Origin of the sequence: uncultured Slackia sp. (assembly GCF_959608125.1) — a bacterium.
Classification (GTDB): Bacteria; Actinomycetota; Coriobacteriia; order Coriobacteriales; family Eggerthellaceae; genus Slackia.
This window is the reverse complement of record NZ_CAUHPG010000005.1, coordinates 1-57,218: the sequence shown is the minus strand read 5'-3', so window position 1 is coordinate 57,218 and position 57,218 is coordinate 1. Positions and strand designations below refer to the sequence as shown.

Annotated in this window: 53 protein-coding genes, 2 tRNA genes and 1 pseudogene (1 of these 56 running past the window's edge); 49 read left to right on the top strand and 7 right to left on the bottom strand. The window is 62.8% G+C overall.

Translation table 11 applies throughout. The annotated features are described in order from the left end of the window. The 3 genes in view from Q6E04_RS02770 to Q6E04_RS02760 are tightly spaced (each overlapping or abutting the next) and all read left to right on the top strand, a layout consistent with a single transcriptional unit that may run on beyond the window. A protein-coding gene (locus Q6E04_RS02770; protein ID WP_303249281.1) for an ABC transporter substrate-binding protein crosses the window boundary here: on the top strand, window positions 1-974 show its 3' portion. 109 nt of this gene lie to the left of the window's left edge; 974 of the gene's 1,083 nt are visible here — the last part of the coding sequence; the start codon falls outside the window, past its left edge; its stop codon occupies window positions 972-974. Then, window positions 974-2,002, top strand: coding sequence for an iron ABC transporter permease (locus Q6E04_RS02765; RefSeq protein ID WP_123197151.1), 1,029 nt, complete (start codon window positions 974-976; stop codon window positions 2,000-2,002). The genes Q6E04_RS02770 and Q6E04_RS02765 overlap by 1 nt, the downstream gene beginning before the upstream one ends. Next, window positions 1,995-2,816: an ABC transporter ATP-binding protein gene (locus Q6E04_RS02760; RefSeq protein WP_303249280.1), complete on the top strand. Its 822-nt coding sequence runs from the start codon at window positions 1,995-1,997 to the stop codon at window positions 2,814-2,816. Before Q6E04_RS02765 ends, Q6E04_RS02760 begins: the two co-directional genes overlap by 8 nt. 15 nt (window positions 2,817-2,831) lie before the next feature. Here the strand turns inward: Q6E04_RS02760 and Q6E04_RS02755 are convergent, their stop codons facing one another. After that, window positions 2,832-3,467, bottom strand: coding sequence for a YigZ family protein (locus tag Q6E04_RS02755; protein ID WP_303249279.1), 636 nt, complete (start codon window positions 3,465-3,467; stop codon window positions 2,832-2,834). 133 nt (window positions 3,468-3,600) lie between these two features. Here Q6E04_RS02755 and trpS point away from each other — a divergent pair, with 133 nt between their 5' ends. Further along, on the top strand, window positions 3,601-4,650 hold the full coding sequence (gene trpS, locus Q6E04_RS02750; RefSeq protein ID WP_303249278.1) for a tryptophan--tRNA ligase: 1,050 nt from the start codon (window positions 3,601-3,603) through the stop codon (window positions 4,648-4,650). Between the two features lie 183 nt (window positions 4,651-4,833). Further along, entirely contained in the window at window positions 4,834-5,256 is a 423-nt protein-coding gene (locus tag Q6E04_RS02745; RefSeq protein WP_303249277.1) for a DUF2871 domain-containing protein, read from the top strand. Window positions 5,257-5,337: 81 nt separating this feature from the next. Here the strand turns inward: Q6E04_RS02745 and Q6E04_RS02740 are convergent, their stop codons facing one another. From Q6E04_RS02740 to dtd, 3 genes are all read right to left on the bottom strand, one after another. Then, the gene (locus Q6E04_RS02740) at window positions 5,338-5,661 is read right to left on the bottom strand and encodes a heavy metal-binding domain-containing protein (RefSeq protein WP_303249276.1); all 324 of its coding nucleotides are present in this window, start codon (window positions 5,659-5,661) and stop codon (window positions 5,338-5,340) included. 59 nt (window positions 5,662-5,720) lie between these two features. Further along, the gene (locus Q6E04_RS02735) at window positions 5,721-6,329 is read right to left on the bottom strand and encodes a DUF4230 domain-containing protein (RefSeq protein ID WP_303249275.1); all 609 of its coding nucleotides are present in this window, start codon (window positions 6,327-6,329) and stop codon (window positions 5,721-5,723) included. Window positions 6,330-6,499: 170 nt separating this feature from the next. Further along, entirely contained in the window at window positions 6,500-6,946 is a 447-nt protein-coding gene (dtd, locus tag Q6E04_RS02730; RefSeq protein WP_303249274.1) for a D-aminoacyl-tRNA deacylase, read from the bottom strand. Between the two features lie 120 nt (window positions 6,947-7,066). Between dtd and Q6E04_RS02725 the strand changes: the two genes are divergently transcribed. The 12 genes from Q6E04_RS02725 to Q6E04_RS02670 all read left to right on the top strand — a co-directional run bounded on the left by Q6E04_RS02725 (window position 7,067) and on the right by Q6E04_RS02670 (window position 19,567). Beyond that, window positions 7,067-7,723, top strand: a complete 657-nt coding sequence (locus Q6E04_RS02725; protein WP_303249273.1) for an HAD family hydrolase — start codon at window positions 7,067-7,069, stop codon at window positions 7,721-7,723. A 224-nt stretch (window positions 7,724-7,947) separates the two neighbouring features. Next, window positions 7,948-8,427: a ribosome maturation factor RimP gene (gene rimP / locus Q6E04_RS02720; protein ID WP_303249272.1), complete on the top strand. Its 480-nt coding sequence runs from the start codon at window positions 7,948-7,950 to the stop codon at window positions 8,425-8,427. Between the two features lie 48 nt (window positions 8,428-8,475). After that, window positions 8,476-9,678: a transcription termination factor NusA gene (nusA, locus tag Q6E04_RS02715; RefSeq protein ID WP_303249271.1), complete on the top strand. Its 1,203-nt coding sequence runs from the start codon at window positions 8,476-8,478 to the stop codon at window positions 9,676-9,678. Between the two features lie 34 nt (window positions 9,679-9,712). Further along, entirely contained in the window at window positions 9,713-12,460 is a 2,748-nt protein-coding gene (infB, locus tag Q6E04_RS02710; RefSeq protein WP_303249270.1) for a translation initiation factor IF-2, read from the top strand. 205 nt (window positions 12,461-12,665) lie between these two features. Continuing rightward, window positions 12,666-13,058 carry a 30S ribosome-binding factor RbfA gene (gene rbfA, locus Q6E04_RS02705; protein ID WP_303249269.1) on the top strand — a complete coding sequence of 131 codons (393 nt, stop codon included), beginning with the start codon at window positions 12,666-12,668 and terminating at the stop codon, window positions 13,056-13,058. A gap of 4 nt (window positions 13,059-13,062) precedes the next feature. Further along, window positions 13,063-14,070, top strand: coding sequence for a bifunctional oligoribonuclease/PAP phosphatase NrnA (locus Q6E04_RS02700; RefSeq protein ID WP_303249268.1), 1,008 nt, complete (start codon window positions 13,063-13,065; stop codon window positions 14,068-14,070). Continuing rightward, window positions 14,067-15,077, top strand: coding sequence for a tRNA pseudouridine(55) synthase TruB (gene truB, locus Q6E04_RS02695; RefSeq protein WP_303249267.1), 1,011 nt, complete (start codon window positions 14,067-14,069; stop codon window positions 15,075-15,077). Before Q6E04_RS02700 ends, truB begins: the two co-directional genes overlap by 4 nt. Next, complete coding sequence (gene ribF, locus Q6E04_RS02690) at window positions 15,061-15,981, top strand: riboflavin biosynthesis protein RibF (RefSeq protein WP_303249266.1); 921 nt, start codon at window positions 15,061-15,063, stop codon at window positions 15,979-15,981. Before truB ends, ribF begins: the two co-directional genes overlap by 17 nt. A 63-nt stretch (window positions 15,982-16,044) precedes the next feature. Next, complete coding sequence (locus tag Q6E04_RS02685) at window positions 16,045-16,221, top strand: preprotein translocase subunit SecE (protein ID WP_303249265.1); 177 nt, start codon at window positions 16,045-16,047, stop codon at window positions 16,219-16,221. Continuing rightward, window positions 16,222-18,084, top strand: coding sequence for a DNA primase (gene dnaG, locus Q6E04_RS02680; RefSeq protein ID WP_303249264.1), 1,863 nt, complete (start codon window positions 16,222-16,224; stop codon window positions 18,082-18,084). It begins immediately after the preceding gene. A 128-nt stretch (window positions 18,085-18,212) separates the two neighbouring features. Further along, window positions 18,213-19,391: an RNA polymerase sigma factor RpoD gene (gene rpoD, locus Q6E04_RS02675; RefSeq protein WP_303249263.1), complete on the top strand. Its 1,179-nt coding sequence runs from the start codon at window positions 18,213-18,215 to the stop codon at window positions 19,389-19,391. 101 nt (window positions 19,392-19,492) lie between these two features. Then, window positions 19,493-19,567, top strand: a tRNA-Ile gene (locus Q6E04_RS02670). A 118-nt stretch (window positions 19,568-19,685) separates the two neighbouring features. Here Q6E04_RS02670 and Q6E04_RS02665 read toward each other — a convergent pair. Then, a complete protein-coding gene (locus tag Q6E04_RS02665) occupies window positions 19,686-21,623 on the bottom strand; it encodes an LTA synthase family protein (RefSeq protein WP_303249262.1) in 1,938 nt (645 codons plus the stop codon). An 81-nt stretch (window positions 21,624-21,704) separates the two neighbouring features. On the opposite strand from Q6E04_RS02665, the gene polA reads away from it, so the two are divergent. The 3 genes from polA (at window position 21,705) to rpmA (ending at window position 25,226) form a co-directional block, all read left to right on the top strand. After that, entirely contained in the window at window positions 21,705-24,350 is a 2,646-nt protein-coding gene (gene polA / locus Q6E04_RS02660; protein ID WP_303249261.1) for a DNA polymerase I, read from the top strand. A gap of 288 nt (window positions 24,351-24,638) precedes the next feature. Continuing rightward, on the top strand, window positions 24,639-24,935 hold the full coding sequence (gene rplU, locus Q6E04_RS02655) for a 50S ribosomal protein L21 (RefSeq protein ID WP_303249260.1): 297 nt from the start codon (window positions 24,639-24,641) through the stop codon (window positions 24,933-24,935). A gap of 33 nt (window positions 24,936-24,968) precedes the next feature. Beyond that, entirely contained in the window at window positions 24,969-25,226 is a 258-nt protein-coding gene (rpmA, locus tag Q6E04_RS02650) for a 50S ribosomal protein L27 (protein ID WP_123197171.1), read from the top strand. Window positions 25,227-25,387: 161 nt separating this feature from the next. Here rpmA and Q6E04_RS02645 read toward each other — a convergent pair whose 3' ends face one another. Beyond that, the gene (locus Q6E04_RS02645; protein ID WP_303249259.1) at window positions 25,388-26,830 is read right to left on the bottom strand and encodes a DUF2252 domain-containing protein; all 1,443 of its coding nucleotides are present in this window, start codon (window positions 26,828-26,830) and stop codon (window positions 25,388-25,390) included. A 267-nt stretch (window positions 26,831-27,097) separates the two neighbouring features. Between Q6E04_RS02645 and obgE the strand changes: the two genes are divergently transcribed. From obgE to Q6E04_RS02550, 19 genes are all read left to right on the top strand, one after another. Then, complete coding sequence (gene obgE, locus Q6E04_RS02640; RefSeq protein WP_303249258.1) at window positions 27,098-28,495, top strand: GTPase ObgE; 1,398 nt, start codon at window positions 27,098-27,100, stop codon at window positions 28,493-28,495. Further along, window positions 28,495-29,574, top strand: coding sequence for a glutamate 5-kinase (gene proB / locus Q6E04_RS02635; protein ID WP_303249257.1), 1,080 nt, complete (start codon window positions 28,495-28,497; stop codon window positions 29,572-29,574). The genes obgE and proB overlap by 1 nt, the downstream gene beginning before the upstream one ends. Window positions 29,575-29,624: 50 nt before the next feature. Next, window positions 29,625-30,911 carry a glutamate-5-semialdehyde dehydrogenase gene (locus tag Q6E04_RS02630; RefSeq protein ID WP_303249256.1) on the top strand — a complete coding sequence of 429 codons (1,287 nt, stop codon included), beginning with the start codon at window positions 29,625-29,627 and terminating at the stop codon, window positions 30,909-30,911. Between the two features lie 5 nt (window positions 30,912-30,916). After that, window positions 30,917-31,618 carry a nicotinate-nucleotide adenylyltransferase gene (gene nadD / locus Q6E04_RS02625; RefSeq protein ID WP_303249314.1) on the top strand — a complete coding sequence of 234 codons (702 nt, stop codon included), beginning with the start codon at window positions 30,917-30,919 and terminating at the stop codon, window positions 31,616-31,618. Window positions 31,619-31,703: 85 nt separating this feature from the next. Further along, a complete protein-coding gene (gene yqeK, locus Q6E04_RS02620; RefSeq protein ID WP_303249255.1) occupies window positions 31,704-32,375 on the top strand; it encodes a bis(5'-nucleosyl)-tetraphosphatase (symmetrical) YqeK in 672 nt (223 codons plus the stop codon). Window positions 32,376-32,430: 55 nt separating this feature from the next. Continuing rightward, the gene (gene rsfS, locus Q6E04_RS02615) at window positions 32,431-32,820 is read left to right on the top strand and encodes a ribosome silencing factor (RefSeq protein WP_303249254.1); all 390 of its coding nucleotides are present in this window, start codon (window positions 32,431-32,433) and stop codon (window positions 32,818-32,820) included. 3 nt (window positions 32,821-32,823) lie between these two features. Beyond that, a complete protein-coding gene (mtnN, locus tag Q6E04_RS02610) occupies window positions 32,824-33,516 on the top strand; it encodes a 5'-methylthioadenosine/S-adenosylhomocysteine nucleosidase (RefSeq protein ID WP_303249253.1) in 693 nt (230 codons plus the stop codon). Window positions 33,517-33,705: 189 nt separating this feature from the next. Continuing rightward, window positions 33,706-34,635 (top strand): diacylglycerol kinase family protein, encoded by a 930-nt coding sequence (locus Q6E04_RS02605; protein ID WP_303249252.1) that lies wholly within the window; start codon window positions 33,706-33,708, stop codon window positions 34,633-34,635. A gap of 3 nt (window positions 34,636-34,638) precedes the next feature. Further along, window positions 34,639-36,720: a sodium:proton antiporter gene (locus Q6E04_RS02600; RefSeq protein ID WP_303249251.1), complete on the top strand. Its 2,082-nt coding sequence runs from the start codon at window positions 34,639-34,641 to the stop codon at window positions 36,718-36,720. A gap of 128 nt (window positions 36,721-36,848) precedes the next feature. Then, window positions 36,849-36,934: transfer RNA gene (locus Q6E04_RS02595), tRNA-Leu, on the top strand. A gap of 82 nt (window positions 36,935-37,016) precedes the next feature. After that, window positions 37,017-38,435 (top strand): trigger factor, encoded by a 1,419-nt coding sequence (tig, locus tag Q6E04_RS02590; RefSeq protein WP_303249250.1) that lies wholly within the window; start codon window positions 37,017-37,019, stop codon window positions 38,433-38,435. 151 nt (window positions 38,436-38,586) lie between these two features. Then, complete coding sequence (locus Q6E04_RS02585; RefSeq protein WP_303249249.1) at window positions 38,587-39,210, top strand: ATP-dependent Clp protease proteolytic subunit; 624 nt, start codon at window positions 38,587-38,589, stop codon at window positions 39,208-39,210. A gap of 3 nt (window positions 39,211-39,213) precedes the next feature. Beyond that, window positions 39,214-40,587 carry an ATP-dependent Clp protease ATP-binding subunit ClpX gene (clpX, locus tag Q6E04_RS02580; RefSeq protein ID WP_303249248.1) on the top strand — a complete coding sequence of 458 codons (1,374 nt, stop codon included), beginning with the start codon at window positions 39,214-39,216 and terminating at the stop codon, window positions 40,585-40,587. Window positions 40,588-40,592: 5 nt separating this feature from the next. After that, window positions 40,593-43,265 (top strand): valine--tRNA ligase, encoded by a 2,673-nt coding sequence (locus Q6E04_RS02575; protein ID WP_303249247.1) that lies wholly within the window; start codon window positions 40,593-40,595, stop codon window positions 43,263-43,265. A gap of 267 nt (window positions 43,266-43,532) precedes the next feature. Then, a complete protein-coding gene (locus Q6E04_RS02570; protein WP_303249246.1) occupies window positions 43,533-44,078 on the top strand; it encodes a zinc ribbon domain-containing protein in 546 nt (181 codons plus the stop codon). Window positions 44,079-44,246: 168 nt separating this feature from the next. Further along, the gene (thrS, locus tag Q6E04_RS02565; protein WP_303249245.1) at window positions 44,247-46,007 is read left to right on the top strand and encodes a threonine--tRNA ligase; all 1,761 of its coding nucleotides are present in this window, start codon (window positions 44,247-44,249) and stop codon (window positions 46,005-46,007) included. Window positions 46,008-46,150: 143 nt separating this feature from the next. Beyond that, window positions 46,151-46,930 (top strand): DNA repair protein RecO, encoded by a 780-nt coding sequence (gene recO, locus Q6E04_RS02560; protein WP_303249244.1) that lies wholly within the window; start codon window positions 46,151-46,153, stop codon window positions 46,928-46,930. A gap of 103 nt (window positions 46,931-47,033) precedes the next feature. Further along, on the top strand, window positions 47,034-47,624 hold the full coding sequence (locus Q6E04_RS02555) for a hydrogenase maturation protease (RefSeq protein ID WP_303249243.1): 591 nt from the start codon (window positions 47,034-47,036) through the stop codon (window positions 47,622-47,624). A 116-nt stretch (window positions 47,625-47,740) separates the two neighbouring features. Then, window positions 47,741-48,208: a viscotoxin-A3 gene (locus tag Q6E04_RS02550; RefSeq protein WP_303249242.1), complete on the top strand. Its 468-nt coding sequence runs from the start codon at window positions 47,741-47,743 to the stop codon at window positions 48,206-48,208. A 107-nt stretch (window positions 48,209-48,315) separates the two neighbouring features. Here Q6E04_RS02550 and Q6E04_RS02545 read toward each other — a convergent pair whose 3' ends face one another. Continuing rightward, entirely contained in the window at window positions 48,316-49,503 is a 1,188-nt protein-coding gene (locus Q6E04_RS02545; RefSeq protein ID WP_303249241.1) for a putative ABC transporter permease, read from the bottom strand. A gap of 408 nt (window positions 49,504-49,911) precedes the next feature. Between Q6E04_RS02545 and pyrR the strand changes: the two genes are divergently transcribed. The 10 genes and pseudogenes from pyrR to Q6E04_RS02495 form a co-directional block, all read left to right on the top strand. After that, complete coding sequence (pyrR, locus tag Q6E04_RS02540) at window positions 49,912-50,499, top strand: bifunctional pyr operon transcriptional regulator/uracil phosphoribosyltransferase PyrR (RefSeq protein ID WP_303249240.1); 588 nt, start codon at window positions 49,912-49,914, stop codon at window positions 50,497-50,499. A 4-nt stretch (window positions 50,500-50,503) separates the two neighbouring features. Beyond that, a complete protein-coding gene (locus Q6E04_RS02535) occupies window positions 50,504-51,448 on the top strand; it encodes an aspartate carbamoyltransferase catalytic subunit (RefSeq protein WP_303249239.1) in 945 nt (314 codons plus the stop codon). After that, window positions 51,432-52,724 carry a dihydroorotase gene (locus Q6E04_RS02530; protein WP_303249238.1) on the top strand — a complete coding sequence of 431 codons (1,293 nt, stop codon included), beginning with the start codon at window positions 51,432-51,434 and terminating at the stop codon, window positions 52,722-52,724. The genes Q6E04_RS02535 and Q6E04_RS02530 overlap by 17 nt, the downstream gene beginning before the upstream one ends. Window positions 52,725-52,947: 223 nt before the next feature. Next, window positions 52,948-53,664, top strand: a complete 717-nt coding sequence (locus tag Q6E04_RS02525; RefSeq protein WP_368656397.1) for a dihydroorotate dehydrogenase electron transfer subunit — start codon at window positions 52,948-52,950, stop codon at window positions 53,662-53,664. Continuing rightward, entirely contained in the window at window positions 53,664-54,578 is a 915-nt protein-coding gene (locus Q6E04_RS02520) for a dihydroorotate dehydrogenase (protein ID WP_303249236.1), read from the top strand. Before Q6E04_RS02525 ends, Q6E04_RS02520 begins: the two co-directional genes overlap by 1 nt. Beyond that, on the top strand, window positions 54,572-55,282 hold the full coding sequence (gene pyrF, locus Q6E04_RS02515; protein ID WP_303249235.1) for an orotidine-5'-phosphate decarboxylase: 711 nt from the start codon (window positions 54,572-54,574) through the stop codon (window positions 55,280-55,282). Before Q6E04_RS02520 ends, pyrF begins: the two co-directional genes overlap by 7 nt. 365 nt (window positions 55,283-55,647) lie before the next feature. Further along, complete coding sequence (gene mihF, locus Q6E04_RS02510; RefSeq protein ID WP_303249234.1) at window positions 55,648-55,956, top strand: integration host factor, actinobacterial type; 309 nt, start codon at window positions 55,648-55,650, stop codon at window positions 55,954-55,956. Window positions 55,957-55,986: 30 nt separating this feature from the next. Then, window positions 55,987-56,550, top strand: coding sequence for a guanylate kinase (gene gmk, locus Q6E04_RS02505; protein ID WP_303249233.1), 564 nt, complete (start codon window positions 55,987-55,989; stop codon window positions 56,548-56,550). A gap of 17 nt (window positions 56,551-56,567) precedes the next feature. Next, window positions 56,568-56,828, top strand: a complete 261-nt coding sequence (locus Q6E04_RS02500) for a DNA-directed RNA polymerase subunit omega (protein ID WP_123197198.1) — start codon at window positions 56,568-56,570, stop codon at window positions 56,826-56,828. Window positions 56,829-56,953: 125 nt separating this feature from the next. Further along, window positions 56,954-57,218, top strand: a pseudogene (locus Q6E04_RS02495) (tRNA 4-thiouridine(8) synthase ThiI); the annotation flags it as partial.

The following is a 57,218-nucleotide window of genomic DNA, read 5'->3' as shown; positions in this document are numbered from 1 at the left end:
CGCTCGCGCTTTCGGCATCGATGCTCGTAGGATGCGCCGGCGACGGCGCGTCGTCGGCAGAGGGCGAGGGGGCGTCTGCCATCGAAGCGGAACGTCCGCAGGCCTATACTTTCACTGACGATATGGGCAACGAGGTCACGGTGGAAAATCCCCAGCGCGTCGTTGCGTGCATGGGAAGCTTCGCGAACACGTGGGAGCTTGCCGGCGGCACCTTGGTCGGCGCTTCTGACGACGCTTTCACGTTCGATGCATTCGATATCGAGTCTTCCGACGTCGCGAAGGTGGGCGACTTCTCGAACATCAACCTCGAGGCGGTCATCGCCCTCGAGCCTGATTTCGTAATCATGACCTGCGGCACAGGCGGCCGCGGCGGCGATTCGAGCCAGGCCGATTTCAAGGCGGCTCTTGATGCTTCGGGCATCCCCGTGGCGTATTTCGAGGTCACGGTTTTCGAGGACTACTTGCGCATGCTGCGCGTGTTCTGCGACATCACCGGCCGCGACGACCTGTATAGCCGAAACGGCGAATCGGTGCAGCAGGCGATCGAGCAGGCGATTTCGGACATGCCCGAGGCGAGCGAGCCTTCCACGGCTCTGCTCATGACCACGTATTCGCGGGGGACTCGTGTGTTGACGTCCTCGTCGATGGCGGGCGATATGCTTGCCGATTTGGGCGTCGTCAATCTTGCCGACGAGAATCGCAGCCTTCTGTCCGACTTCAGTCTCGAGTCGGTAATCGAGCTCGACCCCGATTACATTTTCGTGATTCCTATGGGCAACGACACCGAGACCGCTATGCGCAATCTCGAGGCGCAGACCGCAGAAAATCCTGCATGGGCGACGCTTTCGGCAGTGCAGGAGGGTCGCTACATCATGCTCGATCCCGATTTGTTCCTGTACAAGCCCAATGCGAAATGGGCCCAGAGTTATGAGACGCTTGCGGGGCATCTCGTGTCCGGGCAGAACGAGGCGTGATGCGGCGCGTTCGTGAAGAATCGGGGCACGCCGCCGGGCGAGGTCGTCGGGCGGCGGCCTTCGCCATTGCCTGCGCGGCTCTTGCGGCGCTGAGCATCGCGGCTTTCTTGTGCGGAGCATCTTCTGTGAGTTTCGGCGAGCTCGCGGCATGGGTCTGCGGCGGAGAAGTGAGCGATGCCGCGAAAAGCATCTTGGTAAACGTCAGGCTTCCGCGCGTCCTGGCCGCGCTGCTTGCAGGCGCGGCCCTTGCAGTGGCGGGGGCCGTCATTCAATCGGTGCTTGACAACCCGCTCGCAAGTCCGAATGTGATCGGCGTCAACTCGGGGGCAGGGCTGTTCGTGCTCGCGGTCGCGGCGCTGTTTCCCCATGCGCCTTGGGCTGCTCCGTTCGCGGCGTTCGCCGGCGCTTTGGCTACGGCGGCCGTCATTTTCGGCATATCGCTGCATGCGGGCGCGTCGCGTCTGACCGTCGTGCTGTCGGGCATAGCGATAACCACCGTGTTCGGCGCAGGTATGAATACGGTCATGATCGTGGCGCCCGACGCCTATGTGGGCTCGTCGGTCTTTCTGACGGGCGGTCTCTCGGGCGTGCTGCTGTCGGATCTTGCATGGCCTGCGGTTCTGATTGCGGCGGGCCTTGTGGCGGCGATGTGTGGGGCGCACCGGCTCAACGTGGTCGCGCTCGGCGACGATATGGCGCATGCGCTCGGATTGAACGTACGCGCCGTCAGGCTCGCCATGCTGGCCGTCGCGTCGTTGCTTGCCGGGGCGGCCGTGAGCTTCGCGGGCCTTCTGGGCTTCGTAGGGTTGATCGTTCCTCATATCGTGCGTTTCGCGGTCGGAAACGACAACCGCGCGGTGCTCCCTCTGTCTGCGGTAGCCGGCGCCGCGTTCGTGGTCGGCTGCGACCTCATTGCCCGTGTCGCCTTTGCGCCCTACGAGGTGCCGGTGGGCATTCTTATGGCGTTCGTCGGGGGGCCGTTTTTCATCTATCTGATTTTCAAGAACAGGAGGGGAGGCCTTGAATAGAGCTGCTCGCGATTCGGCCCGTCCTTCGCTCGAACGCGAATTCGCGCTCGAGCTGCGCGGCGTCGGCTTTTCGTACGATCGCTCCCGTCCGTTCATCGAGGATGTTTCGATCGGATTCGAACGAGGCGCGGTGACGAGCATCGTCGGACCGAACGGCTGCGGTAAATCGACGTTGTTGAAGGTGGCGTGCGGTATCGTCCGGCCCTGCAGGGGCGATGTTTTGCTCGACGGGCGAAATGTTCGGTCGTATGCCGCCCGCGAGCGTGCCCGTCGTCTTGCGTTGCTGGCGCAGGGGCCGCGACCGCCTGCCATGACCGTCGAATCGCTCGTCGCGTGCGGGCGCTTTCCGTATTCGTCGTCTCAGGGCCGTCTTTCTCGCGCCGACCGTGCCGCCGTCGAGTATGCGATGGAGCTCGCCGATGTCGCTTGTTTGCGCTCGTGCGACCTGCGCAGGCTTTCGGGCGGTCAGCGGCAGCGCGCGTTCGTCGCCATGACGCTGGCCCAGGATGCCGACACCGTCGTGCTCGACGAGCCGACGACGTATCTCGACATCGGGGCCTGCCACGATGTGATGAGGCTCGTGCGCAGGTTGAACGAAGAATGCGGCAAGACGGTCGTCCTGGTCATTCACGATCTCGACTTGGCGTTGCGCTATTCGGACCGTATGGCGGTCATGGACGCCGGGGCGGTCACGGCCGCAGGCACGGTGGACGAGGTCTATGCGTCGCGCGCGATAGACGAGGCGTTCGGAGTCGACCTTCATAGGTGCGGCGTCGGCAGCGACGAGGCGTACGTCGCGCTGCCTCGCTCCTAGGCGCTTGCGGCGGATTTAGAACATGGCATCGAAGGGGTCGGAGACTTCGATTTCTTCCTTGCCGCGGAACAGCTCGGTGAGCTTCGCGAGCAGAGGCTCTTGGGTTCCGTCGAGCATGCGCAGCACCATGGTGACGCGGTCGGTGTACTGCACGTCGATCGTCTTGGCTTCGCAATCGGCGGCGAGACGTACCATCTGGTCGTAGAGCGGGTAGTCCATGCGCACGGATATGTCGACGCATTGCGAGACCACCACGAGATTCGCGGCCTCGATGCCCGCCTGGGCGGCCTGCGTGTAGGCGCGCACCAGGCCTCCCGTTCCCAGCAGCATGCCGCCGAAATAGCGCGTGGTCACGATGGCGATATCGGTCAGGCCCGCATGCTGGATGACTTCGAGGGTGGGAAGCCCTGCGGTTTTCTGGGGCTCGCCGTCGTCGGAGTAGCGCACGCGGCCGTCGGCCCCCGCGCCGCCTTCGCGCAGAATGTAGGCGTAGACGTTGTGTCGCGCCATGCGATTGGCCGCCCGCACCTCTTCGAGGAAGGCAAGGGCCTCCTCTTCGGTTTCGACGTGGGCGACGCTTGCGATGAAGCGGCTCTTCTTCTCTTCGATTTCGGCCGTCGCGCGGCCTTCTATGGTGGTGTAGGAATTCATGCCGCCTACTATAGCACGCGCATCGCGAGACGGCCTTCGCGCGTCGGTCGTGTTACCATAGTCTGCCGACAACGCCGAACCTGCCGCATCCGCCGCACGCGGGCGGCATGACTATTCGAAGGAGCGCCCAACCATGGCAAACGAAGGAAGCTTTGAGGCGAGCCAGAAGCGCAGCGACGAGATTCGCGCCGACCTGACGGCTCATCCTGAGAAATACACGATGCTGACGGGCGACCGCCCGACGGGCAGGCTGCATCTCGGCCACTACTTCGGCACGCTGAAGGGTCGCGTCGAGCTTCAGAACATGGGCGCGCGCACCAACGTGCTCATCGCCGACTACCAGGTGATCACCGACCGCGACACCACCGAGCACATCCAGGACAACGTGTACAACATGGTGATGGATTATTTGGCGTGCGGCATCGACCCCGAGAAGACGATGATTTACACGCACTCCGCCGTTCCCGCCTGCAACCAGCTCATGCTGCCGTTCTTGAGCCTGGTCACCGAAGCGGAGCTGCAGCGCAACCCCACCGTGAAGGCCGAGATGGAGGCGTCGGGCCACGAGCTCACGGGTCTTCTTCTGACCTATCCCGTGCATCAGGCGTGCGACATCCTGTTCTGCAAGGGCAACGTGGTCCCCGTCGGCCGCGACCAGCTGCCTCACATCGAGCTGACCCGCACGATCGCCCGCCGTTTCAACAACCGCTACGGCCAGGTGTTCCCCGAAGTCGACGCCCTTCTGTCCGACACCCCGCTTCTCCCCGGCCTTGACGGCCGCAAGATGAGCAAGTCCTACGGCAACGCCATCAGCATCTCCATGACCGCCGAAGAGACCGCCAAGCGCATCAAGAAGAGCCAGACCGACTCCGAACGCATGATCACGTTCGATCCCGAGAATCGTCCCGGCGTTTCGGGCCTCATCTCCACGGCCGCCATCTGCACCGGCCGCGACGAGGTTGAAATCGCCGAGGAAATCGGCATGGGCGGATCGGGCGCGCTGAAGAAATACGTGACCGAGGCGGTCAACGAGTACTTTGCTCCCATTCGCGAGCGCCGTGCCGCCTTCGAGAAAGACCTCGATTACGTCAAGGACGTGCTGCACGAGGGTAATAAGCGCGCCAACGAGATCGCGAACCAGACGCTTGCCGAAGTGCAGGAAGCCATGGGAATGGTCTATTAGCGCATTCTTTAAAACCGATGCCGAAACCGCCCGAATCCGGGCGGTTTTTTCGTATGGGGGATAGCGGGGCAGACCCGATTGTCGGGAGGTTATGCAAAAAATCTGAACGATGTTCACTAATTGTTATACTGAGCGAAGAAAGCGGCAGGCGTGCAGGAGCGCCTGCGAAAGAAGGGAGCCCCCATGAAGAAATATATGAATTGCGCGATCGTCTATGCCGTGCTGGCGCTTGCAGGCGGCGTGTTCTTCCGCGAGTTCACCAAGCTCAACGGATTCGACGGCGCCACGGCCCTCGGCGTCATCCATCCGCACTACATGATCCTCGGCGTGCTGTTCTTCCTGGCGCTGACGATCTTCGTCCGCGTGTTCGGCGGCGAGAAGAAGGGCCTGAACAAGGTCCTCATCGGCTATCAGGTCGGTCTGAATGCCGCCGTCGTCATGATGCTCGTGCGCGGCGTGTTCGAGGTTCTGGGCGCGGCCTTGCCTTCCGGCGCCGACGCCGCTATCTCCGGCATCGCAGGCCTGAGCCACATCGTGCTCGGCGTATGCTTGGTGTGGACGCTCGTCATTCTGAAGAAGTCCGTCGCCGCCGCCGGCCAGGCGTAGCGCGATTCGCTCGAGCTTGCGACGCAACGGCGCTCGAATCGAAAGAGGGGTGGAAGCCTGAGCTTCCACCCCTCTTCGCGTTTACAGGGCCTCGACGGTGACGGCGGTGCCGCTTGCCGTGACCATCAGCATGTCGCCTTCGCCGAGCACCTCGTAGTCGAGGTCGACGCCTACGACGGCGTGCGCCCCCATGCGGGCTGCGCGCTCTTCCATTTCGCGCAACGCCTTGGTGCGTGCCTGCTCGAGCTCGTTTTCGTATCCGCTCGAACGGCCGCCGAACACGTTGCGCAGCCCTGCGCCGATGTCGCGCAGGAAGTTGACGCCGGTGACGACTTCGCCGAAGACGATGCCGTAGTAGCCGGTGATGCGATATCCCTCGACGGATTGGGTGGTGGTGACGATCATGGATACTCCTTTCCCACGGATGCGCCAGCGCGCTCAGGCGGCGGACGCCTCGTTTTTCGCTATGCCGCGTCCGCCTGCTCGGCCGGTTCGCGGAAGCTTACTTCGATGGTGTAGTCGCCGTCTTCGGTGAAGGGCAGAAGCATGGTTTCGACGATGGTCTCGGCCTGCTTCTGCGCGTCGCCGATCATGGCCGTGCGGTCGACTTTCGCCTCGGCGTCATCTTGCGCCATCTGGAGCGCCTTGGCGGTGTCGTCGCGGTCCTGCCAGTTCAGCAGCGCGTATCGCTGGTCGTAGAATTGCAGGGAATCGGGGTCGATCGCGATGCTTTGGACGGTGGCCGCGGGAAGCGACACCTTCACGGAAGAGCCTGCGACCTCGACCGTCGCCTGGGACAGGTCGACGCCCGCGCGCACGTCGGCGTCGTAGATCATGGTGAAGGCTTTCTTCGTCAGAAGGGGAAGCTCGCCTTCCTCGTAGGTGACGAGTCCTCGGTACTCGAGCTTCATCGTGGCCAGCTCGCTGCATTCGACGAGCTGCTCGGCCACCGTGTCGGCGCTCATCGTGACCGAAGGTTCGGCCGCGCGGTCGAGCAGCTTGGCTCCGAGGAAGCCGACGGCGACAAGAGCAGCGGCTCCGATGACCACGCCCCAGAAACGGATGCTTTTCATGGTATTCCTCTCGGGTGGGGGCCGGCGCCGGGCGGCGCGCGGGGAGGGCTTGCACCTTCCGGGCGCCATCGTGACAGAACGGCGCGGCCGGGCGAAGGGTTTGTTTCCCTCCCGTTGCGCAGCGCGCCTATCCGTTGCCGGCGCGTTATGAAACGCGCTGCCGGCCGGGCTTACAGGGTGTCGGTGTCGAGCCAGATGGTGAAGGGGCCGTCGTTGACGAGCTCGACTTTCATGTCGGCGCCGAACAATCCGGTGCCGACATGCCCCACGTCTTCGCGCACGAGGCCGACGAAGTACTCGTAGAGGCGGTTCGCCTCGTCGGGCGCGCCGGCGTTCACGAACGACGGGCGGTTCCCGCGCTTGCAGTCGGCGTAGAGGGTGAACTGGCTGACCACCAGCACGTCGCCGCCGACGTCCGCCAGGCCGATGTTGGTCTTGCCGTTCTCGTCCTCGAAGATGCGCATCTTCGAGATCTTGGCCCACAGCTTGTCGGCCTGCTCCTCGCTATCGTCATGACCGACGCCCAAGAGGATGACGAACCCCTTGCCGATGCTTGAAACCGTTTCGCCGTTGATATCGACGTGGGCGCGGGTCACGCGTTGCACCAAAGCTCTCATATATGTTCCTTTCCTCGGCCGTCTGCGGCCTTCTTTTCGCGTTGCGCGCCTATGATACGCTAAAGTGCGAACGTCATATCCGGGTGCATTTCGGGACCCGGTCTTCACGAAAGGTTTTCCATGTCCGCTTTGCAAGCCGTCCTCTTTGATAACGACGGAACGCTCGTCGACACGCACGACCTGCTTCTCGACAGCTTCCGTCATGCCACCCGGTCCGTGCTCGGCGAGACCATTTCCGACGCGCGCCTTATGGCGAAGGTCGGGCAGCCCCTCGCGGTGCAGATGTGGGACTTCACCGACGATGCCGACGTCCATGACGAGCTGTTGCGCGTATATCGCGCTTATAACGAAAGCGTCCACGACGATCGCATCTCGCTTTTTCCCGGCACGCGCGAGGCGCTCGAGCGGATGCGCGATGCGGGCATGGTGCTCGGCGTGGTCACGTCGAAGATGCATCGCCTGGCGGCGCATGGTCTGGACGTGCTGGGCATCGCAGAGTTCTTCGACTGCGTGGTGGGCGCCGATGATTGCGAACGCCATAAGCCCGATCCCGATCCGGTGGCGCTCGGCGCGCGCCTGGTAGGCGCCGATCCCGCGCGCTGCGCCTACGTGGGCGATAGCCCCTTCGACATTCAGGCGGGCAATGCCGCGGGCATGCTGACGGCTGCGGTCACGTGGGGCATGTTCGACGAAGGAGTGCTGCGTGCCGAAAACCCTGGCTTGATGTGCGGAGATTTCGGCGGATTGGCCCGCATTCTGATCGAAGAGGGCCGCTAAGTTCGGCGTCCGCCGCCGCGACGTTCGCATATATTCTGTATTCGAACGATGAACCGACGTCGCGCCCTTGCGCGCGTTCTGTCTGCTGTGGTATAAGAAATATCGTATTTGCGCGGCTGGTACGTGCGATACGCTAAAACTTTTTCTGACGCATGAGAAAGTGGGCACGGCCCGCTTTCTTTTTGTATAAGCACCTATTCAGGGTGTCTGGAAAGGAGGACGGGATGCTTTCGTCCAAAGAGGCAAGCTTGCTTGCCGCCCTCGAGCCGCGCGCGGCCGACGAGGGAATCGAAATCGTGACGGTCGAAGTGGTCGGGTCCCGCAAGGCTCCCACCATCCGCGTGTATCTCGATACGCCCGAGGGCATCACGTTCGAGGAGATCACGACCGCCCAGGCGTGGGTGAACGAGATCATGGACGAGCTCGATCCGTTTCCGGGAGCCTATACGCTTGAGGTGAGCTCTCCCGGCATCGACCGCCCGCTGCGCACTCCCGAGCATTTCGCCCGATTCGCCGGCGATGAGGTCTACGTCATGACGACGTCGCCTATCGACGGCCGCAGCCGATTCAATGCCCGCCTGTGCGGCTTCGACGAGGGGAAAGGCTGCGTCGAGCTTTCCATGGAGGATGGAGCGAAGATCGACGTTCCTCTGGGCGATATCAAGAAGGCGCATGTCAAGGGCGTCATCGACTTTTCCCGATAAAGACCGAGCGAGCACGTACGATACGTACGTCGACGAGGAAGGAATACCATGGCATCCGAACTTATGGAGGCTTTGCAAGCCCTGGCGCACGAGAAGAAGATCGACGAGTTCTATCTGATCGAACGTCTCGAGGCATCGCTTGCCAAGAGCTATCAGAACATTCTCGACCTGGAATGGGATGCGCGCGTGACGATCGACCGCACCACGGGCCGCATCTACGTCTACGAGCTGGTTCCAGTGGGCGAGCCCGATGAGGAGACCGGCGAGTACAGCGAATTCGAAGAGCGCGACGTGACTCCGAACGACGTGAGCCGCATCGCCGCGCAGAACGCCAAGGGCGTCATCGCCGCCATGGTGCGCGAGGCCGGCCGCCAGAGCATCTACGAAGAGTTCAGCGACCGCGTGGGCGACATCGTGACGGGCACGGTCCTGCAGGTCACGCCCGACTTCACGATCGTCAAGATCCGCGACGGCGTCGAGGCCGAGCTGCCTCATTACGACCAGAAGCGCAACCCCGGCGAGCGCAACGAGCGTCCCGCGGGCGAGCATTACCGTCACAACCAGCGCATCAAGGTGCTGATCATCGACGTGCGCGACCCCAATGCGCTCGAGCCCCGCGTCCGCGGCGACCAGGCGCGTCCCGCAATCGTGGTCTCGCGCACCCATCCCGACTTGATCCGCCGCCTTTTCGAGCTCGAGGTCCCCGAGATCTACGACGGCATGGTCGAGGTCAAGTCCATCGCCCGCGAGCCCGGCGCCCGCTCCAAGGTCGCCGTCGCCAGCCGCGAGAGCAATCTCGACCCGGTGGGCGCCTGCGTCGGCCCGAAGGGCAGCCGCGTGCGCATGGTGGTCGAAGAGCTGCGCAACGAGCGCGTCGACGTGATCCAGTGGGACGAGGATCCTGCGAAATACGTCGCCCAGGCGCTCAGCCCCGCTCGCGTGACCCGCGTGAGCATCGACGAGGCCAACCACTACGCCACCGTGGTGGTTCCCGACGACCAGCTCTCCCTGGCAATCGGCAAGGAGGGCCAGAACGCCCGTCTGGCAGCGCGTCTGACCGGATGGCACATCGACATCAAGTCCACGAGCTTCGGCATCGCGCCGGCGCCCGAAGTGAATATGCTCATCGACGAAGAGCCCGAGGAGGACGAGGCGGAATTCTGCGCCTTCGTTTCCGAGGACGGCGCGCATTGCCGCAATCATGCCCGTCCCGGCAGCCGCTTCTGCGGCATTCACGCCGACGAGGAGTAGTTCGAGAGAGTAGAGGATAGACGAGGAGTACCGTATGGCCAGCATGAGAGTTCATGAATTGGCGAAGGAATTCGGCATGGACAGCAAAGAGCTGCTCTCTCGCATTCAGGATATGAAGATCCCCGCGAAGAGCCACGCAAGCGTTCTGTCGGACGACAACGTCGAAGCGATTAAGAAAGCTATCGCGCCCGAGCTGGGCGAGAAGGCGGAGGGCATCGATGCCGAGGCCGCCAAGGCCGCGAAGGCCGAGAAAGAGGCGGCCGCGAAGAAGAAGGCCGAGGAAGAGCGCGAGCGCCGCGAGGCGGTCGAGCGCGAGCGTGCTTTGCGCGACGCCGAGCGTGCCCGCCGCGCAGGCGGTTCCGGCCAGGCCGCGGCCGATAAGCCGCAGGCCAAGAAGAAGCCCGCGCCCGCACCCGCTTCCTCCGGCCTTTCCAGCCTCGCACGCCAGATCGAGGAGCAGAAGGCAGCCGAGGCGCAGCGTCGCGCCAAGCAGGCGGCCGACGCCCGTGCCGCGAAAATCGCGGCCGAGGTCGCCAAGCGCAAGGCCGTCGCCGAAAGCCTCGCCCAGCGCGGTGGCAAGAAAGGCACGTCCAAGCAGGCTGCTCCGGCGGCGAAGAAGCCCGCCCCCGCGCCTCGCGCGACGTCGTCGTTCGATTCGCTGCTGTCTCAGATCGAGGCCGAGAAGGCCCGCATCAGCGCCGAGAAGGCGAACAAGCAGGCGACCGCTCCCACCCGCGCCCCCAAGAAGCAGGGCGGCAAGGGCCAGGGCGGCAAGCGCGGCACGCATCATTTCGAGCCCGACGTTCCCGAACTCGCCACCCCGGCGGGCGAGGACCGTTACGCCCAGATGGCCGTCCAGGCCGAGAAGCTCCAGCGCGACAAGGTGCTCGCCGAGGCCCGCGCCGCCGTCGCCGCCGCTTCCAATAACGAGGGCGAAGGCCGCCGCAAGAAGCGCAAGGAAAAGCGAGAGGCAGCTCAGCGCGAGCGCATGGCCATGGAGGCCATCGAGAAGGGCATCGATCCCGATCTGGTGCTCGACGACAGCGTGGTCGAGGTCATGCAGGGCTCGACGGTCGGCGAGTTCGCCGACCTGATGGGCGTGCCGTCCAACGACGTCATCAAGCGACTGTTCATGCTCGGCCAGGTTCTCACGGTCACCCAGACCATGACCGACGAGCTGATCGAGCTGATCGCCGACGATATGGGCCGCAAGGTCCGCGTCGTCTCGCCCGAGGAAGAGTACGCCGTGGTGTATAACGACACCGAGGCGGACCTCAAGCCGCGTCCTCCCGTGGTCACCGTTATGGGCCACGTCGACCATGGCAAGACCTCCACGCTCGACGCGATTCGCCATACCGGCGTCGCCGCAGGCGAGGCCGGCGGCATCACGCAGCACATCGGCGCTTCCGTGGTCAACATCGACGGCCGTCAGATCACCTTCATCGATACCCCGGGCCACGAGGCCTTCACGGCGATGCGCGCCCGCGGCGCTCAGGTGACCGACGTCATCGTCCTGGTCGTTGCAGCGGACGACGGCGTCATGCCGCAGACGATCGAGGCTATCAACCACGCCAAGGCGGCGAACGTGCCGATCGTGGTCGCGGTCAATAAGATCGATAAGCCCGGCGCCACGCCCGACCGCGTGCGTCAGGAACTGGTCGAGTACGGCGTCATCCCCGAGGAGTGGGGCGGCTCGAACATGTTCGTCGACGTTTCCGCCAAGCAGCGCATCGGCATCGACGACCTGCTCGAGACCATCCTGCTGCAGGCCGACGTCCTCGAGCTCAAGGCGAACCCCGATGCCCTGGCGTCCGGCTTCGTCATCGAGGCCAACCTCGATAAGGGCCGCGGCCCGGTCGCCACGGTCCTCGTGCAGCGCGGCACGCTGAAGCCGGGCGATACTGTCGTCGCGGGCACTAGCTACGGCCGCGTCCGTGCTCTGATCGACCCGCGCGGCAACCATGCCGAGGCGGCGCGTCCGTCCGATCCGGTCGAGATCCTCGGCCTTTCGAGCGTTCCCACCGCAGGCGACGAGTTCCGTGTCTTCGAAGATGAGCGCGATGCCCGCAAGCTGGCCGAAGAGCGCGCCCTGCGCGAGCGTCTGAAGGCTCAGGAGGCGAAGACCCACATGAGCCTCGACGACCTGTTCAGCCGCATCGAGGAGGGCACGACCGAACTCAACCTCGTCGTCAAGGCCGACGTTCAGGGTTCGATCGAGGCCCTGCGCGACGCCTTCGACAAGATGGATCAGTCCGAGGTCAAGATCAACATCATCCACTCCGCCGTCGGCGGCGTGACCGAGACCGACGTGACCCTGGCCGCGGCATCCGACGCCATCATCATCGGCTTCAACGTTCGCCCGACCGCGGGCGCTCGCAAGGCGGCCGAGCACGAGAAGGTCGACATTCGCCTGTATCGCGTCATCTATCAGGCGATCGAGGACATCAACGCGGCCCGCGTGGGCATGCTCGCCCCCGAAATCGTCGAGCGCGACACCGGTTCCGCCGAGGTCCGCGACGTCTTCCGCGTCCCCAAGGTCGGCAACATCGCGGGCTGCTACATCACCGAGGGCGAGATTTCGCGTGACGACAAGGTTCGCGTGGTCCGCGACTCGACGGTCATCTTCGAGGGCAAGATTTCCTCGCTGCGTCGCTTCAAAGACGACGTCAAGACCGTCAAGCAGGGCTACGAGTGCGGCATCGGCGTCGACGGCTACCAGGACATCAAGGTCGGCGACGTCATCGAAGGCTTCCGCATCGAAGAGGTCGAGCGCACCGAATAACGCATCCGGCGCTTTGCCCGCCGTTCAGGCGTCCGGCTCCCTTCAGGGCGTCGGACGCCTCGCTTATCGCGATGGCGCGCATGGGATTTTGTGCGCGCCATCCTGTCGGCGAGAGTCGTCACGTCGAGTTTCCCGTGTCGGGTTTTCGACGTGACGCATCCTGCCGACGGTTTATGCATGAACCCTTCTGGAAGGAGGATTCGTTATGAAACAATCCAATGCGAATCGCAAAGTCAACGAACAGGCTCGCGAGATTCTCGCGAGCATTCTGCTATTCGAGGTGTCCGACCCCCGCCTGCGTCTTGTGACGATCACCGGTTGCGAAGTGAGCTTCGACCGCAGCGTGTGCAATGTGTTCTACACCACGGAGCCTGACCGCTACGAGGATGCCGCCGCGGGCTTCGCCGCAGCGGCGGGCCGTATCCGCAGCCTGATGGGCAAGGGCCTGTCCTGGCGCGTCACTCCCGAGCTGCGCTTCATACTCGACCCCTCGGTCGACGAGGCCGAAAAGATCACCGACGCGTTGGCCCGCGACGCGGCGCGCAATGCCGAATCGGCCGAGAAGAGCCGATTCGAAGAGGACGCAGAGGAGGAATAACGCCATGGCGGTGACTCCTCAGACCAATATCACGCTCGAGGTGATGGCCGAACGCATGAAGGGCTGCGACGATTTCGTGCTGTGCGGGCACGTGAACCCCGACGGCGACTGCCTGGGCTCTCAGCTCGCGCTCATGCATGCCCTGCATGCAATCGGGAAGCGCGCGACCTGCTTGCTGGTCGAGCGCGATTCGGTCGATCTGGGCCTTCGTTTCCTGCCCGGCGTGGACGGCATGGTCGCGGCGTGCGACTTCGACGGCCAAGCGGCGACGTTCGTGGCGTGCGACGTTCCTACCGTCGCACGCCTGGGCGCCGCGGCCGATATCCAGAGCCGCGCCCGGATGCGATTCACCGTGGACCACCACGCAGCCGATGTGTCGATGTCGGAATGCAATTATGTCGATCCCGACGCGCCCGCATGCGGCATGATCGCATGGGAGCTCGTGAAGCTGCTCGCGGGGGACAGCATTCCCGCTGCGTCGGCGATGTGCTGCTACACCGCCTTGATGACCGATACCGGCCGTTTCCAGTACCAGAACACTACGCCTGCCGCCTTGCGCGCGGCCTGCGAGATGGTCGAGGCGGGCGCCGATCCCGCGCTCGTGTCGAGCGAGGTGTACCAGAGCCGCAGCTTCGCATCGCTCATGCTCGAAAAGGCCATGCTTGAAAACGTCACGGTGGCCGAAGACGGCCTGTGGGCGTTTTCCTATCTACGCAAAAGCGACTTCGATCGACTCGGCGCGGTGAAGGCCGATGCCGAGCCTCTGGTCGACATCGTGCGCTCTCTTGCAGGCGTGCGCGTTGCGTGCATGCTGCGCGAGCAGTCTGACGGCGTGCGCGGCAGTCTGCGTGCGAAGGGCGAGGAAATCGACGTTTCCGAACTTGCGCGCGCGATCGGCGGCGGCGGCCATCGCGCGGCGGCGGGCTTCACGTTCGAAGGCTCCCTCGATGAGGCGGTTGCGGTACTGCCGGCGCATCTCGACGGGCTCGTCGACAAGGCGGGGCTGCGATGAAGCGGGGACAGAGCGGCATCTCATGCATCGTCGGCGTCGACAAGCCGAGCGGCATGAGCTCGCATGACGTGGTGAACGCCTGCCGCAGGATATTCGGCGAACGCCGCGTCGGACATACGGGCACGCTCGATCCTCTGGCTACGGGCGCGCTGTGTATCTGCATCGGCCCGGCCGCCAGGCTCGACGCGTACATGACGAACCACGATAAGACTTACGATGTGCGCATCGCTTTCGGCGTGGCTACGGACACCGACGATGCGGAAGGCGAGCCGATTCGCGTATGCGAGGTGCCGGTCGAGGTATGCGATCCCGATTTCGCCAGGGCGCGCGTGGCGGCGCTGGTCGGATGCCACAAGCAGCTTCCTCCGGCGTATTCGGCTATCAAGCGCGGCGGCGTGAAGGCGTGCGACGCGGCTCGTGCGGGCAAGGTCATCAAACTCGAACCGCGCGATATCGAAATCTATGCCGCCGAGCTGCTCGACTTGGAGCGCGATCACGACGCCGAGGTCCTGTATTGGGATGTGCGCCTGTCGGTGTCGAAGGGCACCTATATCCGCTCGGTCGCGCGCGACGTGGGCGCCTCTTTGGGCACGGCGGCGCACGTGCAGGCGCTTCGCCGCCTGAAGGCGGGCGCACTCGATGTGCAAGACTGCCTTTCGATCGAGGCGCTTGAAGGCCGTGGGCTCGACGCCGCTATCGATCCCGTGTTCTTACTGGGCTATCGCATGGCGTTTCTTAGCGACGAGCAGGCGGCGGCCGTGCGTAACGGAGCGTTTCTGCCCATTCCGTCGCTCGAGCTTTTCGAAGCGCCGTGCCGTTTCGACGAGTCCGATTGCGGCCCGATGCGCGCGGCGAAGCGCAGCGCGGTCGGGCTCGAAGACGGCGAAACGGTGAGCTTGGTGGCGGGCAACGAGCTTCTCGCCCTCTATACCGCACGTCCAAAGCAGGGCCATCTGCGTCCCTGCTGCGTTTTTTCTCAAGGAGTGATTCGTGGTAAAGGTCTGTAGCGTCGACGAAGCGTTCGATCACGAACTGCTTTCCGGGACATCGTGCGCGTTCGGGGTGTTCGATGGAGTCCATCGCGGGCATCGTTTCCTGATCGACGAAGCGAAACGTACCGCGGCCGAATTCGGAGGCCGTTCGGTCGCCCTGACATTCGACATCGATCCCGACGAGCGTTTCCATGCCGACCGCCTTAAGAAGCTCATGACGAACGAGCGTCGCATCGAAGCGTTGGCTCGGACGGGCGTCGATATGGTGGCGGTGCTGCCGTTCACGCCCGCATTCGCCGCGCAGGCTCCGCTCGATTTCTTGTCCGCGACGTTCGGCGAGTCCTTCCCGGCGGCTTTGCATGTCGGCTGCGATTTCCATTTCGGAGCGAAGGCCGCAGGGCAGGTGAGCGATCTGCAGGAATGGGCCGATGTCCGCGGCGTGCGCGTTTTCGCGCACGATTTGAAAAGCGCGTTCGACAAGCCGATCACGGCGACGCGCATCAGGCTCCTTCTCGCCGAAGGACGTTGCGAGGATGCAGTCGATTTGCTCGGCCATCCGTATTCGTTCGACGGCGTGGTGACCGCAGGTCGAGGCGAGGGTTCCGGCATGGGGTTCTGCACGGCCAATATCGAGCTTCCTCCTATGATGCAGACGCTTGGAGAGGGCGTTTACGCCGCATGGGCGACGGTCGGAGGCATGCGCTATAAGGCGGCGATGAGCATGGGAGTGGCTCCCACTTTCGCCGAGGCCGTGGCGACGAGCGAGGTGCATATCCTCGATTTCTCGGGGTCGATCTACGGCGAGACCGTGACGGTCGAGCCGGTGCATTACCTGCGCCCGATGATCAAATTCGATTCCGTCGATGATTTGATCGCGGAGGTGCAGGCCAATATCGCGTGGGTTCGCGCGAATTTGTAGAAAGCAAGAAGCCGTCGCAGGGCCGAAGCGCCGTAGGCGACGTCGTCGGAAAGCGGGGACGGTATGAAGTCTGAATACTACGTGTGGATCGCGGGCGTCGCATTCGCGCTCGCGGCGTTCGCGGTCGCGATCATGGCCGTAGGCTATCAGCCCCTCACGTTCGGCCGCGGTGCGACCGTGGCGGCGCTCGTCGTGGTCGGCGCGGTTTCGTTGGCGCTCCGTCGCAGGGGGCGAAACTAGATGGCAGCCGTGTCGGATGACGACATAAGGCGTGTACGCGAGGCGAGCGACTTGGTGGCGATCGCAGGCGAGCGCGTGGTGCTTAGGCAGCGCGGCCGCGATTTCTGGGGATGCTGCCCTTTCCATAGCGAGAAGTCTCCGTCGTTCAAGGTCGATCCCACCACGCAGCTGTGGCATTGCTTCGGCTGCGGCGAGGGCGGCGACGTGTTCAGCTTCGTCATGAAGCTCGACGACCTGGGATTCATCGATGCGGTGCGCGAACTCGCCCGCCGCGCGGGCATCCAGCTGACCGAGGAGCCGGGGGTCGCTGCCGCGCGCGGTCGCAAGGCGCGTCTCAAAGAGGTTTGCGAAGCGACTGCGGCGTTCTATCATCTTCAGCTCATGAGGCTGCGCGGTCCCGAGGCAGACGCCGCGCGCGCGTATCTGTCGTCGCGCGATCTGGGCGGCCGCGTTCCGAAGGATTGGAATCTAGGATACGCGCCCGGTAATCAGGCGCTCGTGCGTCATCTGAAATCGATGGGCTTTTCGGCCGATGACATGGTAGAGGCAAACGTCGCCATGCCTTCGAAGCAGGGACGCGGCCTGCGCGACCGCTTCTTCGACCGCATCATGTTCCCGATCCGCGACGTCGAAGGCGATACGATCGCGTTCGGCGGGCGCGTCGTGGGCAAGGGCGAGCCGAAATATCTGAATTCGCAGGAAACGCCCGTGTTCCATAAGTCGCAGGTGCTATTCGGCCTCGACAAGGCGAAAGCCGCCATGGCGAGCACCGGCGTCGCGATTATCGTCGAAGGCTATACCGACGTGATCGTGATGCACGAAGCCGGTGTGAAAAACGCGGTGGCGACGTTGGGGACGGCGCTGACCGTCCAGCATATCCGTACCATCTCGCGCCATGCGAAGCGACGCATCGTGTATCTGTTCGACGGCGACGAAGCCGGTCAGCGTGCGGCCGATCGCGCGGCGCGCTTCGTCGACGAGAGCATGCTGCCCGAGGCGGGGCGCTCGAAAATCGACCTGTGCGCCGTCACGCTGCCCGACGACCTCGATCCGGCCGATTTCGTGCAGCAGCGCGGCGCCGAAGCCCTCGAGGAGCTGATATCGCGCGCGCAGCCGCTTCTGCGTTATGCGATCGATCGCGCGTTTTCGAAGTACGACCTGTCCGATTTCGGCCAGAAAAGCAGGGCTTTGGCTGACGGCCTCTCTCTGCTCGCGCCCATCAAACATTCGGTTCTCGCGCAAGAATACGCGGGCTATATCGCCGACAGGCTGCATTACGACATCGGCATGGTGACCGAAAAGCTCGCGGGCGTCACGGCGCCGCGGACGTACGACCAGGCGCCGGCCGAGGCGGCTTTGGCGCCGCTTGCGCAGCCTGCCGTGTCGCTGCCGCCTCGCGAGCGGGAACGTTTGCGAATCGAGCGCGAATTCCTGGCCTTGTGCGCGCGCCACGCCGACGTGGGGCTTGCTTACGCCGATGCGCTCGTGCAGACGATTTGGCATCGTGACGCCCATCGCTGCGTAGCCCAGGCGCTGATAGCCTATCTGGCCGAGCATCCCGAAGCGAGTTCGCCCGGGGAGGTGGTACGCGGCGTGTCCGCGATGGTGGAAGGGGCCGCTTCGACGCTGACCGCGGCCTCGCTCTACGACGACATCGAACCTGAGCAGCTCGCTCGGTTTCTCGCCGACGAACTGGCGATTCGCGATATGGAGGATTCGATCGCGGCCGTCAACGCGCAGCTGAAGCATCCCGAGGACATGGCGCCCGAAGAATACGAGCAGGCCTACCAGGACGTGGTCATGCTCCAGCGGGAGCTGGTGGCTTTGCGAAGCGCGCATCGCCCGCTCGGGTCGCACGATTAAGAAAAAACGACGATGACAAGAAAGGCCTGGTCAAGTTGCATTGACCAGGCTGGTGAATTCTTGGTACAATTGTAAACTGTATCTTTAGGGCCATTGTGCCCATTTTCTGCGGCGAAAGGATAGCATCTGTGTCTGCTGCCAAAGCGAAAACAACTGAAGATCCCAAGAAAAGCAAGGCAAAAGGAGAGGATGCCGCTCTTGCCGGCGACATGGCTCTCGAAGACGAGAAGATAGACTCTTCGCTGTCTGACGACGAGGACCTGCTCGAGGGCATTCCCGAGGAAGAGCTCAAGGCCGCCGAAGACGCCGAAGTCAACCTGCCCAAGGTATCCACCCGCGCTTCGAAGGTGCGCCGCCGTTCGGCCGACACCTCCGTCACCATGCTCACGGGCGACCCCGTGCGCATGTACCTTAAAGAAATCGGCAAGGTTCCCCTGCTGACGGCCGCCGAGGAAATCGACCTCGCCATGAAGATCGAGGCCGGCGTCGCCGCCACCGCCGAGCTCGAGAAGGCCGAAGAGGAGGGCATCGAGCTCGAGCGCCGCGAGCGCCGTCGTCTGACGCGCGTCGAGCAGGTGGGCATCGATGCGAAGCAGCAGCTTATCGAAGCGAACCTGCGTCTCGTCGTATCGATTGCGAAGCGTTACGTCGGCCGCGGCATGCTGTTCCTCGACCTCATTCAGGAAGGCAACCTCGGTCTCATCCGCGCCGTCGAGAAGTTCGATTACACCAAGGGCTTCAAGTTCTCCACGTATGCCACGTGGTGGATTCGTCAGGCTATCACGCGCGCTATCGCCGACCAGGCCCGTACCATCCGTATTCCCGTGCACATGGTCGAGACGATCAACAAGCTCGTGCGTATCCAGCGTCAGCTGCTTCAGGAGCTCGGTCGCGACCCTTCGCCGGAGGAAATCGGCGAGAAGATGGGCCTGACCGCCGAGCGCGTCCGCGAAATCCAGAAGATCAGCCAGGAGCCCGTTTCCCTCGAGACGCCGATCGGCGAAGAGGAAGACAGCCAGCTGGGCGACTTCATCGAGGACGATGCCGCTATCGTGCCGCCCGACGCGGCGAGCTTCTCCATGCTGCAAGAGCAGCTGGGTAAAGTGCTCGACGGCCTGGCGGAGCGCGAGCGCAAGGTCATCAGCTTGCGCTTCGGGCTCGAAGACGGCCATCCGCATACCCTCGAAGAAGTGGGTCGCGAATTCGGCGTCACTCGCGAGCGTATCCGTCAGATCGAAAGCAAGACGCTCGCAAAGCTGCGTCATCCCAGCCGTTCTTCCAAGCTGAAGGACTATCTGGAGGACTAAGGCGGCGTATTTCGCATGCTGGCGGAAAATGGATACGTTTTATTGCGATTCGCTTTGTTTGCGGTACAATAACCGAACGCTTCGTCGCGGATGAAGCAAGCGGGCCTGTAGCTCAACGGTGGAGCAGGGGACTCATAATCCTTTGGTTCTCGGTTCGAATCCGGGCGGGCCCACCATGGAATATCGAAGGCTGGAAGCATTGCCGCTTCCAGCCTTTTTTGCGGTCTGGACGAAGGGTTGCAAAACGCCCGCCCGCTCTGTTTCGAGTTGCTGCGGACGGACGTTTCGGGCGGCTTATTCTTTCTCGAAGAGATTCGCATGTTCGACCATGGAGAGCTGGCGATAGGCGTCGGAGCCCTCCGCCGCATCGCCGTGCCAATGCCATTCGCCTTGCGCGTCTTGATAGCCGTTCAGATTGATGGCGGGGATGTCGTCGCGCATGGCGAGAGTGAAGGCGAAGTACTCGTCGAGGGGCAGGCCTGCGGCGCGCAGAAGAATGGCGCCGAGGTAGTTCAGACTCGTGTCGGCCACCTGCGGCTCTTCGGAGACCTTGCGCAGCTCTGTGTCGTTCGTCCATATCATGTAGGGTGTGACGTAGCGCTCCTGCACGAGGTCGATGCCGGTAGGTGCTTCGACGCCTGTTTCGGCGCCCGCTCCGTCTTCGGATTCGGCTTGCGAGCCGTCGCCGTAGGCTTCGCCTGCAAGCCATTCCACGAAGCCCGGCTGATGGTCGCCGAAAAAGCACACGATGACGGGGCGCTCGAGTTCGCGCAGCTCGTCGAGGAACTCCACCAGTTCGACCTGGGAACGCTCGATGCAGCTCAGATATTCGTTCACGTCGTCGTACTCGACGCCGTCGAGGGGCGCGCGCACCATGTCTTGCGCGGGGATGCTGCCCGTGTCATAGCCGCCGTGGCTCGCGATGGTCACATCGAAGATGAAGCGCGGCTCGTCATCTTGGCGCAGCAGGTCCAAAATCAGATCATAGGTCGAGGCGTCGCTGACCATGCCGCGAAACATTTCGGCGTCGGGGAAGCTGTCCTCGTCGTAGAACTCGTCGAATCCGAGCTGGCGGTAAACGCGGTCTCGACGCCAGTTCTCCTTCGGGGCGGGATGAATCGCGCTTGTCTTGTAGCCTATAGAGGAAAGGTAGCGCGCCAGATTGTCGGCGCCGCGCAAGTCATAGAGCATATAGGGATAGACGCCCGCGCCGAGCATGCCCATGGTCGATCCCGTGAGGAACTCGAACTCGCTGTTGCACGTGCCGCCGCCCATGGCGGATACGTAGCAGTCGCCCTTCACGAGCGCGTCGATCCTGTCGAACGCGACGGTTCCCGCGTAGGTTTGCGCCACGTTGGGGTAGCGCGACAAGTCGGAAAACGTTTCGTTCATGATCGCCACGACGGCGGGGCGCACGTCGGGCGCCGTGGCGGGGGAGTCTTCGACCGCTTCGGCGGCCATTGCTATGGCGGCCTTCTCTGCTCTGATCGCGGCGGCTTCCTGCGGCGAATAGTCCTCGGGCGGGCGCGGCGCGATCAGTTGGCTGCGCTGCAGAAAGCACAGAAGCGATCCGTGCTGCTGATAGGAATCGAGGCTGCTCCACACATCGACGGTGCATCCGTAGTCTTTCTCGATATCGGCTGCGGAGAACCACATGGAAAACGCGACCAGGATCGCGGCGCCTGCGCTCGTATTGACCGCGAGCGAGCGTTTCGTCGGTTTCGAGGCGGGAAGCATCGCGATGATTCCGCAGAAAACGGCCAGGAGGGCGAAAGAGCCCAGCACGCTTTCGCCGAGCGCGTAGGTGTAGCCTCCGCTTACGGATGCGGCCGTCTGCAGCGCCATGACGTCGGAAGGCAGGATCGGTTGGCCCTTGAACGACGCCACGAAATAGTTCGCCGTTCCCGCGGCGAAGCAGGCGCACAGAAACGCCGCCATCGCCGCCTTCGAGCGCTGTCCGAGGAAGAACGCGATGGCGAACAGCGCGGCCGTCACGCCGAGCCCGGTCGCGACGAACGAGGCCTCCATCGAAAACGTCAGGGGGTTGTATGGCATCTCCATCAGGAGGAACCCTGCGGGGACGCACGCTGCGGCGACTATGGGTTTCGCATGGGAAAGCACGCGGCCGAAGCGGTCGGCCAGATGTTTGCGCCGTATGATGGCGTACGAAAGGAAACAGAGGGCCGCGATCGCGCATGCGACGGCGATCGGGCCGGCTTGGATTTCGACCATGAAACCGTCCTTGATAAACGGGCCTGCGCGAGGCGTCTCATGCCTGCGCCGGCGAGGGCGTAAGAAGGTAAAAGGAGCATTATGCCAAATTCGCCGAAAAAAATAGCCGTCATCGACGGTAATTCGCTTATGCATCGCGCCTACCATGCGGTGCCTCCCACGATGAACGCCCCGGACGGCACGCCCACCAACGCCGTGTTCGGCTTCATGTCCATGTTCTTGAAGCTCTACGAAACCACGATGCCCGACGCGGTGGTCTGCGCGTTCGATGCCGGCAGGCCCGCGTTTCGCATGGAGGCGCTCGAGCAGTATAAGGCGACCCGTCCGCCTATGGACGATGCGCTGCGCGCGCAATTCCCCGTGATCGAGAGCCTGCTCGAGTCGATGAACGTGCCCGTGGTGCGTATCAAGGGCTGGGAGGGCGACGACGTGCTCGGCAGCATCGCCGCCATGGACGAGGCGCTCGGCTACGAGACGCTGCTCGTGACGGGCGATAAGGACGCCTACCAGCTGGTAAGCGATCTGACGCGCGTGGTCACCACGAAGAAGGGCATCAGCGACGTGGCCGTGTACGGCCCGGCCGAGGTCGAGGAGCGCTACGGCGTCACGCCCGCCCAGTTCCCCGATTTTCTAGGCCTGAAGGGCGATTCGTCCGACAACATCCCGGGCGTTCCGGGCATCGGCGACAAGGGCGCGGCCAAGCTGCTGCAAAACTTCGGCAGCATCGACGGCATTTACGAGAACCTCGACAAGCTCAAGGGCAAGCAGCTCCAGAACCTCGTCGAAAACAAAGAGGCGGCGTTCACGAGCCGCCGCGTCGCCACGATCGCGCGCGATCTCGATATCGACATCGACCTCGAGGCGGCGGCGTTTCCGGCGTTCGAGGAGGAGAAGGTCGTCGAGGCGTTCCATACGCTGCGCTTCAACGCCCATCTTTCCAAGGTGCTCGCGCTGGCGGGCGCCGATGCGTCGCTTACGGCCCCGGCGAAGCTCGAGCTGCCGAACGAGCCCGTCCTGACGGGCGCCGAGGCCGAAGAGGTCCTCGACGCCGCAATCGCGGAAGGCGTCATGGTGGGCGTGGAATTCTACAGGCCCGCGCAGGAAAGCCTTTTCGAGCCGACCTCTGCGCTCTTCGTCGGGACGGGCGAGCGCGTCATGTCCTTCGAGGGCGATGCGGCGCGCGAGGCGTTCGCGCGCATCGTGCGCGACGGGGCGTTTTGCGCCCTCGATGTGAAGCGAGCCCTGCAGGAGGTCTATCCTGCCGACGGGTCGATTCCCGCGGCCGTCGAGCTTTCCGACGTGGCGGATTCCCGTTATTTCGATATCGGGCTTGCGGCGTATCTGCTCAATTCCAATATGAGCCGCTATGAATACGAGACGCTGTGCGACGCCTATCTCGGAGCGACGCTGCCCGAAGCCTCTTCGGCCGAGGCGGCCGCAGCCGCCCACGCATCGGTCGCGCGCATGTTGAGCGAGGCCCTGCGCGAGGCGCTGGACAAGGACGGAAGCCTTGCATGCTACGCCGATATCGACGCGCCGCTCGTCGCGACGCTCGCGGGCATGGAGCGCGTCGGCGCCGCGCTCGATAGCGTCACGCTTGCCGAAATGGGCAGCGTGACGAAAGGGGAAATCGATGCGCTGAGGCAGGAAATCGTCGACCTGGCGGGCGAGGAGTTCAACGTCGATTCGCCCAAGCAGCTCGGCCATATCCTCTTCGAAGTGCTCGGGCTGCCTGCGGGCAAGAAGACCCAGCGCGGCTTTTCCACCGATGCCAAAACGCTCAAGGGTCTCGAGGGCAAGCATCCTATTGCGAGCAAGGTGCTGCGCTATCGAGAGTTGGCGAAGATGCAGTCGACCTACATCGACGCGCTTCCGCGCATGTGCGCGGGCGACGGCCGCGTTCACACGAGCTTCAATCAGACGGTCACCACCACGGGCCGTCTGTCCTCGAGCGAGCCGAACTTGCAGAACATCCCCGTGCGCACCGAGTTCGGCCGCCGCATCCGCGAGTGCTTCGTGCCTTTGCGCGCGGACGACGTCTTCGTGTCGGCCGACTACTCGCAGATCGAGTTGCGCCTGCTCGCCCATCTGTCGGGCGACGAGAGCCTGATCGATTCGTTTTGCGGCGGCGCCGACTTCCATGCGGCGACGGCGGCGCGCGTGTTCGGCATTCCCGTCGGCGAGGTGACGCCCGAACTGCGTAGCCGCGCGAAGGCGGTCAACTTCGGCATCGTGTACGGCCAGCAGGCGTTCGGCCTGGCAAGCTCGCTTGGCATCGGCTTCAAAGAAGCCCAGGAGATGATCGACCGTTATTTCGAGGTGCATCCGCGCGTGCGCGAGTATCTCGACGAGACGGTGGCCGAGGCGAAAGAGACCGGCTACGCCGTCACGATGTTCGGCCGCAAGCGCCATATACCCGAGCTGCGTGCGGGCAACGCCGTGCAGCGCGGCTTCGGCGAGCGCACGGCCATGAACCATCCCATGCAAGGCAGCGCGGCGGACATCATCAAGCTCGCCATGAACGAGGTGGCGCGCCGCCTGGCCGCCGACGGCTTCGAGAGCAAGCTCATGCTGCAGGTGCACGACGAGTTGGATTTCAGCGTGCCGCGCGAGGAGCTCGAGGCGCTTTCCGCCATGGTGGAAGAGGTGATGGGCGGCGTCGTCGAGCTGAAGGTGCCGCTCGTGGTGGACGTGCAAAGCGGCGCGAACTGGGCGCAGGCGCATTAGAGGCCTGCGGTCCCGAATGCGGCGCAGGGGAAGGGCGCCTTGCGGCGCCTTTCACGCGCGGGGGCCGAGTAGAGGCAGGTGGGGCTCAAAGGCCGCTAAGCGAAACCATTGTGAAAATGACGAAATCACGACTAGGCGAACGGCCCTTGGTATGGTAAAGTCTTCGCTTGCCTCTGATGGCGTGTTTTCCTCTAAATATTGGGACTTAGCCCCCCAAATGTATTGACGAGTGTGCATGGCGCGATGTACAATATCGCCCTGCGTTTTAACACATTCAAGGAGAATTACATGTACGCAATCGTGAAAACCGGTGGTAAGCAGTATAAGGTCACTCCGGGCGAATACCTCTCCGTCGAGAAGCTCGACGCCGAGGTCGGCGAGAAGGTCGAGCTCGAGGCCATCTGCGTTGTCGACGGCAGCAAGGTCGACCTCGATACCAAGGCCAAGGTCGTCGCTACCGTTCTTGACCAGTACAAGGACAAGAAGAAGCTCGTCTTCAAGTTCAAGAAGCGCAAGAACTACAAGAAGCTTCGCGGTCATCGTCAGAACCTCACTCGCATCCAGATTGAGAGCATCGGCGAATAACGGGCCGAAGAGAACAGAAGGCAGGTATAGAAAATGGCACATAAAAAAGGTCTTGGTTCTACCCGTAATGGTCGTGACTCCCGCGCGCAGCGCCTCGGCGTGAAGCGTTATGGCGGCGAGCATGTCATCACCGGCAACATCATCGTTCGCCAGCGTGGCACCCACTTCCATCCCGGCCAGAACGTCGGTCGCGGCAAGGACGACACGCTGTTCGCTCTGTGCGAAGGCACCGTCGAGTTCACCAAGGGTGCTCGTCGTATGGTTCACGTTCGTCCCCTCGAGGCCGAATAGCAACCACGCATTCGATTGCGCTAAGACCCGCTTCGGCGGGTCTTTTTTCGTTTCGGGGCAATGCAGAATCGCGGTGTTGGCTGCACGGCCCCGAAACGAAATGCCGCCCGAGCGCGGCCGTCGTTTGACGGAATCCGCGCCCAGGCGGTCAAGTGCGTTCGCTACAGCGAAAGCGCTTTCAGGAACATACGGTAATCGGCCTCGTTCTGGTCCGCGTAAGCTTGCGCGAATGCGGCGGTCGCACGGTCGAATATGTCGCTTTTGCCGAGATAGCCTGCGATTGCGAAGCGATTGCCCGTGCGTGCATGCGCATGCGCGAGCGTCCATCCGCAAGCGCCTGCGAGCGCTTGCAGCGAATCGGCATCGATGTCTTCCAGATCGACGGATGCCTTTCCGTCCCAGAGCTGGCGCACGTAGAAGCTGCGATTCGTTTTGTCGGATCGCATGTCGCTCCATCCGAGCAGGACGTCGCTGGCCGTTTGCATGGCCTTCTGGCCTCGTACGATGCGCAGGCCGGCACTTTCGTTGGCATCTTTGCCCGCATAGCGTTCGAGTACCGATTCGCGCGCCTCTTTGATTTGCAGCACCAAGTGGTCGTCGGGCGTGGCGCCTTCCATGACTACGATCCAGGCCTGCAGCCCGACGCTTCCCACGCCGATCACCTTGCGTGCGATATCGACGCCGCGATATTGCTCGACCAGCAGACGCCTGTCGTCGGGGAGGTTTTTGCGATAGCGGGAAAGCAGCATCGCGATGATGCGCTCGCGCTCGCGCATGTCGGGATCGGGGATGTCGAGGCCCGTGCGTTGGCTGACCAGCTCGCGTAGCGGCACGATCAGCGGCGGGTCGTTCACGATGCGCAGTTCTCCGTCGATGACTTCGGTCAGCTTCGACACGGCGCGGGCGCTGTTCTTCGAACGCGCTTTGTCGAAGAGTTCCTCTGTTTCGCGGCGTTCGCGCTTGGTCGCGGCACGCGCCATGCGCTCATAGAGGTTTTCGGCGTCCATGTGGGCGTACCATACGTCCATCGATCCCATGCGCGCGAAATCGCGCATGGCTTCCCGGTAGCATTTCACGGCTTCGAGCGTCGCCGCTTTGCGCTCCTTTTCGGAAAAGCCGCGTTCGCGTCCGCAGATTTCGACGCTGGCGGCCAGGCGCTTCACGTCCCATTCCCACGGAGCCTGGGCGGTTTCGTCGAAGTCGTTGATGTCGAAGACGAGGCGGCGTTCGGGGGAGTGGAACAGCCCGAAATTGGCCACATGGGCGTCGCCGCACGCCTGGACCCTGATGCCGGTGGACGGAGTGCGGGACAGGTCGGCCGCCATGATCGCCGCCGAACCCCTGAAAAACGCGAACGGAGACGCTGCCATGCGTTCCCGTCGTATGGGAACGAGCTCTTGGACGCGCGTTTCGTCTTGTTCGCGCAGGATCGCCACGGCGCCTTCTCGCTCGTCTTCGACCTGCCAGGCTCCGTGGCATTCGCGCGGCGTCGTCGTACGAAGTTCTTTACCGTGCGCCTTGCTGCTCTTTGCAGAGACTTGCGCTTTGTAGGAAAGCGCTTTTCGGATGTCTTTGCGCACGCGCTCTTTATCGTCGATAGGCATGGTTCCTCCTTCGGCGGCTCGATGCCGCGGCTTGCATGCATGCCGACTCAGTATGGCACAGCTTGCGTGCGCGGGGTCTGTTGCTTACGGGAGGTTTCCGTGCCGCCGACCGCGCGTGAGGGCGGGAGTCCTGCCACTGCGATTTGTAACACCTGTGGGTTTTCGGCGGTGGGGCGCGGCAATCGCGCGCTCGCCTGCGAAACACCCTCGCGCATTGCCCGGTATCTCGTATAATCGGGCGTAACCTTCGAACAGAAATGGACGGTCATGTTTACTGATAAAGTGCATATTAATGTCAAGGGCGGCGACGGCGGCGCAGGTTGCATGAGTTTCCGTCGCGAAGCCCATGTGCCCAAGGGCGGTCCCGACGGCGGCGACGGCGGCCATGGCGGCAACGTGGTGCTCGAAGCCGACGCGTCGGTCTCGTCGCTGATCGACTATCGCTACAAGCATCATTTCAAAGCTCCGCGCGGCACGCACGGCAAAGGCAGCCGCATGCACGGTGCGACGGGCGAGGACCTTGTGCTCAAGGTTCCCGTGGGCACCGTGGTGCGCGAATACTTCGAGGAAAGCAAGGAAACGGGCGAGCTGATCGCCGACCTGACGCATGACGGCGAGCGCGTCGTCGTTGCCAGCGGCGGCATGGGCGGTCGCGGCAACATCCACTTCGTCACTTCCACTAGGCGCGCTCCTGCGTTCGCCGAGCTGGGAGAGCCGGCTCAGGAGTGCTGGATCGAGCTCGAGATGAAGCTGATGGCCGACGCCGCGCTGGTCGGCGTTCCTTCCGCGGGCAAAAGCTCGCTGATCGCCCGCATGAGCGCCGCTCGTCCCAAGATCGCCGACTATCCCTTCACGACGCTCGTTCCCAATCTCGGCGTGGTCAAGGGAGACGAATACAATTTCGTCGTCGCCGACATCCCGGGCTTGATCGAGGGCGCGCATGAGGGCCGCGGCCTCGGTCACGAGTTCCTGCGCCACATCGAGCGCACGGCTTTGATCGTACACGTCGTCGATATGACGGGCGGCTACGAGGGTCGCGACCCGGTCGAGGACTACCGCATCATCAATCGCGAGCTGGCGCTTTATGCCGACGAGCTCGCGAATCGCCCCCGCATCGTGGTCGCGAACAAGTGCGATGTGCCGGGCGTCGAGGACAACGTCCGTCGCCTGAAGGAAGAGGTGCGCAAGGACGCGATCGCGGCCGCCGACGGCAACGAGTTCGCCGACGGCGTCGACGAGGCCTCGCGTGTGTTCGAAATCAGCGCCTTGACGGGCAAGGGCGTCGACGCCTTGATCCACGCCACGGCCGCCAAGGTCCACGAGCTGCGCGAGGCAGCGCGCGAAGAGCAGGGCGCCGAGGTCCAGTACGACCAGGTCTGGGAGCACAAGCGCATGCAGCGCGACCGTCGTTTCACGGTGCGCAAGCTCTCCGACGGCGTCTTCCGCGTCGAAGGCCCGCAGATCGAGCGCATGGTCGTGCAGACCGACTGGGAGAACGAAGAGGCGCTCGCCTTCCTGCAGCATCGCTTCGACCGCATGGGCCTCGAGAAGGAGCTCATCAACGCGGGCGCGGTGAACGGCGACGAGATCCGTATCGTCGGACGCGCTTTCGAGTTCGAGAGCGCCGACGACCGCGTGGATATCTATAGGGAGCTTGATTTCTGATGACGCATGCAGCACGGCCGCGCACGGCGGTCATTAAAATCGGGTCGTCGACGCTGACCGACGCCGAAGGCAAAGTCGACCGCGCCTATCTTGCCGACCTTGCACACCAGGTGAACCGCGTGCGCAAGGCGGGCTGGAACGTGATCATCGTCAGTTCGGGCTCCATCCCGTGCGGCTTGGAATCGCTCGGGCTGCCATTGAAGCGCCCGAAGGACATGCCGACGGTCCAGGCGGCGTCGAGCGTTGGCCAGCGTGCTCTCATTGCGGCGTATGACCAGGTGTTCTCGCCGTACGGCATGCTCACCTCGCTCGTGCTCCTCACGCGCCGCGACACGGCCGACCGCAACGCCTACCTGCATGCGCGCGACACGTTCGCTCGCCTGCTCGAGCTGGGCGCGGTGCCGATCGTCAACGAGAACGACACCGTCTCGGTCGAGCAGATCAAGTTCGGCGACAACGATACGCTTGCGGCCCTGGTCGCATGCCTGGCCGACGCCGACCGCGTGGTCATCCTGAGCGACATCGACGGTCTGTATACGGCGAATCCGCAGATCGACTCGAATGCGACGCTCATTCGCCGCGTCGACCGCCTGACGCCTGAAATCATGGCCGGCGCCACGGGCGCGGGAAGCGCGGTGGGCAGCGGCGGCATGATCACCAAGCTTACTTCGGCGCGCGTTCTCGGCGCCGCCGGCATCCCGCTGGTGATCTGCCATGGTCGCGCGGAAGACGCAGTGGTCCGCTCGCTTGCCGACGACCCGATCGGAACCTTGTTCACGGCGCGTGAGCGCAGGCACGAAATCACGCCTCGCAAGCTCTGGATCGCATTGGGCGATTCGGTCAAGGGTCGTCTCGTGGTCGATGCAGGCGCCGCATGCGCCCTGGTCGAACACGGGTCGTCGCTTCTTTCGGTCGGCGTCAGGCGAATCGATGGGCTTTTCGAGGCGGGCGATGTCGTCGATGTCCTCGACGAGTCCGGCTACGTGATCGCGCGCGGTCTCGTGCGCTGCGATGCCCAGGCTGCTCGCGAAGAGGCCGGAACGGTGATTCATCGCGACGAGATGGTCGTGTTCGAATAAAGATTCCCACGGGCGCGCATGCCGCGCCCGAGTTTTCGGAGGGAGGCGCCATGGAGCGCGAACTGGAAACCTATGTGCGCGATACGGCCCTTGCCGCCCGCGCCGCCTCGCGCGTGCTCGCTCGCGCGTCCGAGCAGCAGCGAAACGAGGCCCTTGCCGCCATGGCGAAGGCGCTGCGCCTTCAGGCCGCCGACATCATCGAGGCCAATGCGCGCGATATGGAGCAGGGCGTCGCGGCGGGCATGAGCGAAGGCCTGCTCGATCGCCTCATGCTCGACGAAGCCCGCCTGGAGGGCATGGCTTCGGCGCTCGAGGCTTTGGCGGGCCTGCCCGATCCGTTGAACCGCACGGTCGAGCAGCGCGTTATCGAAGGCGGCATGGACCTGCGTCGCGTCACCACGCCTTTGGGCGTGGTCGCCATGGTGTACGAGGCGCGTCCGAACGTGACGGCCGACGCGGCGGGTATCTGCCTTAAATCGGGCAACGCCTGCATCCTGCGTGGCGGCTCCCAGGCGTTTCATTCGAACATCGCGCTCACGCGCGTCCTGCGCGAGGCCGTCGAAACCGTCGGCCTTCCCGCCGATTGCATCTGCTCGATCGAGACGATCGATCGCGCGGCGACCGATGCGCTGATGGGCCTGCACGGCATCGTCGATGTGCTCATCCCGCGTGGCGGCGCGGGGCTCATCCGCCATTGCGTCGAGCATTCCAAGGTGCCCGTCATCGAAACGGGCACGGGCAACTGCCACGTGTATGTGCATGAGACGGCCGACTTCACGATGGCGCGTGCCATCGTGATGAACGCGAAAACGCAGCGAACGGGCGTGTGCAACGCGTGCGAGAGCCTGCTCGTCGACCGCACGGCGGCCGAGAGTTTCCTTCCCGCCATGCTCGACGAGCTGGCGGGCGCGGGCGTCATGGTGCACGGCGACGAGTGCGCCCGCGCCTGCGCTCCGGAGGCCCTTGCGTTCGTCGACGCGACCGAAGAGGATTGGAGTCGCGAGTATCTCGCGCTCGAAATCAGCGTGAAGGCGGTCGACGGCGTGTCCGAGGCGATCGACCATATCAATCGCTACGGCACGGGCCATTCCGAGTGCATCGTCGCCGACGAGACGACGGCCGCAGGCGCGGGAGCCGTCGACGAGTTCCTCGCGGGCGTCGATGCTGCAGCGGTTTACGCCAACGCCTCGACGCGCTTTACGGACGGAGGATGCTTCGGCCTGGGCGCCGAAATAGGCATTTCCACGCAGAAGTTGCATGTGCGCGGCCCCTTCGCCCTCGAGGCGTTGACGTCGTACAAGTACGTCGTGCGCGGAACCGGGCAGGTGCGCGGCTAGTGGATATGCTTGCCGGACCCGCTCCCGCGGCGTCCGAGGAGAGCGCGGCCCCTGTTGTGTGCGAGCGCTTCGACGCGCTGGGCTTCGACGGCCGCCGCGCTCGGCTCGGCATCATGGGCGGCACGTTCGATCCGATCCATGTGGGGCATCTCGCGTGCGCCGAGCAGGTGCGCGACGTGTTCGAGCTCGACGGGGTGGTGTTCATGCCTGCGGGAGACCCGTGGATGAAGCGCGGCCGCAGCATCAGCGCCGCTGAAGACCGTTTCGCCATGGTGAAGGCCGCCGTGGAGGACAATCCTTTCTTCGATGCGAGCCGCCTCGAAATCGATCGCGCGGGCGAAACGTACACCGTCGACACGCTGCGGGCGTTGCGTGCGCATTACCCTGACAATGTCGAGCTGTACTTCATCTCGGGTGCCGACGCCATGCATCGGATTTTGGAGTGGCGCGATGCGACGGAGCTCGCCCGCATGGCGCGCCTCGTCGCGGTCTCGCGTCCCGGATACGAAATCGACGACGCGCGTCGCCGCTACATGCTCACGCATGCGGCCATCCGCCACGTGTCCGTCATCGAAGCCACGGCCCTCGCCGTTTCTTCCACTGATTTGAGGGAGAAAGTGCGCTCGGGGCGTTCGATACGCTATCTGGTGCCGCAGGTTGTGGCAGACTACGTCGAAAACCACGGATTGTACCGGGGCCGCGCATAGCGCCCCGTTTTCGCCGGCTTCGCGCTTTCGCGGGCATTGCCCGCCGTGCGCGGCCGGCGCGTCATTGCAAGGAAGGAAGCGGTCGATGATCGATCCCGATAGATTCGAAGAGATGCGCAGGCGTCTCGAGGGGCGCGTGAAGCCGTCGCGCTACCTGCATTCCATGGGCGTTTCCCAGACGGCCGAGCAGCTCGCCCGCATTTACGGAGCGGACGAGAACGACGCCGCCGTCGCGGGCCTTCTGCACGATTGGGACAAGGCGCTCTCGTTCAAGGAGCTCAAGCGTCTGGCGAAAAAGCACAAGCTCGCCCCGAAGGCCGTGCGCAAGCAGATGCCGGGCGTGCTTCATGCGCTGACCGCGCCGTATTCGCTGCAGGAAGAGTTTCCCGAACTTTCGGCCGAGGTTCTGCAGGCGGTCGGGCGCCATACGTGCGGCGCGACCGATATGACCGACCTCGATAAGATCGTCTTCATCGCCGATATCATCGAGCCGGGCCGTACTTTCGGCGACGTCGCTCCTTTGCGCGAGGCGGTGGGCGAGGTGTCGCTCGACGAGTTGTTCTTCATGACGTACGGCTCGACGCTCGTCTACCTTATCGAGGCGGGGCTGCCGGTGCATCCCGACTCCCTCGACGTCTGGAACGTCTTGGTGGCCGAGCGCGCGCAGCGTCTCGAGCCCCAGGCCGACGCAGGCGCTTCCCAGGCAGCGCCCGACGCGCCCCGTTCCCGCGGACCGCGCGTCATCGTCATAGAGTAAAAGACATGCGGGCGTCTGAACCCGCATTCGAAAAAACGAAAGGACCATTAGCTACATGGCACAGGACAAAGGACTCCCCTCGGTCGAGAAGGCCCTGATCGCGGCCCGCGCGGCCGATTCCAAGAAGGCCACCGACATCATGATCCAGGACGTGCGCGAGCTGTCGAGCATCACCGATTTCTTCGTCATCGTGACCGCTCAGAACAACCGCCAGATCGACGCCGTGCTCGACGCGATCGAAGAAGCCGAAATCAAAGAAGCGGGCGTGAAGCCCTACAGCGTCGAAGGCGCGCAGGAGGGCTTCTGGGCCTTGCAGGACTACGGCGATTTCGTGGTCCATGTGTTCCAGCCCGAGGGTCGCGACTACTATCGTCTCGAAGAGATCTGGAACGACGCTCCGCTCGTCGAATTCGTCTCCGAGGCCGACGCCGCCCAGGAGGAGTAGGCGATGGCTCTCGGAATCATCTGCGCCACGAAGACCGAGGCGACGCCTTTCATCGAGAAGCTCGGCGCGAAAAAGACCGAGCATGCGGCCCTGGTCGACGTGCATGAGGGCGAATTCGCCGGCGTGCCGGTCGTGTTGGCATGCTGCGGCGTGGGCAAGACCAACGCCGCCATGGTCGCCCAGATGCTCATCGACCGTTACGGGGTCGACACCCTGGTGAACGCGGGCACGGCGGGCGGCATGGATCCGTCTCTCGACCTGTTCGATATCGTCGTCGGCGCCACGTTCTGCCATCATGACGTCGATGCCCAGATGGTGCTCGTCGATTCGTACCCGTACTATCCGGGCGGCGTGTTCGAGGCCGACCCCGCCCTCTTGGATGCGGCTCGCGACGCAGCCGACGGCTTCGAGGCTCCCGTGCGTTTCGGCGCGATGGTCTCGGGCGAGCAGTTCATCGACGACGAGTGCCGCGGCGATGTGATTGCGCGTCACGACCCTCTTGCGGTCGATATGGAAAGCGCCGCCATGGCCCAGGCGTGCTTCGCGAACGGCGTGGCGTTCGTGTCAGTGCGCGGCATCACCGACACGGCGGAGCACGACGGCTTCGGCAATTACGAGATCAACAGCGCCAAGGCCTCGGTGCTCGCTTGCGATTTCACCGAATCGCTCGTGAAAGCGTTTGTGAATCAAGGTTAGCGAACCGACGTTCTCATCGATCGGAATACCGGATAAGCATGCGAAGGCGCGGCGTTCAGGCCGCGCCTTCGTCGTATCGGCGGGTTTCGAAGAAACGTCGCACATCGTTTCGTGCGGAAAGAATCGCGGGCGCGCTCGCCGTATAATGCAACGGATGCATTGTGAGAAGGAAAGGGAAGGGGTCGTTTCGTGCGTCGTCTCGGAAACGCTTTGGCAATCGTGAACCCTGCCGCCCAGAACGGCAACGGCGCCCGAGGTGCGGCGTTTCTTAGATATGCGGGAGCATCCGACGCCTCGCCGTTCCGGTCTCTTTCCATCGAAACCACCCGCGAGCCGGGACATGCCCGGGTGCTTGCGGCTTCGGCCGGCTCTTACGACACCGTCGTCGTGGTGGGGGGAGACGGCGTGGTGCATGAGACGGTCGCAGGTCTTCTCGAGATTCCGCGCGACCAGCGTCCGGTTCTCGGGCTCGTTCCGTGCGGGAACGGCAACGATTACGCTCGTACGCTCGGCATGCCGTTCGCATTCGATGCGGCGTTCGCTGCCTTGTCGAGGGCCGTGCCGCGTGCCGTCGATGTGGGAATCGTGAACGGCACGCCTTTCATGCAGACGCTTTCGTTCGGCCTCGACGCGGCCATCGCGCTCGGTACGCACGAGCGCAGGGTCAAGACCGGCCATATGGGAACAAGGCTGTTTCTCGAGGAAGGCATAGAGCAGCTCGTGTTCCATCGCGACGAGTACCCGTACGAGCTGTCGATCGACGGCGCGGCGTCCGAGCGTTCGTCGATGTTTCTGTTCGCGGTGCAGATCGGCCCCACCTACGGCGGCGGTTTCGCGATCTGCCCCGAGGCCGATCCGTTCGATGGCGCGTTCGACTGCTGCATCGCGCATCCGCCGATCGGCTTCGCCCGCGCAGCGCGGCTTTTTCTCAAGGCGAAGGATGGGAGGCACACAGGAAGCACCGATGTGCTTTCGTTTTGTCGCGCCGAGCGGCTGACGGTCTCTTTCGCATCGCCTCCGCCTGCACAGGTCGACGGCGAGCGCATCGTCGGCGACCGTTTCGACATCTCGATCCTTCCGCGCGAAATCGATGTTCTTTTCCTCGACCGAAGGGCCTGACGTATGACGACGTTCAGCTTCATCCTCATCCTCGCTGTGGCCGTGGTCATTTCCGCGGTCATCAACCAGCTCGTTCGAGGGGTCTCGACGCCTCTTATCCAGATCGCCCTCGGCGCGATCATAGCCCTGTGGGGGTTCACGACGTCGAATTTCACCATCGACCCCGAACTGTTCTTGGTACTATTCATCGCCCCTCTGCTTTATGATGAGGCGCGCCAGGTGGACAAGGTGTCTCTCTGGTCGAATCGCACGGTTATCGTATCGCTTGCCGTTGGCCTGGTGGTGGTCGCGATGCTCGTGGTGGGCTTCGTGCTCAACTTCGTGCAGCCTAGCATCCCGCTCGCGGCCGCGTTCGCCCTCGGCGCCGCGCTCGGCCCGACCGACGCCGTTGCCGTGGCGTCGCTTTCGCAGCGTGCTTCGTTGAACAAGCGCCAAGAGGTCCTGTTGTCGGGCGAGTCCTTGATCAACGACGCTTCGGGCGTCGTATCGTTCCAGTTCGCCGTGGCGGCGCTGACTACCGGCACCTTTTCGATGCTCGATGCCGCCACGACGTTTTTCGTGAGCTTCTTCGGCGGCATCGCCATCGGCTTGATATGCGCTGCCGTGCTGGCCTTCGTCGCTTCGCGCGTGCGTGATTTCGGCCTTGAGGATACGACGTTTCACGTGTTGTTCGAGGTTTTGACGCCGTTTCTCGTGTTTCTCGTCGCCGAGGAGCTGCATGTTTCCGGCATCCTCGCCGTCGTTGCCGCGGGCCTTTCGGGGTCTATGTTCCGGAACCGTAGCATCGGGCCCAACATAGCCCGCATGAAAATCGTCTCTGCCAGCGTGTGGAAGGTGCTCGGATTCGTGCTCAACGGCATCGTGTTCGTGCTTCTCGGCGTGCAGCTTCCCCATGCCATGTCCGATACATGGGAAGACCGTTCGGTCAGCAATCCCGAGCTCATCGCGCTCGTCCTGCTGCTTGCGGCCGTCGTGATCGGCGTGCGTGTGGCATGGTTTGTCGCGCTCAGCTATATCGGGCGCAAGCAGACCGCCCGTAACGAGCAGCGCAACAGCGGAGGCACGCCTGAGCAAGTGAAAGGCGTTATGCGTTCCGTCCGCTTGTTGACGAAGGACTCGATGGTCGAGGCATGCGCCATGGCTCTTGCCGGCCCGAAGGGCGCCGTCACTTTATCGATCATGTTCACGTTGCCGTACTCGATCGATGCGGCGGGCGGGGCGTTTTCCCAGCGCGATTTCTTGATTTTCCTTGCCAGCGGCGTGATTCTGGTCACGCTGCTTCTGGCGAATTTCGTGCTGCCGCTCCTGCTTCCCGACAAGGACGAGGCGCGTGTCTACGAAACCGACATCCAGGCTTCGATCGAGGTGTTGCGCCTCGTGATCGAGGACCTTGCTGCACGCCAGAATCGTGAGAACCGCCGTGCGACGCAGGTGGTCATGAAGCAGTATAACGACCGCATCGACCGCATCAAACAGGGTACGGGATACGAAGACGACGATTCGTGCTTGCGCATGCAGGCGCTCGAGTGGGAGCAGGAGTTCATTCTCACCGCCCTCGAAGAGGACACGGTGTCCCCGGTGGTCGGCTATCGTCTTCTGCGGCGCGTGCGTCAGGAGATGGATCTCGTGTGCCATGAACGCAATGTGCTATGGCTGATCGGCATCGCGCGAAGCAGGCTCGACCTGGTGGCGCGCTCGGTCAAGCGTGCGTTGCACGATAAGAATCTTTTGAGGACGTCGTCCCAAGAAGAGGCGGAAATGCGCGAATTCCAGGCCAAGGCTTTCGAATACGTGCTTTCCAGGCTTCGCGTGAGGCTGGACGATCCGGCGTATAGGACCGAGCACGTCAGCGCGCTCATGGTCGAGGTGCAGCGCGATCTGCGCCGCGTCAGGCGCGCGGGTCGCGGCGTGGCGGCTGCCGCCCGGGCCGAAGACAAGGCGACGGAGATGCGGCGTTTGGCATGCGCCCTCGAGCTCGACCATATTCAGGATATGTACGAGGCGGGACGCATCAATCGCGGCACCGCGAAGATGATGCGAGAGAACGTGCATCTCATGCAGCTTGACTTGGAAGATAAGGTCTAGGGCGGCGTTGCGGCGGGTTTTGGCTGGGAATAGGCCATGCTTGCTATGGAATTGATGCTGCTTCTCCACTAAAGCGGCTGTTTTTGCTATCATGTGCTGTTGCGTGTCCCGAAAGGGGATGCAAGAGTGCGGGCGTGGCGGAATTGGCAGACGCGCCAGATTTAGGTTCTGGTGGGCAACCCCCGTGAAGGTTCAAGTCCTTTCGCCCGCACCATCCGCGCTTACGCGACGGCGTTTGCCATAGGTAACATGTTCGTCTTCGGACGGACTGAGCAAGACTCAGATGGAGGATAGAGTTGAAAACGAAGGTAGAGGTTCTCGAGTCCGGTGCCACCAAGCTCACGGTGACCATCGAGGCTGCCGAGATCGACGCTCGCATCAAGAAGACCTACAAGGATTTCGGTGCTAAGTACCGTTTCCCCGGATTCCGTCCCGGCCATGTGCCGCGCCCTGTCATCGACAGCAACCTGGGCAAAGACGCCGTCCGCTCCACCGTCACCGACGAACTGCTGAACGAGAGCTTCCCCCTGGCCGTCGATGAGAACGACCTGAATATGATCTCCCAGCCGAAGTTCGGCGACGTCGAGGGTCTGGTCGAAGAGGGCAAAGACTTCACGTTCTCCGCGGAGTTCGAGGTCAAGCCCGAGCTCGAACTTTCCGATTATTCCCCCGTGCACATCGAGGTTCCGTTCAAGAAGGCCTCTGAGGCCGAAATCGACGAGCAGATCGAGGCCCTGGGCAACTACTACTACGACTACAAGAACGCTCCCGCCAACACCAAGGTCAAGCAGGAGAACAGCGTCGAGATCACCCTGGTCGTCAAGGACGATAAGGGCGAGGTCATGGAGTCCCTGGGTGCCGAGGACCGTCTCTACGAGCTGGGTCAGGGCCTGTTCCCCGCAGCTTTCGACGAGGCTCTGCTGGGCATGAAGAAGGGCGAGACCAAGAGCATCACCCTCAATGTCGCCGAAAATCCCTGCATGATGACGTCCATCCTCAAGGACAAGACCGAGGAAGTCACCTTCGAGGTCGAAATCAAGGCCGTCAAGAAGAAGATTGCCCCCGAGGTCACTGACGAGTGGGTCAAGGAGACCCTGGGCTTCGCCGACGTCGCCGAGCTGCGCGTCCGCATGGGCGAATCCATCGAGCAGCAGAAGGGCGACATCATTCCCCGCATCATGGAGAACAACGCCCTGTTCGCTCTGCAGGAGCGCCTGATCGGCGAGGTTCCTGCGGTTATGGCCGAAGAGGCCGAGCGCGACCTGCTGCAGAACTTCTTCACTCAGCTGCAGAACCAGGGCGCCACGCTCGACGCCTACCTGAAGGCCCAGGACATCACGGCCGACAAATTCAAGGAAGACGTCAAGCTCCAGGCTGTCGACGCCGTTAAGCAGAACCTGGCTCTCGACGCTTGGGCGCGTCATGCCGGCATCGAGGTTTCCGATGAGGAAATCGTCGAGGAGTTCAAGAATAGCGGCGCTCAGGATCCCGACGCTCTCTACGAAGAGTGGAAGGCTCAGGGCCGTCTGCACATCGTCCGCGAGGGCATCATGCGCGGCAAGGCTCTCGAGGCTCTGCTCGCCGAGGCCGACGTCGAAGAGGTCGAGACTCCTGCTGCCGAGGAGAAAGAGGAGAAGCCTGCGAAGAAGGCTTCTGCCAAGAAGGCCTCCAAGAAGGCCGACGCCTCCGATGAAGAGGCTCCCGCCGCCGAATAACGCATAAGGCATCGCCTTCTGCTTCTATGGATGTACGGTAAGCCTGCGGTGCCCTTGGAGCTCGCGTTCGTTATATCGTGCTACATTGACCTTGGCTCGTCACCTTTCCGAAGGAGGCGAGCCAAGGTTGTATTACCGGAAAGGGAACATTATGGATATACGTAACGGCTACACCATCCCTTACGTCATCGAGCAGTCGCCTCGCGGCGAACGCTCTTACGACATCTATTCGCGACTGCTTAACGACCGCATCGTCTTTTTGGGCAGCGCCATCGACGACGACGTTGCGAATATCGTCGTCGCGCAGCTCCTGCATCTCGAGAGCGCCGATCCCGAGAAGGATATCTCGCTTTATATCAATTCTCCCGGAGGCAGCGTTTCCGCCGGCCTCGCGATTTATGACGCCATGCAGTTCATTCGCTGCGACGTTTCCACCGTGTGCATGGGCATGGCCGCTTCGATGGGTTCGGTGCTGACCACCGCCGGCGCTCCCGGCAAGCGTTTCATCACGCCGAATTCCCAGATTATGATCCATCAGCCCATGGGCGGCGCGGAGTCTCGCACCCAGCAGACCGATTTCGAAATCGCCGCCGCCGAGATGCGCAAGTGCCGCGACCGCCTCGAAGGCATCCTGGCGAAGCATACGGGTCAGTCCATCGAGACCATCCACGCCGACTCCGAGCGCGATCACTGGTTGACCGCCGAAGAGGCCAAGGCATACGGCCTGGTCGACGAAATCATCACCTCGCGTTCCGTCGCGAAGAAGGAAGCCTAACCGATGCGAATCAACGACAACGACCCGCAAAACGTCGACCCCAAAGACGCTCGCTGCATTTTCTGCGGCAAATCTGCCGACCAGGTGGGCGGCATGATCCAGAGCCCGGACGGCGTGTGCATCTGCGACGAATGCATTTCGGTCTGCTCCGATGTGCTTTCGCAGGGCGGCTACATGCGTGAAGACGACGGCCGCTCCGAGGAGGGAGTGTCCGAGTCGGATGAGGGCCAGCAGGCCGTTCCGAGCGCCGAACAGGTGCTCGCTTCGCTGCCGACGCCGCATGAGCTCTACGACCGATTGAGCCAGCATGTCGTCGGCCAGGATGCGGCGAAACGCGCTCTTTCCGTGGCTGTCTACAACCATTACAAGCGTATCAGCCTCGGCCAGGAGGCGGGCGAGGGCGACGTCGAACTCGCGAAGAGCAACATCATGCTGCTCGGTCCGACCGGTTCCGGCAAGACGCTGCTCGCCCAGACTTTGGCGCGCACGCTTCAGGTTCCGTTCGCTATCGCCGATGCCACTACGCTGACCGAGGCGGGCTACGTGGGCGAAGACGTCGAGAACATTCTCTTGAAGCTGATCACGGCGGCCGACTTCGATATCGACCGGGCGCAGATCGGCATCATCTACATCGACGAAATCGACAAGATCGCCCGCAAGGCCGAAAACCTCTCCATTACGCGCGACGTGTCGGGCGAGGGTGTGCAACAGGCATTGCTCAAAATCGTCGAGGGCACCGAAGCCGCGGTTCCTCCGCAGGGTGGACGAAAGCATCCTCAGCAGGAGCTTATCCACATCGACACGAAGAACATCCTGTTCATTCTGGGCGGAGCTTTCGTGGGCCTGGCCGACATCATCGGCTCGCGCGTCGGAACGACCGGCATAGGCTTCACCAGCGACATGCCCGAGAGCAGGAAGCACGCCGAGGCGGAGCTGCTTTCCAAGGTATTGCCTGAGGATTTGAACAAGTTCGGCATGATTCCCGAATTCGTGGGCCGTATTCCTGTGATTTGCTCGCTTGACGAGCTGACCGAGGACGACCTCGTCCACATCCTCACCGATCCTAAGAATGCGTTGGTCAAGCAGTACACGCGCATGTTCGAGTTCGAGGATTCCGATCTCGTATTTTCCGATGAGGCCCTGCGCGCCATCGCGCACGAGGCTGTCGAGCATGGAACGGGCGCTCGCGGTTTGCGTTCGATCTGCGAACGCGTTCTGCAGGACGTTATGTTCGATCTGCCCGAGCACGAGCCCGGTACGCGCGTGGTCGTTCGTGCGACCGATATCGAAGGTTCGACGAAACCGCGGATCGAGACCGCCGAGGAACTCGAAGACGCTTCCGACCAGGCCGAACCGGCCGATGAGATTCAGGAGTAGAATCAATGGAAGAGCTTTCCAAGAATTACGATCCCGCGTCCATCGAGCAGGCGATGCTCGATAAGTGGCTTGCGGGCGATTATTACAAGCGCACCAAGGGCGTGGGCGACTGCACCGTCACGATTCCGCCGCCCAACGTCACGGGCAAGCTGCATATGGGCCATGCGATGGACGATACCATCCAGGATACGTTCGTGCGCTTCATGCGCATGCGCGGTCGCTCGACGCGATGGATTCTGGGTACCGACCATGCAGGCATCGCCACGCAGACGAAGGTCGACAAGAAGCTTGCCGCCGAAGGTATTTCGCGACGCGAAATCGGCCGCGAGAAGTTCATCGACGCCTGCTGGGATTGGACGCATGAGTACGGCGGACACATTGTCGAGCAGGTCAAGCGTATGGGCTGCTCGGTCGACTTCTCCGACCCTCATTTCACCATGGACGAGGATTACGCCAAAGCCGTGCGTAAGACTTTCGTGGACTGGTATCACGACGACCTGATCTATCGCGGCAAGCGCATCGTCAACTGGTGCCCGCACTGCCGTACCGCCATTTCCGACGACGAGGCGGAGTACAAGGAGGAGGACGGCCATCTGTGGCACCTCCGCTATCCGCTGACCGAGCCTGTCGACGGCCAGGAATACATCGTGGTCGCAACCACGCGTCCCGAGACCATGCTCGGCGACACCGGCGTCGCGGTTTCCCCGAAAGACCATGACAAGGACAAGTTCGTCGGCAAGACCGTCATGCTGCCGATCGTGGACAGGGAAATCCCGATTTTCAGCGACTTTTACGTCGATGCCGATTTCGGCTCCGGCTTCGTGAAGGTCACGCCCGCGCACGATCCCAACGACTTCGCGATGGGCGAGCGCAACGGCCTCGAGAAGATCAACATCTTCGACGAGACCGCGCATGTGGTCGACGGCTACGGCGAATTCTCCGGCATGAGCCGCGAAGAATGCCGCGAGGCCGTGGTGGCGTGGTTCGAGGAGCACGGCCTGCTCGACCATGTCGAAGACCACCATCATTCCGTCATGCACTGCTATCGCTGCCCGTCGGCTCTCGAGCCGTGGCTGTCCGAGCAGTGGTTCGTCGCGGTCGATAGGCTGAAAGGCCCCGCGACCGAGGCCGTGACCAGCGGCAAGGTGAAATTCCACCCCGAGCGTTGGACGCAGAGCTACCTTACGTGGATGGAAAATCTCAAAGACTGGTGCATCTCGCGCCAGCTGTGGTGGGGCCATCGCATCCCCGTGTTCTACTGTGACGAGTGCGGCTGGATGGACGCGTCCATGGAGGACGTGCATGTCTGTCCGCATTGCGGCGCTGCGACGCGCCAGGATGAAGACGTGCTCGACACGTGGTTCTCGAGCCAGCTGTGGACGTTCGCCACGCAGGGTTGGCCGGACGAGCCCGAGCTCATGGAAGGCCATCACCCCACGACGGCGCTCGTCACGGCGCGCGACATCATTGCGCTGTGGGTCGCCCGCATGATCATGGCGTCCACGTACTTCCTCGACGAGATTCCTTTCCACGACGTGGTCATCTACGCGACCATCCTGGCCAAGGACGGCACGCGCATGTCCAAGTCGAAGGGTAACGGCGTCAATCCGATGGACCTCATCGAGAAATACGGCGCCGATGCGATGCGTTTCAACCTGCTCACGCTGGTCACCAATAACCAGGACGTGCGTTTCGACGCCAACTTGGACAAGGACACCAAGGAGCTCATCGACTCGCCGCGCACCGAGGCTGCCCGTTCGTTCGTGAACAAGGTATGGAACGCGAGCCGCTTCGTGCTCTCGAACCTCGAAGGCTTCACGCCGGGCGAACCCCGCGTGATCGGCCCCGCCGACGCATGGATCTTCTCGCGCCTCGCGCAGCTTTCCGAGCGTGTCACCGCAGGCATCGAGGCATACCAGTTCGGCGAGGTCGCGCGCGAGCTGCACGGCTTCTTCTGGAATGAGTTCTGCGACTGGTACATCGAGTTCACCAAGTCCGCGTTGCAGCAGGAGGGCGAGGCCCGTCTGCAGACCCAGCGCAACCTGGTCTATGTGCTGGACAATGCGCTTCGCCTGCTGCATCCTGCGATGCCCTTCGTGACCGAGGCCATCTGGGAGAAGCTCCCGCACGGCGACGAGGCTCCCGCGCTCATGATGGCCGCATGGCCCGAGCCCGAGACGCTCGCGTGCTGGAGGAACGAAGAGGCCGAGCGCGCCATCGACTTGGTCTGCGGAATCGTGTCCGCTGTCCGTTCGGTTCGCGCCCGTTACGGTATCTCGCCGAAGCAGGCGCTCGACGTGGCCGTGAAGGCTGCGAGCGAGCAGGATGCCGCCCTGATCGACGAGCAGCGCGCACTGGTCGAGAGCCTGGCCCGTACGGCGTCGCTGTCTGTGGCCGCCGACCTTGACAAGCCTGCCGAAAGCGCCGCGACGCTCGTTTCCGGCTGCGAGGTATACTGCGTCCTTTCCGGCCTGGTCGATTTCGCCGCCGAGCGCGACCGTCTGGTCAAAGAGCACGAGAAGCTCCAGAAGGAAAGCGCGAAGGTCGAGAAAAAACTTTCCAATCCCGGCTACCTTGCAAAGGCGAAGCCCGAGATCGTGGAGAAGGACAAGGCCAAACACGCCGAGCTCGTCGCGAAGATCGACCTGGTGGTCGCTCAGATCGCCGAGCTGGGCTAACGCGAAGCCGCTTTTCGTCGCCGACGATCGGAAGCCGCCTGTGGCGCTTATGCCGCGGGCGGCTTCTTCCGTTTTCGGCATCGGGTGCGCCGTATGCGCGCGGACGGGGAGGGGCGAGCGGCGCCTTCGTCGTGCGAATGTGTTGAGCGCGCGTTCCCGAGTCCGTTTCGAAGCGCGACGGCCAGAATCCGGTACAATGCTTTGCGTTTATTGCGTAGAAACCGATCCGCGGGGTTAACGGCCGCGCGGCCTGAAAAGGAAGCGAACATGAGCGAGATTCTCTCTCAGCTGTGGACCCCCGAGCTTCAGATGGCGGTGACTGCCGTCATCGTCTTGCTGGTGGCTCTGTACGTGCTTTCCGTCATCTGGGTGGTGCGCGACGCGTATCAGCGCGGCACGTTGTGGTACGCCTGGGCCATCGTCGCCCTCATTCCGGTGCTCGGAGTGATCGCCTACACCCTGCTTCGTCCGCCTCTGTTGCAGATCGACCGTGATGAGCAAGAGCTCGAAATCGCTTTGAAGCAGCGCCAGCTGATGCATTACGGCGAATGCGGCAACTGCGGTTATCCCGTAGAGGCCGATTACGTTTTGTGCCCGCAGTGTCATCAGCGTCTGAAGAACCAATGCGCCAAGTGCGGCCATGCCCTCGACCCGTCGTGGACCATCTGCCCGTATTGCGCCACGCCGCTTCCGGGCGTTGCCGCGCGTCGTAGCGCGCGAACTACCGACGCCTCGCGACAGCAGGCGGCGCATCAGGCGAATCAGGCAGGTCGGCATCAGCAGGGCGCATCGCGTCCTCGCCAGGATCGATAGCTTCGATTCGAGCTTCGAAAGCCGTCTCGTTCGAGGCGGCTTTTCTTGTGAGCGTCCGCGTCGTCGCACGAGGCGACAGAAAGACGCCTTCGCCGGCGGGTGTCTATAGGCCGGCATCCATTTCGTTTCATCATGCGTAACTCGCATCGTTCGAGAGGAGACATTCCCATGAAGGCCCTGTACAACGACGGCTCCGTGGCCGAGGTTTCGCCGGAGGAATCCACCCACGTCATCCGTCATTCCGCGGCGCATATCATGGCCCAGGCCATCAAGCGCCTTTATCCCGAGGCCGACTTCGCGTACGGCCCCGCGACCGATAACGGTTTTTATTATGACGTCGATTTGGGCGACAAGAGGCTGTCCGAAGACGACCTTCCCGCCATCGAGGCCGAGATGAAGAAGATCGTCAAAGAGAATCTCAAATTCAACGCGTTCGAGCTTCCTCGCGAAGAGGCCATCGCGCTGATGGAAGAGCGCGGCGAGAAGTACAAGGTCGAGCATATCGGCGATCTGCCTGAAGACGCCCGTATCACCTTCTATCAGCAGGGCGACTACATCGACATGTGCGTCGGCCCGCATCTGACCTATACCAAGGCTCTTAAGGCGTTCAAGCTCACGGGCGTCTCCGGCGCTTACTGGAAGGCGGATTCCAGCAACAAGATGCTCACCCGCATCAACGGCACCGCTTTCGCCACCAAAGAAGAGCTCGACGCGCATCTCACGATGATCGAAGAGGCCAAGAAGCGCGACCATCGCAAGATCGGCCGCGAAATGGACCTGTTCATGATGCGCGACGAGGCTCCCGGCTTCCCGTTCTTCCTGCCTAACGGCATGATTCTCAAGAACACCCTGCTCGACTACTGGCGCGAGATCCATCACGCCGCGGGCTATGTGGAAATCTCCACGCCGCAGATCATGAACCGTCACCTCTGGGAGACCTCCGGCCACTGGGACCACTACAAGGACAACATGTACTCCACGACGATCGACGAAGAGGAGTACTGCATCAAGCCGATGAACTGCCCCGGCGGCGTGCTGGTCTATGCGTCCAAGCCGCATAGCTATCGCGAGCTGCCGATTCGCGCGGGCGAAATCGGCCTGGTTCACCGCCACGAGCTCAAGGGCGCTCTGCACGGCCTGTTCCGCGTCCGTTGCTTCAACCAGGACGACGCGCATCTGTTCGTGCGTCCCGACCAGCTGACCGAGGAAATCGTCGGCGTGGCCAATCTGATCACGTCCGTCTACGACAAGTTCGGCTTCACCTACCACGTCGAACTGTCCACGCGCCCCGAGGACTCCATGGGCTCCGACGAGGATTGGGCCGCCGCCGAAAGCGGTCTGAAGACCGCGCTCGACAAGCTCGGCATGGACTACGTGGTCAACGAGGGCGACGGCGCTTTCTACGGCCCCAAGATCGACTTCCATCTGGACGATTCGCTGGGTCGCACGTGGCAGTGCGGCACGGTGCAGCTCGACTTCCAGATGCCTTTGAACTTCGACCTCGAGTACACCGACGCTGACGGCGAGAAGAAGCGACCGATCATGCTGCATCGCGTGTGCTTCGGCTCCATCGAGCGCTTCATCGGCATCCTGATCGAGCATTTCGCCGGCAAGTTCCCCACGTGGCTTGCGCCTATGCAGGTGAAGGTCCTCCCGGTTTCCGAGAAGAGCCGCGCCTACGCCCATACCGTCGCCGACAAGCTTGAGGCGGCCGGCGTGCGCGTGGTGGTCGACGATCGTGATGAGAAGATCGGCTACAAGATCCGCGAAGCCCGCAGCATCGACCGCGTGCCGTACATGCTCATCCTCGGCGAGAAAGAGGCCGAAGAGGGCAATATCTCCGTGCGCGACCGTTCCAACGAGACGGTGCAGAAGTCGGTGGACGAGTTTATCGCCGAGATCACCGAAAAGATCCGCACGCGCGCATAAACGCACGGGCGGCGTTTCATCAGAAGCGACCGAAAGAAAGCGGCGGGGCCGAAGGGGCTCGCCGCTTTCGGCTTATCGGGGTCCATGCTCCGTCGGTCCATTCGAAGGGCGGCCGGAGCCGCCGGGCGTGAAGGGAGGGAGGCGTGGCTTCCGGGACATACGATTTGCATGCGCTGGTTCTGCGCAAGACCAAGCTCGGGGAATCCGACCTCATCGTGACGCTTCTCGCCGAAGACGGCAGGGAAGTGCGTGCTGTCGTGAAGGGCGGACGCAAGCCCTCGTCGCCCTTTTCCTCGCGGCTCGATATCTTTTGCGAAGTCGATCTGCTCATGGCTCGCGGCAAAAGTCTCGACATCGTCAAGGAGGCGCGCCTGCTCGATGCGCACCGGGGACTGACGTCGGATATGGAGCACGCCGCCGCCGCTGCTCCGATGGCCGACTTGGCGTCGCGCCTGTGTCAGCCGGGCCTGGAGTCGCCGAAACTGTTCGCGCTTTCGTCGTCGGCGTTCTCCCATGCCGAACAGGCCTGCGCTCCGACCGCCGTAGCCGTGTGCGCGGCCTATATGTTGAAGGCTTTTTCGTTCGCGGGGTTTCGTCCCAGCCTGCGCCATTGCGTCGCATGCGGCGCCCCGCTTGCCTTCGATGCTCCTTCCCAAGATCGCACCCAGGTCACGTTCTCGGTGGCGGAAGGGGGAGCGGTATGCGGGTCGTGCCTCGTTTTCTCCGATACCGAGCGCATTCCCGTGGAGGTGCTTTCGTGGGCTGATTTCCTGCTCATGTCGACCTTCGACGTCGTCGTCGAGAGCAACCCTCCCGTGCGCGTTTCCTTCGAGGTGCTCCATCTGTGCCAGTCGTGGGCGCGCGAGCATGTGGGCTCGCGCCTCAAGTCGTTGGAATTCCTGTTCGTCTCGGGCATATTCTGACGTTACGATGCTTCGTATCGCCGTGGCTGTGTTCCTTTGCGTTTTTCATGCCGACCGTCCGATCGCTTCGCGCTTTTCGCGCTTGCGACGCTAGGATAGGGGTATGGAAAAAATAGCAATCATCTGCGTCGGAAATCGCCTCATGCTCGATGACGGAATCGGGCCTGCCGTTTTCGACGAACTCACCGAAAAGTATTCGTTTCCCGAGCATGTGTCGCTCTTCGACGCCGGGTGCATGACGATGGACCTGCTTCCCGTCGTACGCGATCACGATTTCTTGATCGTGGTCGATGCGGTCGATGGCACGGGCGAAAAGCCAGGGACGGTTTTTCGCTTCGCGCCGGAAGACATCGCAGGCCATCCGGTCATGCAGTCGCTGCACGACTTGCGCGTCATCGACCTTCTGAACGCCGCGTCGCTTCTGGGTTACGAGGCCCGGGGCATCTGCTTCGGCATCCAGGTCGAGAACATGACGCCCGCCACGATCACCGAGGGACTGACGCCCGACGTCTACGAGGCGCTGCCGCTCGCGGTCGATTCCGTGCTTGCCGAGCTCGTGCGTCGCGGCGTGAGCTTTTCGAATGCGGATGGCACGCCGTTCGTACCTCCGACGCAGCGGGCCGAGCTTGCGAGCGCCCCGTGCGTCGCATGCTCCGTCGACGAAGTCGATTTCTCTGTGCGCACGAACGAATAGGCGCCGTGCGGCACATGCGGGCGATCTGCGCCTGAGATTTCCGATAGATATCCATGCGCCCCGGTTTCCGCGCAATGCGGCGCACGGGGATTTTTCGACCGATAGGGACCATGCCCATGAGCAAGAAGCAAGCGAAGAAGGAAGCGGCCGCTCGTGCCGACGAAGAACGCGAGCGCATGAAGCGCGAGCTTATGGATGGAGTGCCGCGATTGAATATCGGCGCGTTGTTCCTGCCCCCTATCTGGGGTCCCGCGCACGGCTTGTGGGTGGCGATCGTGTTCTATCCTCTGTGGCTCGTCTCTGATACGTGTTTCGTGAACGCATTCGCCGAACGGACGCCGCTCGCCGTCACGCTCGGCGCGATCGTGTTCGTCGCCTTGACCGCGGTCACCTTCGCATTCGCCGTCGCGACGCAGAAATACGCCTTGCTCCGCGCGCTTTCCATGGGGGTTTCTAAAGAGACCTATCTGAAGCGCCAGCGCATCTGGGCGGTCGTATCCGTCATCATCGGCCTGGTCATGATCGGCGCGGCCACGTATTACAACGTGTTCCTCAATCCGCGCCTTGCGGGCATGTTCGTCTAAAGAGCCGTTGTGCCGCATGGACGCGCAGAACATGCGGCTTCGATATGGAGAAGGCCCCGCTTCCGAACGGAAAACCGTCTGGAAGCGGGGCCTTCGCGCGTTCGGCGTTAGTGGGCGCGCGTCGCGTTATCGGGATTGATGGACATGGTTTGGAAGCGTTCTTTCATGAATTCGTCGTCGTAGTGCCTGGCGCAGAACTGCTCGATGGCGTTATGCGGCGTCTGGCCTGCTTCGCGCTGGTACCAGGAGTCGAGGGCGAACAGGGTAAGGGCGCCGTTGACGATCATGAGCGCCGCGCAGACCGAGGTGACGGCGTAGCGCCAGTTCCAAGGGATGATGTTGACGAACTTCAAGAGGTGCGGCAGCAGGAGCTTGATCCAAACGCATCCGAGCACGCCCCACATGCACATGAACACGAAGTTGGTGCGGCCGTCGATGGACATGAACGAGCCCGTGTAGTCCCAAGCGACGATGCCGAAGGCGAACTGCATGAACCAGCTGGTCAGGTACTCGAACGCGCCGCCGATCACGGCGCTTACCAAGAAGATGAGGGGCAGCGGCTTGTCGTGGAAGCGATTGAGCGCGATGGTCATGAGGACCGCGCCGAAACCATAGATGGGGGAGAACGGGCCGTAGAGGACGCCTGCGCGGTCCTGGTATCCGCCGAACATCACGAAGTGATAGACGGTTTCGATCAGCAGGCCGAGTACGCAACATACCATGAAGATCCAAAAGAGGTTGAAGAAGTCGAGGCGAATGAACCCCTTGCCGCTTTCGTCGCGGCCGAGCGTGCCGTCTTCGGCGCGTTCGCGCAATTCCAGGTCGCGCAGCTTGCGTCGAAGTTCGCGCTCTTCGGACAGAGACGGGTCGATGTAGACCATCAGGGCGATAGCCACCACGAGGCGCACGAGGCCGGAGACGATGCTGCCAAGCTCGATGCCGAATACCATCATCTCGCACAGAAGCTGCGCGATATCGAGGACGATCAAGGTTTCGAGCGCGGTTCGCGCGTGGCGCCGGTTGCTGCGCAGCAGATAGATGCCGAGGGCGATGTAGAGGGCGCCGGTGGCGACGAGCAAAGCGATCTGCACGCCGAAGATGACGAGCGTCGTGGTGCCGTATTCCGCGAGGGATTTCTCGAAGCCTTCCGACATGCTGAAGGCCGCGCCGAAGATGGCGGGCAGCGACAGCGCGCCGATGACGATGAGGACGATGCCGAAGACCTTCAGCGGCAGGGGCAGTTTCTTCTTCGACGGCTGGGCGAGCGATTGGTCTTGCAGGGCGGTGTCGGTCACGGTGCTCCTTCGGTCGTTCGGGCGTTGCGCGCGCTTTACGCCTGGTTCGTCGCGCGTCGTTTCGAGTGTAGTTCCTCGGAGGCGCGAAAGAAATGACGCTTCGGTGACGAATCGCGAGAAATGGCGTCCGAATGGAGCGGGATGGATGAATGCGCTCTTTTTATGCACGAAACTGCATCTTCGTAAGAAAAGGGGTTACATGCCCACTTATTCGCGCTATACTAGGCAAGTCCTTTAAGACGGTACAGAGAGACCGGCAAGGCCGCGCGCCAGGTGCCAGAACAAGCGCTTACATATGGCACCCACGAAGCCTTCGCCGTCCGGCCGAGGCATTTTTTATGCCTTCATGTCGGAAGGCGACCCAAGGTCAGTCTGTACGCACTCGCACGACGTGAAAGGAGAGTGTGTATGAAAGACACCTACCAGGTGAAATCCGTCGTCATGGATGACGCGGAAATCGAGCGTTCGCTTACGCGCATCGCCCATCAGATCCTGGAAGCGAACCACGGAGCCGACAACCTCGCGCTCGTGGGCATCGTCACGCGAGGCGACCTGCTCGCCAAGCGTTTGGTTGAGAAAATCGAGCAGATCGAGGGCACCAAGGTGCCGCTCGGAAGCCTCGACATCAGCTTCTACCGCGATGACTTCCTGACTAATTTCGCCCCCGAGATCCACGCCACGCACATCCCGTTCAACATCGACGGCAAAGACATCGTGCTCGTGGACGACGTTCTCTACACCGGCCGCACCATCCGCGCCGCGCTCGACGCGGTCATGGACCTCGGTCGCCCGAGCGTGATCCAGCTGGCGGTCCTGGTCGACCGCGGCCATCGCGAGCTCCCGATCCGCGCCGATTACGTGGGCAAGAACGTTCCGTCTTCCCGCGATGAGAACGTGCGCCTGTTCCTCGAAGAGGTCGACGGCGTTTCGGCAGTGGAGATTCTCGAGATGAAGCCGGGCGAGCGTGCCGGCTCCGCTCCCCTTGGAGGTGAATAAGGCGATGGCCTTCAATCATAAACATCTTATCGACATCACGGAGTATTCCGACTCCGACATCATGACCATTCTGGAAACCGCCAAGGCGTTTTCCGAGGTCAATCAGCGTGCGATCAAGAAGGTTCCCACGCTGAAGGGCAAGACGATCGTCAATATGTTCAACGAGCCCTCCACCCGCACGCGCAGCTCCTTCGAGCTGGCCGAAAAGCGCCTTTCCGCCGACAGCCTGAACTTCGGCGGCTCCTCGACCGCCACGGTGAAGGGCGAAAGCCTCATCGACACGGTCGCGACGCTCAACTCGTACAAGATTGACATGGTGGTCGTGCGCGACAAGCATGCGGGCGCTCCCCATATCATCTCCCAGCACACTCCCGCATGCGTCATCGATGCGGGCGACGGCAAGCACCAGCATCCCACCCAGGCCCTGCTCGACCTGTACACGATCTGGCAGCATAAGCAGTCCTTCGACGGACTCAAGGTCGGCATCGTCGGCGACATCGGACATTCCCGCGTTTGCGGCTCCCTCGTTCCCGCCCTCAAGATCATGGGCGCCGAGGTCACGCTGATCGGCCCCGGCACGCTGATGCCCGCACGTCCCGACATCCTGGGCGCCGACCATGTGAGCGCCGACCTCGACGACGTCCTGCCCGAGCTCGACGTGGTCTACATGCTGCGCATCCAGCGCGAACGCCTCGAAGGCGCGCCGTTCCCGAGTCTGCGCGAGTACCACAATCTGTTCGGCCTCACCCAGAAGCGCGAAAAGCTCATGAAGCCCGACACGATTATCTGCCATCCCGGCCCGATCAACCGCGGCGTGGAATTCGACAGCTACATGGCCGACCATCCCGAGCGCTCGGTCATCCTTGAACAGGTCTACGCCGGCATCTGCGTGCGTATGGCCGCAATGTATCTGCTTTTGGGAGGTGCCGACAATGGCCTTGATTCTTAAAAACGCGCACGTCGTCGATCCGTCCGTCGAGCTCGACGGCATCATGGACGTCCTGATCGAAGACGGCAAGATCGCGCGCGTCGGCGAAGGCATCGAGGCCGAGGGCGCCGAGGTCCGCGACCTGTCCGGCAAATACCTGGTTCCCGGCCTGGTCGACATGCATGTCCACCTGCGCGAGCCCGGCTTCGAGCACAAAGAAGACATCGCGAGCGGTACCCGTTCCGCCGCCAAGGGCGGCTTCACCGGCGTGTGCTGCATGCCCAACACCGACCCCGTCACCGACAACGGCGTCGTGGTCGGCTACATCGTCGCCCGCGCCGCCCAGGTGGGCAAGTGCCGCGTCTATCCCGCCGGCGCCATGAGCAAGGGCCTCAAGGGCGAGATCATCTCCGAGATGGGCGACATGGTCGCTCAGGGCGCCGTCGCCTTCACCGACGACGGCCGCGGCATCCAGGACGCCGGCATGATGCGCCGCGCCATGGACTACGGCAAGATGTTCGGTCGCGTCTTCATGAGCCACTGCCAGGACGAGGGTCTGGTCGGTGCAGGCCAGGTGAACGAGGGCGTCGTATCCACGCGCCTCGGCCTTCTCGGCTGGCCCGCGCAGGGCGAGGAGCTGCAGATCGCGCGCGACATCATGCTCTCCGAGCTGACGGGCTGCGCCGTTCATATCCAGCATATCTCCACGGCGGCGGGCCTGGATATGGTCCGTGCGGCGAAGGACAAGGGCCTTGCGGTGACCTGCGAGGTCACCCCGCATCATCTCTTCCTGTCCGAGGACGACATCGACTCTACGTACAACACCTCGCTCAAGGTCAACCCGCCGCTGCGCACCAAGGCCGACTGCGAGGCTCTGATCGAGGGCGTCAAGGACGGCTCCATCGACGCCGTCGTCACCGACCACGCGCCGCATGCCGCATGGGAGAAGGCGCATGAGTTCGAGTACGCGCCCTTCGGCATGACCGGCCTGGAGACCAGCTTCGCGCTGATCAACACGCACCTGGTCAAGACCGGTCGGATCGACTACGCGCAGATGGTCGAGCTCATGGCCGTCGCACCGCGCGAAATCTTGGGCCTGGAGCCCGTGAAGATCGCCGAAGGCAGCGTCGCCGACATCACGGTGTTCGATCCGGATGTCGAGTGGGTCGTCGACGAGGCCGAGTTCGTCTCGAAGTCCAAGAATTCGGGCTTCATCGGTGCCAAACTCGTCGGCCGCGCGACCGATGTGTTCGTGGGCGGCGTCGCGACTCTGAAGGACGGCGAAATCGTCGAATAGCGTCGCATCAAGACGCTTTTGCAGCAGATGTGCTGCCGAGCGGCCCGCGCGGCTTCAAGCCGTGGCGGGCCGTTTCTTGCGTTATACTCGCATGACATGCCGGCGATCGGCCCGGCATGGTCTCTCATTTCGGATAGGCAGGTTCTTTATGTGTGATCGCTTCGCGTCGAAGCATTTCGACGAAAAGGCGCGCGTGCTCGCGAACGAGCAGATGGGCCCTCGCTTGTATAAGATTACCCTGGCGGCGCCGAAGATGGCGGAGGCCATCGAGCCGGGCCAGTTCGTGCATATGCAGCTGACGGGCATGGAGGCCCACATCCTGCGTCGCCCGTTCTCGGTCTATCGCACGGACCGTGAGGCGGGTTCCATCGAAATCATCTATCAGGTGGTCGGCGAGGGCACGTCGTTCATGACGTCGTACGAGCCGGGCGTCGAGTGCGCCTTGATCGGCGCCATGGGCCACGGCTGGCAGGAGCGCGAGGGCAAATCCCTTATCGTCGGCGGCGGCGTCGGCGCGGCTCCGCTGTTCCTTTTCGCCGAGAAATTGGCCGCCGAAGGCCGTCCGTTCGAGGTCGTGCTGGGCGCCCAGACCGAATCCATGCTGGTGACCCGCGCCGACTACGCCGACCTTCTCGGCCGCGACCCGATTCTCGCGACCGACGACGGCAGCGTCGGATATGCGGGCTTTTGCACCGAGCCCGTGCGCGAGCAGCTCGCGACGGGCGAGTGCCGAACCGTGTATTGCTGCGGCCCCGAGCCGCTGATGCGCGCGGTCGCCGCCCTCGCCGACGAGGCGGGCGTCGACTGCTTCGTTTCTATGGAAAAGCGCATGGCATGCGGCGTCGGCGCCTGCCTGTCCTGCGTTGTCGAGACCTCTGCGGGCAAGAAGCGCTCCTGCGTCGACGGCCCCGTTTTCGATGCGAAGGACGTGGTGTGGTAATGGCTTTGAATCTTCAGGTGAATTTGGGCGGCCTCGTCATGCCCAACCCGGTGACCGATGCATCCGGCACGTTCGCCGCCGGCCGCGAGTACGCCGATTTCGTCGACGTGTCCCGCATGGGCGCGGTCACCACGAAGGGCGTGTCCCTTCACGGCTGGGAGGGCAACGATTCCCCCCGCATCGCCGAAACGCCGAGCGGCATGCTCAATTCCATCGGTCTGCAGAATCCCGGCGTCGCCCATCTGTGCGAAGTCGACCTTCCGTGGATCAAAAGCCAGGGCGTCCCTGCAATCGTAAACGTCTCTGGCCACAGCCTCGAGGAATACGTGCAGGTGATCGAGGCTCTCGAAGAGGACGGCACCGCCGATGCCTACGAGATCAACATCAGCTGCCCTAACGTCGATGCGGGCGGTCTCACCTTCGGCACCCATGTGCCTAGCGTCACGGCCGTCGTGAGCGCGTGCCGCGAAGTCGCGAAGCGTCCGATGATCGTGAAGCTTTCGCCCAACGTGACCGATATCGCCGAAATCGCCCGCGCCGCCGAAGCCGCCGGCGCCGATGCCATTTCGCTGATCAACACGCTGCTCGGCATGGCGATCGACGCGAACAGCCGTCGTCCCAAGCTCGCGCGCGTCGTCGGCGGCCTGTCAGGCCCTGCGGTCAAGCCCGTCGCGCTGCGCATGGTGTGGCAGTGCTATCAGGCCGTCGACGTACCCATTCTGGGTATGGGCGGCATCATGACCGGCGAAGACGCCGTCGAATTCATGCTTGCCGGCGCAACGGCCGTCGCGGTCGGCACGGCGAACTTCACCAACCCGCATGCCGAAAACGACGTGCTCGACGGCATCATCGAATATTGCGAACGCCAGGGCGTCGAAGACGTCAACGAACTGATCGGAGGGCTGCAATGCTAGCAGCGTACGAAAGCATTCCCCGTGCAGACCGCGTTATCGTGGCTCTGGACTGCGACCGTCAGGCCGCGCTTGATCTTGCTCAGCGGCTACAGGGCAAGGCGAAGTGGCTCAAGGTGGGCATGACGCTTTATTACGCCGAAGGCCCTTCGATCGTCGAAATCTTCAAGCTTCTTGGCTTCAAGGTCTTTTTGGATCTGAAGTTCCATGACATCCCGCATCAGGTCAGCGGCGCGGCTGCATCTGCGGTTGAGGCAGGCGCCGATATGATCACGATGCATGCTGTGGGCGGCGTTCCCATGATGCAGGCCGCCCAGGCTGCCGTCGACGAGGCCGGCTGCGATGCCGACACGCTTGCTATCACGGTTCTCACCAGCATGGACGATGAGACGCTCGCCCAGACCGGCGTGAGCCGTCCGATGACCGAACAGGTGAAAACCCTGGCGATGTGTGCTCAGGATGCAGGCCTTTCGGGCGTCGTGGCGTCTCCCCAGGAAGCCTCCATGTTGCGTGAACTTCTGGGTCCGGATGCCCTGATCGTGACGCCGGGCGTACGCCCGGTCGGCGCTGCCTTGGGCGACCAGAGCCGTGTTGCCACGCCACGCCAGGCGTTCGACGCCGGCGCGTCCCATATCGTGGTGGGCCGTCCCATTACGCAGGCCGAAGATCCCGCCGCCGCTTTCGACGCGATCGCGGCCGAACTGTAGATCGGGGTTCCCGCATCGGCATCGCCAGGCCTTTCAGGCGCTCGAGGCGACGATTCGATCCTCGGGTTTCGTTCGACCTCCCGTTCCCGATGAGGGACGGGAGGTTTTTGCATGCAGGCTTCATTTCGGGAAGCCGTATGCATGTGGGGGACAAGGTGGACGTCCTCTCGAATAGGCTGTTTCCAAAAGGCTCGCTACATATGCGCGCCATTGAAAATACACAGGTCAGATGAGGAAAATAAAGTAATTCCGACGATAATGCGACGAGTTCGAGAATACGTGCAAGAGTTCTTGAAAATGCCGTTTCATGTGGTATTATCCCGTATCGCTGCAATCAAGACCATGCAGATGCGAAGGAGTACAGAATGGCAATTCCCCAATTGAGCGCCGAAGAGCGTCAGGCCGCACTCGAGAAGGCCAAGGCTGCTCGCATCAAGCGCGCCCAGGTTCGCGACGATCTCAAATCCGGCAAGCTGTCGCTGGAAGATGTTCTGGCTATGAAGGACGACCCCATCGTCGGCCGCATGAAGGTTTCCACCCTGATCGAAACCCTTCCCGGTTACGGCAAGGCCAAGGCCGAGAAGATCATGGGTGAGCTGAAGATCGCCGAAAGCCGCCGCCTCAAGGGACTCGGCGAGCGCCAGGAGGCTGCTCTGCTCGAGCGTCTCCGCTAAGAGGATTTCTTTCAACTAAAAGGGGGATTCATGCGCAAAGGGAACCTTTTCGTCATATCCGGCCCTTCGGGTGCCGGCAAGGGTACGCTCGTATCTCGTCTTCTCGAGCGGGTTCCCGGCGCGTGGGTTTCCATTTCCGCCACCACGCGTGCGCCGCGTGAAGGCGAGGTGGATGGAGTGCATTATCTATTCATGGACGATGCCGAATTCGACCGCATGGTGGAAGAAGGCGGCTTGCTCGAGTGGGCGCAAGTCCATGACCATAAATACGGCACTCCGCGCGCTTTGGTGGAATCTCATATGGCCGATGGCGATCAAGTCATTCTCGAAATCGACGTACAGGGCGGTTTTCAGATTAAGGAAAAGAATCCCGACGCGCATTTGGTGTTCATCGAGCCCCCCTCGATCGACGAGCTCGAGCGTAGGTTGCGCGGTCGCGGCACCGAAGACGAGGATACCATCGCACTGCGTATGCGCAACGCCGAACTGGAGCTTTCGCGCAAAATGGAGTATGATATACAATTCGTGAACGACGATCTCGATGTATGCACCGACGAAGTGGTTTCCTACATCGAGCGCCAGGCTACTATATAGACGAGGAATATAGACCTATGAGCATCATCGACCCTAAAATCGACGTCTTGCTGGACGCCACCGACAATGACCGATTCCTGCTGTGCTCTCTTGCTTCCAAGCGTGCGCACGACATCAATGACATGATGCGCGGCCAGCGAGATCGCGCCATCCAGCTTTCGAGCGCCGTCGAGATCGCCAAAGCGAACAATAAGAAGCCGCTTTCTATGGCTTTCGCCGAAATCGCCCGCGGTGAAGTTTCCTACGATCCCGAGACGATCGACATTTCGCAGCATTAAGCCAATCAAGCTCATTGCCAAGGCCCGTTCATCGGGCCTTTTCTATCTTATGGCGGAAAGGCACCTCCCGTTTCCGCCGTTTTCGGACCGCGCCGCAGCGGCGGCGCCGCGAAAAGAAGGGTATCATGCCTCAGTTCCAACGTATCAGCCTCGTGCATTATCACGAGCTCGGCCTTAAGGGCCATAACCGCGCAGCTTTCGAAAAGCGCTTGATGTACAACATCCGCACGTTGCTCGAAGATGCTCCTGTCGAAAAAGTCACGCGTATTTCGGGGCGCGTGCTTGTGATGTATCTTTCCGATGCCGCCCCTGAGGCCGTTTCCGACACGGTCGAGCTGTTGGCCAAGGTTCCAGGCGTTGCGCGCGTGTCCTGCGGTTTCGTTTGCGAGC

Coding starts and splice junctions, on each gene's coding strand:
- rplU (WP_303249260.1), top strand. CDS start 24,639: ATGTACGCAATCGTGAAAACCGGTGGTAAGCAGTATAAGGTCACTCCG.
- Q6E04_RS02555 (WP_303249243.1), top strand. CDS start 47,034: ATGGAAAAAATAGCAATCATCTGCGTCGGAAATCGCCTCATGCTCGAT.
- Q6E04_RS02700 (WP_303249268.1), top strand. CDS start 13,063: ATGGCGGTGACTCCTCAGACCAATATCACGCTCGAGGTGATGGCCGAA.
- Q6E04_RS02745 (WP_303249277.1), top strand. CDS start 4,834: ATGAAGAAATATATGAATTGCGCGATCGTCTATGCCGTGCTGGCGCTT.
- Q6E04_RS02740 (WP_303249276.1), bottom strand. CDS start 5,661: ATGATCGTCACCACCACCCAATCCGTCGAGGGATATCGCATCACCGGC.
- Q6E04_RS02735 (WP_303249275.1), bottom strand. CDS start 6,329: ATGAAAAGCATCCGTTTCTGGGGCGTGGTCATCGGAGCCGCTGCTCTT.
- obgE (WP_303249258.1), top strand. CDS start 27,098: ATGTTTACTGATAAAGTGCATATTAATGTCAAGGGCGGCGACGGCGGC.
- pyrF (WP_303249235.1), top strand. CDS start 54,572: ATGCTAGCAGCGTACGAAAGCATTCCCCGTGCAGACCGCGTTATCGTG.
- rsfS (WP_303249254.1), top strand. CDS start 32,431: ATGGCACAGGACAAAGGACTCCCCTCGGTCGAGAAGGCCCTGATCGCG.
- nusA (WP_303249271.1), top strand. CDS start 8,476: ATGGCATCCGAACTTATGGAGGCTTTGCAAGCCCTGGCGCACGAGAAG.
- dnaG (WP_303249264.1), top strand. CDS start 16,222: ATGGCAGCCGTGTCGGATGACGACATAAGGCGTGTACGCGAGGCGAGC.
- dtd (WP_303249274.1), bottom strand. CDS start 6,946: ATGAGAGCTTTGGTGCAACGCGTGACCCGCGCCCACGTCGATATCAAC.
- Q6E04_RS02725 (WP_303249273.1), top strand. CDS start 7,067: ATGTCCGCTTTGCAAGCCGTCCTCTTTGATAACGACGGAACGCTCGTC.
- Q6E04_RS02600 (WP_303249251.1), top strand. CDS start 34,639: ATGACGACGTTCAGCTTCATCCTCATCCTCGCTGTGGCCGTGGTCATT.
- Q6E04_RS02500 (WP_123197198.1), top strand. CDS start 56,568: ATGAGCATCATCGACCCTAAAATCGACGTCTTGCTGGACGCCACCGAC.
- polA (WP_303249261.1), top strand. CDS start 21,705: ATGCCAAATTCGCCGAAAAAAATAGCCGTCATCGACGGTAATTCGCTT.
- Q6E04_RS02535 (WP_303249239.1), top strand. CDS start 50,504: ATGGCCTTCAATCATAAACATCTTATCGACATCACGGAGTATTCCGAC.
- yqeK (WP_303249255.1), top strand. CDS start 31,704: ATGATCGATCCCGATAGATTCGAAGAGATGCGCAGGCGTCTCGAGGGG.
- Q6E04_RS02575 (WP_303249247.1), top strand. CDS start 40,593: ATGGAAGAGCTTTCCAAGAATTACGATCCCGCGTCCATCGAGCAGGCG.
- trpS (WP_303249278.1), top strand. CDS start 3,601: ATGGCAAACGAAGGAAGCTTTGAGGCGAGCCAGAAGCGCAGCGACGAG.
- clpX (WP_303249248.1), top strand. CDS start 39,214: ATGCGAATCAACGACAACGACCCGCAAAACGTCGACCCCAAAGACGCT.
- pyrR (WP_303249240.1), top strand. CDS start 49,912: ATGAAAGACACCTACCAGGTGAAATCCGTCGTCATGGATGACGCGGAA.
- Q6E04_RS02570 (WP_303249246.1), top strand. CDS start 43,533: ATGAGCGAGATTCTCTCTCAGCTGTGGACCCCCGAGCTTCAGATGGCG.
- Q6E04_RS02685 (WP_303249265.1), top strand. CDS start 16,045: ATGAAGTCTGAATACTACGTGTGGATCGCGGGCGTCGCATTCGCGCTC.
- rpmA (WP_123197171.1), top strand. CDS start 24,969: ATGGCACATAAAAAAGGTCTTGGTTCTACCCGTAATGGTCGTGACTCC.
- infB (WP_303249270.1), top strand. CDS start 9,713: ATGGCCAGCATGAGAGTTCATGAATTGGCGAAGGAATTCGGCATGGAC.
- Q6E04_RS02765 (WP_123197151.1), top strand. CDS start 974: ATGCGGCGCGTTCGTGAAGAATCGGGGCACGCCGCCGGGCGAGGTCGT.
- Q6E04_RS02645 (WP_303249259.1), bottom strand. CDS start 26,830: ATGCCTATCGACGATAAAGAGCGCGTGCGCAAAGACATCCGAAAAGCG.
- gmk (WP_303249233.1), top strand. CDS start 55,987: ATGCGCAAAGGGAACCTTTTCGTCATATCCGGCCCTTCGGGTGCCGGC.
- mihF (WP_303249234.1), top strand. CDS start 55,648: ATGGCAATTCCCCAATTGAGCGCCGAAGAGCGTCAGGCCGCACTCGAG.
- Q6E04_RS02530 (WP_303249238.1), top strand. CDS start 51,432: ATGGCCTTGATTCTTAAAAACGCGCACGTCGTCGATCCGTCCGTCGAG.
- thrS (WP_303249245.1), top strand. CDS start 44,247: ATGAAGGCCCTGTACAACGACGGCTCCGTGGCCGAGGTTTCGCCGGAG.
- rbfA (WP_303249269.1), top strand. CDS start 12,666: ATGAAACAATCCAATGCGAATCGCAAAGTCAACGAACAGGCTCGCGAG.
- nadD (WP_303249314.1), top strand. CDS start 30,917: ATGCTTGCCGGACCCGCTCCCGCGGCGTCCGAGGAGAGCGCGGCCCCT.
- Q6E04_RS02665 (WP_303249262.1), bottom strand. CDS start 21,623: ATGGTCGAAATCCAAGCCGGCCCGATCGCCGTCGCATGCGCGATCGCG.
- proB (WP_303249257.1), top strand. CDS start 28,495: ATGACGCATGCAGCACGGCCGCGCACGGCGGTCATTAAAATCGGGTCG.
- rimP (WP_303249272.1), top strand. CDS start 7,948: ATGCTTTCGTCCAAAGAGGCAAGCTTGCTTGCCGCCCTCGAGCCGCGC.
- truB (WP_303249267.1), top strand. CDS start 14,067: ATGAAGCGGGGACAGAGCGGCATCTCATGCATCGTCGGCGTCGACAAG.
- Q6E04_RS02755 (WP_303249279.1), bottom strand. CDS start 3,467: ATGAATTCCTACACCACCATAGAAGGCCGCGCGACGGCCGAAATCGAA.
- Q6E04_RS02585 (WP_303249249.1), top strand. CDS start 38,587: ATGGATATACGTAACGGCTACACCATCCCTTACGTCATCGAGCAGTCG.
- Q6E04_RS02520 (WP_303249236.1), top strand. CDS start 53,664: ATGGCTTTGAATCTTCAGGTGAATTTGGGCGGCCTCGTCATGCCCAAC.
- Q6E04_RS02550 (WP_303249242.1), top strand. CDS start 47,741: ATGAGCAAGAAGCAAGCGAAGAAGGAAGCGGCCGCTCGTGCCGACGAA.
- Q6E04_RS02630 (WP_303249256.1), top strand. CDS start 29,625: ATGGAGCGCGAACTGGAAACCTATGTGCGCGATACGGCCCTTGCCGCC.
- mtnN (WP_303249253.1), top strand. CDS start 32,824: ATGGCTCTCGGAATCATCTGCGCCACGAAGACCGAGGCGACGCCTTTC.